Annotated in this window: 56 protein-coding genes and 2 pseudogenes (1 of these 58 running past the window's edge); 36 read left to right on the top strand and 22 right to left on the bottom strand. The window is 53.0% G+C overall.

The genetic code is table 11. The annotated features are described in order from the left end of the window. On the top strand, nt 1-227 hold the final stretch of the coding sequence (locus CZ787_RS00750; RefSeq protein WP_087105577.1) for a helix-turn-helix domain-containing protein. Its footprint begins 406 nt before the window's first position; only the last 227 of its 633 coding nucleotides appear in the window; its start codon lies off the left edge, out of view; the stop codon is at nt 225-227. 28 nt (nt 228-255) lie between these two features. Here CZ787_RS00750 and CZ787_RS00745 read toward each other — a convergent pair whose 3' ends face one another. The 8 genes from CZ787_RS00745 to CZ787_RS00710 all read right to left on the bottom strand — a co-directional run bounded on the left by CZ787_RS00745 (nt 256) and on the right by CZ787_RS00710 (nt 4,434). After that, on the bottom strand, nt 256-606 hold the full coding sequence (locus CZ787_RS00745) for a TusE/DsrC/DsvC family sulfur relay protein (protein WP_087105418.1): 351 nt from the start codon (nt 604-606) through the stop codon (nt 256-258). A 1-nt stretch (nt 607) separates the two neighbouring features. Next, a complete protein-coding gene (tusB, locus tag CZ787_RS00740; RefSeq protein WP_087105417.1) occupies nt 608-895 on the bottom strand; it encodes a sulfurtransferase complex subunit TusB in 288 nt (95 codons plus the stop codon). Nucleotides 896-908: 13 nt separating this feature from the next. Further along, a complete protein-coding gene (tusC, locus tag CZ787_RS00735) occupies nt 909-1,274 on the bottom strand; it encodes a sulfurtransferase complex subunit TusC (protein ID WP_087105416.1) in 366 nt (121 codons plus the stop codon). Nucleotides 1,275-1,285: 11 nt separating this feature from the next. Continuing rightward, nucleotides 1,286-1,675 carry a sulfurtransferase complex subunit TusD gene (gene tusD, locus CZ787_RS00730; protein WP_087105415.1) on the bottom strand — a complete coding sequence of 130 codons (390 nt, stop codon included), beginning with the start codon at nt 1,673-1,675 and terminating at the stop codon, nt 1,286-1,288. A gap of 83 nt (nt 1,676-1,758) precedes the next feature. Continuing rightward, nucleotides 1,759-2,439, bottom strand: coding sequence for a Bax inhibitor-1/YccA family protein (locus CZ787_RS00725; RefSeq protein WP_087105414.1), 681 nt, complete (start codon nt 2,437-2,439; stop codon nt 1,759-1,761). Between the two features lie 227 nt (nt 2,440-2,666). Then, nucleotides 2,667-2,822, bottom strand: a complete 156-nt coding sequence (locus tag CZ787_RS18760) for a hypothetical protein (protein WP_176372148.1) — start codon at nt 2,820-2,822, stop codon at nt 2,667-2,669. Between the two features lie 125 nt (nt 2,823-2,947). After that, entirely contained in the window at nt 2,948-3,952 is a 1,005-nt protein-coding gene (locus CZ787_RS00715) for an aldo/keto reductase (RefSeq protein ID WP_087105412.1), read from the bottom strand. Nucleotides 3,953-4,227: 275 nt separating this feature from the next. Further along, nucleotides 4,228-4,434, bottom strand: coding sequence for a hypothetical protein (locus CZ787_RS00710; protein WP_087105411.1), 207 nt, complete (start codon nt 4,432-4,434; stop codon nt 4,228-4,230). 620 nt (nt 4,435-5,054) lie between these two features. On the opposite strand from CZ787_RS00710, the gene CZ787_RS00695 reads away from it, so the two are divergent. Then, entirely contained in the window at nt 5,055-5,249 is a 195-nt protein-coding gene (locus tag CZ787_RS00695) for a hypothetical protein (protein WP_087105408.1), read from the top strand. 178 nt (nt 5,250-5,427) lie between these two features. Here CZ787_RS00695 and CZ787_RS00690 read toward each other — a convergent pair whose 3' ends face one another. From CZ787_RS00690 to CZ787_RS00665, 6 genes are all read right to left on the bottom strand, one after another. Then, nucleotides 5,428-5,652: a hypothetical protein gene (locus CZ787_RS00690; protein ID WP_087105407.1), complete on the bottom strand. Its 225-nt coding sequence runs from the start codon at nt 5,650-5,652 to the stop codon at nt 5,428-5,430. A 92-nt stretch (nt 5,653-5,744) separates the two neighbouring features. Further along, nucleotides 5,745-6,557, bottom strand: a complete 813-nt coding sequence (locus CZ787_RS00685) for a peptidylprolyl isomerase (protein ID WP_087105406.1) — start codon at nt 6,555-6,557, stop codon at nt 5,745-5,747. 25 nt (nt 6,558-6,582) lie between these two features. Further along, nucleotides 6,583-7,272: a respiratory nitrate reductase subunit gamma gene (narI, locus tag CZ787_RS00680; RefSeq protein ID WP_087105405.1), complete on the bottom strand. Its 690-nt coding sequence runs from the start codon at nt 7,270-7,272 to the stop codon at nt 6,583-6,585. A gap of 13 nt (nt 7,273-7,285) precedes the next feature. Next, nucleotides 7,286-8,068, bottom strand: coding sequence for a nitrate reductase molybdenum cofactor assembly chaperone (gene narJ, locus CZ787_RS00675; protein WP_087105404.1), 783 nt, complete (start codon nt 8,066-8,068; stop codon nt 7,286-7,288). Continuing rightward, nucleotides 8,061-9,623, bottom strand: a complete 1,563-nt coding sequence (narH, locus tag CZ787_RS00670) for a nitrate reductase subunit beta (protein ID WP_087105403.1) — start codon at nt 9,621-9,623, stop codon at nt 8,061-8,063. The genes narJ and narH overlap by 8 nt, the downstream gene beginning before the upstream one ends. Next, nucleotides 9,620-13,390, bottom strand: a complete 3,771-nt coding sequence (locus CZ787_RS00665) for a nitrate reductase subunit alpha (protein ID WP_087105402.1) — start codon at nt 13,388-13,390, stop codon at nt 9,620-9,622. Before CZ787_RS00665 ends, narH begins: the two co-directional genes overlap by 4 nt. A 270-nt stretch (nt 13,391-13,660) precedes the next feature. Between CZ787_RS00665 and CZ787_RS00660 the strand changes: the two genes are divergently transcribed. Next, nucleotides 13,661-14,047, top strand: coding sequence for a SirB2 family protein (locus CZ787_RS00660; protein WP_176372147.1), 387 nt, complete (start codon nt 13,661-13,663; stop codon nt 14,045-14,047). A gap of 23 nt (nt 14,048-14,070) precedes the next feature. Here the strand turns inward: CZ787_RS00660 and CZ787_RS00655 are convergent, their stop codons facing one another. Continuing rightward, nucleotides 14,071-14,493, bottom strand: coding sequence for a MarR family transcriptional regulator (locus CZ787_RS00655; protein WP_087105401.1), 423 nt, complete (start codon nt 14,491-14,493; stop codon nt 14,071-14,073). Between the two features lie 126 nt (nt 14,494-14,619). On the opposite strand from CZ787_RS00655, the gene CZ787_RS00650 reads away from it, so the two are divergent. The 8 genes from CZ787_RS00650 (at nt 14,620) to CZ787_RS19025 (ending at nt 24,042) form a co-directional block, all read left to right on the top strand. Further along, nucleotides 14,620-15,186 (top strand): YIP1 family protein, encoded by a 567-nt coding sequence (locus CZ787_RS00650; RefSeq protein ID WP_087105400.1) that lies wholly within the window; start codon nt 14,620-14,622, stop codon nt 15,184-15,186. A gap of 329 nt (nt 15,187-15,515) precedes the next feature. Next, nucleotides 15,516-17,363, top strand: coding sequence for a histidine kinase (locus CZ787_RS00645; protein ID WP_087105399.1), 1,848 nt, complete (start codon nt 15,516-15,518; stop codon nt 17,361-17,363). Nucleotides 17,364-17,365: 2 nt separating this feature from the next. Further along, nucleotides 17,366-18,031, top strand: coding sequence for a two-component system response regulator NarL (gene narL, locus CZ787_RS00640; RefSeq protein WP_087105398.1), 666 nt, complete (start codon nt 17,366-17,368; stop codon nt 18,029-18,031). Nucleotides 18,032-18,273: 242 nt separating this feature from the next. Next, entirely contained in the window at nt 18,274-19,869 is a 1,596-nt protein-coding gene (locus CZ787_RS00635; RefSeq protein WP_087105397.1) for an antiporter, read from the top strand. Between the two features lie 78 nt (nt 19,870-19,947). Beyond that, nucleotides 19,948-21,195: an MFS transporter gene (locus CZ787_RS00630; RefSeq protein ID WP_087105396.1), complete on the top strand. Its 1,248-nt coding sequence runs from the start codon at nt 19,948-19,950 to the stop codon at nt 21,193-21,195. A 238-nt stretch (nt 21,196-21,433) separates the two neighbouring features. Beyond that, a complete protein-coding gene (locus CZ787_RS00625; protein ID WP_087105395.1) occupies nt 21,434-22,216 on the top strand; it encodes a 3-hydroxybutyrate dehydrogenase in 783 nt (260 codons plus the stop codon). 388 nt (nt 22,217-22,604) lie between these two features. Next, the gene (locus CZ787_RS00620) at nt 22,605-22,823 is read left to right on the top strand and encodes a hypothetical protein (RefSeq protein ID WP_087105394.1); all 219 of its coding nucleotides are present in this window, start codon (nt 22,605-22,607) and stop codon (nt 22,821-22,823) included. Nucleotides 22,824-23,784: 961 nt separating this feature from the next. Beyond that, the gene (locus CZ787_RS19025; RefSeq protein WP_254908508.1) at nt 23,785-24,042 is read left to right on the top strand and encodes a hypothetical protein; all 258 of its coding nucleotides are present in this window, start codon (nt 23,785-23,787) and stop codon (nt 24,040-24,042) included. 102 nt (nt 24,043-24,144) lie between these two features. Here CZ787_RS19025 and CZ787_RS00605 read toward each other — a convergent pair whose 3' ends face one another. Continuing rightward, nucleotides 24,145-25,011 carry an isocitrate lyase/PEP mutase family protein gene (locus CZ787_RS00605; RefSeq protein ID WP_087105575.1) on the bottom strand — a complete coding sequence of 289 codons (867 nt, stop codon included), beginning with the start codon at nt 25,009-25,011 and terminating at the stop codon, nt 24,145-24,147. Nucleotides 25,012-25,034: 23 nt separating this feature from the next. Continuing rightward, on the bottom strand, nt 25,035-25,820 hold the full coding sequence (locus CZ787_RS00600) for a GntR family transcriptional regulator (protein WP_176372146.1): 786 nt from the start codon (nt 25,818-25,820) through the stop codon (nt 25,035-25,037). A 187-nt stretch (nt 25,821-26,007) separates the two neighbouring features. On the opposite strand from CZ787_RS00600, the gene CZ787_RS00595 reads away from it, so the two are divergent. The 5 genes from CZ787_RS00595 (at nt 26,008) to leuD (ending at nt 31,167) form a co-directional block, all read left to right on the top strand. Further along, nucleotides 26,008-27,033 (top strand): Bug family tripartite tricarboxylate transporter substrate binding protein, encoded by a 1,026-nt coding sequence (locus tag CZ787_RS00595; protein ID WP_087105391.1) that lies wholly within the window; start codon nt 26,008-26,010, stop codon nt 27,031-27,033. Nucleotides 27,034-27,097: 64 nt separating this feature from the next. Continuing rightward, the gene (locus CZ787_RS00590; RefSeq protein WP_254908507.1) at nt 27,098-27,568 is read left to right on the top strand and encodes a tripartite tricarboxylate transporter TctB family protein; all 471 of its coding nucleotides are present in this window, start codon (nt 27,098-27,100) and stop codon (nt 27,566-27,568) included. Between the two features lie 51 nt (nt 27,569-27,619). Then, nucleotides 27,620-29,128 carry a tripartite tricarboxylate transporter permease gene (locus CZ787_RS00585; protein ID WP_087105390.1) on the top strand — a complete coding sequence of 503 codons (1,509 nt, stop codon included), beginning with the start codon at nt 27,620-27,622 and terminating at the stop codon, nt 29,126-29,128. A 12-nt stretch (nt 29,129-29,140) separates the two neighbouring features. Beyond that, nucleotides 29,141-30,529: a 3-isopropylmalate dehydratase large subunit gene (gene leuC / locus CZ787_RS00580; protein WP_087105389.1), complete on the top strand. Its 1,389-nt coding sequence runs from the start codon at nt 29,141-29,143 to the stop codon at nt 30,527-30,529. Further along, nucleotides 30,526-31,167 (top strand): 3-isopropylmalate dehydratase small subunit, encoded by a 642-nt coding sequence (gene leuD, locus CZ787_RS00575; protein WP_087105388.1) that lies wholly within the window; start codon nt 30,526-30,528, stop codon nt 31,165-31,167. The genes leuC and leuD overlap by 4 nt, the downstream gene beginning before the upstream one ends. A gap of 72 nt (nt 31,168-31,239) precedes the next feature. Here leuD and CZ787_RS00570 read toward each other — a convergent pair whose 3' ends face one another. Next, nucleotides 31,240-32,703 carry an amidase gene (locus CZ787_RS00570; protein WP_087105387.1) on the bottom strand — a complete coding sequence of 488 codons (1,464 nt, stop codon included), beginning with the start codon at nt 32,701-32,703 and terminating at the stop codon, nt 31,240-31,242. 179 nt (nt 32,704-32,882) lie between these two features. Between CZ787_RS00570 and CZ787_RS00565 the strand changes: the two genes are divergently transcribed. The 13 genes and pseudogenes from CZ787_RS00565 (at nt 32,883) to tkt (ending at nt 48,842) form a co-directional block, all read left to right on the top strand. Next, nucleotides 32,883-33,731, top strand: a complete 849-nt coding sequence (locus tag CZ787_RS00565; protein ID WP_087105386.1) for an ABC transporter substrate-binding protein — start codon at nt 32,883-32,885, stop codon at nt 33,729-33,731. Between the two features lie 68 nt (nt 33,732-33,799). Beyond that, nucleotides 33,800-35,338, top strand: a complete 1,539-nt coding sequence (locus CZ787_RS19185) for an amino acid ABC transporter permease/ATP-binding protein (RefSeq protein WP_087105385.1) — start codon at nt 33,800-33,802, stop codon at nt 35,336-35,338. 44 nt (nt 35,339-35,382) lie between these two features. After that, nucleotides 35,383-36,042, top strand: coding sequence for a GntR family transcriptional regulator (locus CZ787_RS00555; RefSeq protein ID WP_217883824.1), 660 nt, complete (start codon nt 35,383-35,385; stop codon nt 36,040-36,042). Between the two features lie 55 nt (nt 36,043-36,097). After that, nucleotides 36,098-36,964, top strand: coding sequence for an urea carboxylase-associated family protein (locus CZ787_RS00550; RefSeq protein WP_087105384.1), 867 nt, complete (start codon nt 36,098-36,100; stop codon nt 36,962-36,964). A gap of 629 nt (nt 36,965-37,593) precedes the next feature. Beyond that, nucleotides 37,594-38,322 (top strand): SDR family oxidoreductase, encoded by a 729-nt coding sequence (locus CZ787_RS00545; protein WP_087105383.1) that lies wholly within the window; start codon nt 37,594-37,596, stop codon nt 38,320-38,322. A gap of 262 nt (nt 38,323-38,584) precedes the next feature. Further along, nucleotides 38,585-39,523 (top strand): ABC transporter substrate-binding protein, encoded by a 939-nt coding sequence (locus CZ787_RS00540; protein WP_087105382.1) that lies wholly within the window; start codon nt 38,585-38,587, stop codon nt 39,521-39,523. Nucleotides 39,524-39,581: 58 nt separating this feature from the next. Continuing rightward, on the top strand, nt 39,582-41,084 hold the full coding sequence (locus tag CZ787_RS00535) for a sugar ABC transporter ATP-binding protein (protein WP_087105381.1): 1,503 nt from the start codon (nt 39,582-39,584) through the stop codon (nt 41,082-41,084). Next, a complete protein-coding gene (locus tag CZ787_RS00530) occupies nt 41,081-42,061 on the top strand; it encodes an ABC transporter permease (RefSeq protein WP_087105380.1) in 981 nt (326 codons plus the stop codon). The genes CZ787_RS00535 and CZ787_RS00530 overlap by 4 nt, the downstream gene beginning before the upstream one ends. 55 nt (nt 42,062-42,116) lie before the next feature. Further along, nucleotides 42,117-43,658, top strand: a complete 1,542-nt coding sequence (locus tag CZ787_RS00525) for an FGGY-family carbohydrate kinase (RefSeq protein WP_087105379.1) — start codon at nt 42,117-42,119, stop codon at nt 43,656-43,658. Nucleotides 43,659-43,667: 9 nt separating this feature from the next. Then, a complete protein-coding gene (locus CZ787_RS00520; protein ID WP_087105378.1) occupies nt 43,668-44,399 on the top strand; it encodes an SDR family oxidoreductase in 732 nt (243 codons plus the stop codon). Between the two features lie 25 nt (nt 44,400-44,424). After that, a pseudogene (xylB, locus tag CZ787_RS00515) lies at nt 44,425-45,888 on the top strand (xylulokinase). 53 nt (nt 45,889-45,941) lie between these two features. Then, nucleotides 45,942-46,895: a transaldolase gene (tal, locus tag CZ787_RS00510; RefSeq protein ID WP_087105377.1), complete on the top strand. Its 954-nt coding sequence runs from the start codon at nt 45,942-45,944 to the stop codon at nt 46,893-46,895. 44 nt (nt 46,896-46,939) lie between these two features. Beyond that, nucleotides 46,940-48,842, top strand: a pseudogene (tkt, locus tag CZ787_RS00505) (transketolase). A gap of 6 nt (nt 48,843-48,848) precedes the next feature. Here the strand turns inward: tkt and CZ787_RS00500 are convergent. The 4 genes from CZ787_RS00500 to CZ787_RS00480 all read right to left on the bottom strand — a co-directional run bounded on the left by CZ787_RS00500 (nt 48,849) and on the right by CZ787_RS00480 (nt 52,248). Continuing rightward, a complete protein-coding gene (locus CZ787_RS00500; protein ID WP_087105376.1) occupies nt 48,849-49,859 on the bottom strand; it encodes a LacI family DNA-binding transcriptional regulator in 1,011 nt (336 codons plus the stop codon). Nucleotides 49,860-50,126: 267 nt separating this feature from the next. Next, nucleotides 50,127-50,348, bottom strand: a complete 222-nt coding sequence (locus tag CZ787_RS00495; protein WP_087105375.1) for a DUF4276 family protein — start codon at nt 50,346-50,348, stop codon at nt 50,127-50,129. A gap of 278 nt (nt 50,349-50,626) precedes the next feature. Beyond that, entirely contained in the window at nt 50,627-50,935 is a 309-nt protein-coding gene (locus CZ787_RS00485; protein WP_217883823.1) for an AAA family ATPase, read from the bottom strand. Nucleotides 50,936-51,543: 608 nt separating this feature from the next. Beyond that, on the bottom strand, nt 51,544-52,248 hold the full coding sequence (locus CZ787_RS00480; RefSeq protein WP_087105372.1) for an XRE family transcriptional regulator: 705 nt from the start codon (nt 52,246-52,248) through the stop codon (nt 51,544-51,546). 152 nt (nt 52,249-52,400) lie between these two features. On the opposite strand from CZ787_RS00480, the gene CZ787_RS00475 reads away from it, so the two are divergent. From CZ787_RS00475 to CZ787_RS00445, 7 genes are read left to right on the top strand one after another with little or no spacing between them, the layout of a single operon-like run. Next, nucleotides 52,401-52,739, top strand: coding sequence for a helix-turn-helix domain-containing protein (locus CZ787_RS00475; protein WP_087105371.1), 339 nt, complete (start codon nt 52,401-52,403; stop codon nt 52,737-52,739). 2 nt (nt 52,740-52,741) lie between these two features. Continuing rightward, nucleotides 52,742-53,179: a hypothetical protein gene (locus CZ787_RS00470; protein ID WP_087105370.1), complete on the top strand. Its 438-nt coding sequence runs from the start codon at nt 52,742-52,744 to the stop codon at nt 53,177-53,179. Then, on the top strand, nt 53,176-55,215 hold the full coding sequence (locus tag CZ787_RS00465) for a DNA-binding protein (RefSeq protein WP_176372144.1): 2,040 nt from the start codon (nt 53,176-53,178) through the stop codon (nt 55,213-55,215). Before CZ787_RS00470 ends, CZ787_RS00465 begins: the two co-directional genes overlap by 4 nt. A 39-nt stretch (nt 55,216-55,254) precedes the next feature. Then, on the top strand, nt 55,255-55,974 hold the full coding sequence (locus tag CZ787_RS00460; protein ID WP_087105369.1) for an AAA family ATPase: 720 nt from the start codon (nt 55,255-55,257) through the stop codon (nt 55,972-55,974). A 3-nt stretch (nt 55,975-55,977) separates the two neighbouring features. Continuing rightward, nucleotides 55,978-56,607 (top strand): hypothetical protein, encoded by a 630-nt coding sequence (locus CZ787_RS00455; RefSeq protein WP_087105368.1) that lies wholly within the window; start codon nt 55,978-55,980, stop codon nt 56,605-56,607. After that, the gene (locus tag CZ787_RS00450) at nt 56,604-56,987 is read left to right on the top strand and encodes a hypothetical protein (protein WP_087105367.1); all 384 of its coding nucleotides are present in this window, start codon (nt 56,604-56,606) and stop codon (nt 56,985-56,987) included. Before CZ787_RS00455 ends, CZ787_RS00450 begins: the two co-directional genes overlap by 4 nt. Then, on the top strand, nt 56,984-57,622 hold the full coding sequence (locus CZ787_RS00445) for a hypothetical protein (protein ID WP_087105366.1): 639 nt from the start codon (nt 56,984-56,986) through the stop codon (nt 57,620-57,622). Before CZ787_RS00450 ends, CZ787_RS00445 begins: the two co-directional genes overlap by 4 nt. Nucleotides 57,623-57,671 lie beyond the last annotated feature (49 nt).

The raw sequence follows: 57,671 nt of genomic DNA, 5'->3' as shown, positions 1-57,671 counted from the left end.
GCGCACGCAACTTTGACGAATATCACCAATGGGTGCGTCATGATGGCGAAGAGTTTTTGATGGTTCTTCATGGCGATATCATGCTGTACAGCGAGTTTTATGCCCCACTGCTGCTTGTTGAAGGCGACAGTATCTATTTCGATAGTGATATGGGGCATGCACTGGTATCTACCAGTGCCGATGATGCGGTTGTTCTATCCGTTTGTACCCGAGGAGATTTGGCTTAATATCAAGCCTACCTTCAACTTACCACTTCTACAGGCAGTTGGTTGGTTTAGGCAGCCCGGCAAGTCGCGCTATACGTTTCGCAGGGCTACCGGGGAAAAGCGACATTAAATACATCGACTTGCCCTTCTCTTCTCCCAGCGCATTCTTCGTGGCTTTTACCAAGGGACGCATAGCCGGCGCCATTTCATAGCGTTTATAAAAATCACGCATTACATCAATTAATTCCCAATGTGCTTCGGTTAATACGAGCCCTTCGTCGCTGGCCAGCATTTCAGCTACGGCCTTTGACCATACCGACTGCTCTACCAGATACCCTTCAGGGTCTAATCCAATTGTATTACCCGGACCAAGATAACGGTATATTTTTGAATCCGACATATTAGTACCACGTAACGATTTGAGGGTGGTGCTCAGTTAACGTAACGAACCCGTTCATATCAACCGTAGGTAAGCCATTAGCGGTAACGGCAGTATTTAGGCCCCACGCCGCGACATCTTCAGCTAACAGATAGATGCGTGACTGATACGCCTGCCAACCTTCCCAGTGCGTTTTCAGTGCCGCTTGTACACCTTCTTCCGTCAGTACTACGATATCCTCTTCACCAACGGCTTGCTGCATCTGATGCGCCGCATCACTATTTAGCGCCTTGGTTAAAATATGCAACATACTGAGTATCCCACTAAAAATTAAGTATTTGCGCGTACTGCTGAAGAAACCCAGGCATTGCTTTAGCTTTCAAAAACTGCACATCGTTTCGCAGCATTGATGTGGGCACTCCAATAGCGGCCAGGGACTCTTCCGTGGTCCAAAGATGCTCGATATCGTACATCTCCAGCATATCTATTGTGGGGAGGCTGGCTTTCTGCCCTGGCGCCCCGCTGCCTTGCTCTTTTAATAACGCCATAGCGCCCTGCCCAAGGAACAGCAGGTCTACAGGCTGTCCAAATGCGGCCGCTACCAGCGCTGTATCCACCCCTTCTCGAAGCAGGTTGGAGCCGTAAGGAGCATGACGAATGATAACCAGCAAGCTGTTTGACTCAGCCATTAGCTCTCCTGTTAGGCAAACGTAATAAAACGATCACAGCGCTGCTGCAAAGTTAACAGCTGCCCTAGCCCGGTTAACTCAAAGGGCGCATCTATATTAAACGATGCTTTACCATGACGCAGCGCTTCCGCCTCACTTGCCAAGCCACGCCTTAGTGCCGCCGCTATGCATACGTCTAGGGGAATGTTATGCGCGCGGTGTAATTCGATCCAGGCATCGTGCAGGTTAAGTTCATCTTGGGGCGGAGCCATGAGTGAAGACGCGTTGTGCACACCTTCATGATAAAAGAATACGCCTGACAAGTGGTGTCCCTGTGCCAACAGCGTATGAGCAAACCTTAAAGCAGAGTGTGGTGCGGGGCTGGTATACGGCGCACCCATCACCAATAAACCATACTCCATTGTCGTCTCTCGAATCGGATAGCCAAAAAAAGACAGACCCTACGAGTAGGGTCTGTCCGGTTACCAACTGACAACGCTATTGGTTAGTCGTTGCTCATAATACCTAAAATTGATAGCAGGCTGATAAACAGATTGTAGATAGAAACATACAGCGTAACGGTTGCCAGAATATAGTTCGTTTCACCTGCGCGATGAATGATCTCGCTGGTTTGATACAGAATGGCAGCTGAGGCAAACAGAACAAAGCCTGCTGACACCATCAGTGACAGGGCAGGAATGTTAAAGATCAAGCCCGCGACCATCGCAAGCACTAGAACAATAGCGCCAGCCAGCAGGAAGTTGCTTAAGAAGCTAAAATCCTTCTTGGTCGTTAACGCGACCGCTGAAAGGCCAAAGAAGGTAAGGCCCGTCATTGCCAGCGCATTCATAATCAGCGCGCCACCGTTAGGGAGCGTTAAATAGGCTGAAATGATGGGTCCCAGTGTGAACCCCATAAAACCGGTAAAAGCGAAAGTGGCCAGCAAACCAGCCGCTGAATTCGCCGTTTTATGTACCAAGAACATCAAGCCGTAGGCCCCAATAAAGAACACAAAGATGTTCATTTGTTGGATACCCATAGCCACTGATGCGCCAGCGGCCACTGCTGAGAAAAGCAGTGTCATTGCCAATAATGCGTAGGTATTGCGCAGTACCTTATTGGTGCTGACGCTGTTGGCAACACCACTGGATCGTGTTTGTGTCGTGTTCAGATCGTTATAAGCCATCTATATATGCTCCCCAAATAATAGTGCTAACAATAGACCAGCATGCCGCTACCAAGTTCCAGACGCAAGTCCTTATCGCTTCGTTCACGTAAAGTACTCAACCTTTTACTAACGAAAGAATAGTCGACTATGCTTAATATAGAGGCGCATCGCAGAAAAAAGCACGACTGACGAATATCCTCATCACCAGTCGTGCTTTTTAACACTTGATTACTAACACTCTATTTCTAGCTCTCTATTTCTTCATCTTTTTTCGGCGGAGTAACCGCGCTGCTGGCGGTGTGGCGAACATCCTGCGAGGCATATAGCCGGGCATCAACCACATGCAGTACCGCAAGCTGTACGAAAAGCATTGCAAAACAGATGATTAAAGCTTTGATCATGGTGGCTTCCTGAACCAGGCTGGCGATAGCCAGCCTTTTGCTGAATGCTAGCTTAAAGTAGGCTGAAAATAATAGTGGTATTAGACAAAAAAACATGTCATGACAAATCGCGCCCCATCCCTTTTCTATTGATTAAATTCTTCCGTATCAATGTCCGCTTGCTGCGCTGAACTATACCGTTCACCGGCTATCTGCTCAGGCGTCATCATTGAGTTGAGGTCACTGAGATAGTTTTTATCGAGCACCAAACTATCGGCTGCCAAGTTTTCACGCATATGAGCGATTGAGCAAGTCCCAGGAATGGGCACTATATGGCTACCTTGCGCATTTACCCAGGCCAGTGCCAATTGGGCGGTAGTCACGTCAAGCGACTGGGCTAGCGCCTGAAAGCGTGAAAGCACCGCTAGATTTTTAGGCAGATTGTCAGCGTTAAAACGTGGCATGTTAGCCCGCATATCACCCTCGCTAAACACTGTATCGACCTGAATCGCACCTGCCAAAAACCCACGACCCAAGGGGCTAAATGCAACCATCGCCACATCAAGTGTTTGGCAGGCTTTAATGAGCGCAATTTCGGGGTTGCGCGTCCAGAGGGAATACTCTGACTGCACTGCTGCTATGGAATACTCCTTATGCGCTTTGGAAAGCGTTTTCGCTGAAACCTCCGACAGCCCCACACCGCCTATCTTGCCTTCATCGACCAATTTACCCAGTGCGCCGACACTCTCCTCGACGGGTACGCCGGGATCAAGCCGGTGCAGGTAATAGATATCGATATGATCGGTCTTTAAACGTGTCAGGCTTGCCTCACACTGTTGACGTAGTATGTCTGGCCGACCATTGATAACCCGCTTTCCCGTCTCAACGTCAATCGCCATACCGCATTTACTGGCCAACAACAGCGCTTGACGCTTGTCTTTTAAGGCATTGCCCAGCAAGCGCTCATTCGCCGTGGCCCCATACAGTGTCGCGGTGTCAAAGTGTCGATATCCCATTTCAAACGCTTCATGCAATGCTCGCAGGGCGTCTTTTTCAGACACCTGCTGACCATAACCATGAGATAAGTTCATACAGCCAAGGCCAACAGCAGGCGAAGACACTTCTTTAAGACGCTGGAAAAACATCGACATAGGCATTCCCTGAAAGAAAATTTCTGCAGTACCGTTATGCCGTATAATGATTAACAACTCAACGCACTACACCGTTAAGCCTGCTGTTTATGTCTGGTATCACAAATGAAGGCACTCAATGAACGAAAGCCCCACGGCAAACCATGGAGCTTCGGTATCAAAGCATCAATTTCAGGCGGCAGGTTTTCAAACCCTATTAACCGGTATGACGGCTGAACATCCACCAGCCTGACAGGCTGGTGGACGATAATAATGTAGCAAGCAAAAAGAGGCGGCTATTTTTTACCAGTTAACGATCTAAGTAGCGTCTCAACCTGGTGGTCGCCCTCGCCTTCATCATCCAACTCCTCTTTCGCCAGCTCTTTTTTATTTCCCACGACGGCATTGCAGGCACTGCAGTAGATATTGTCATCTTCGTCTGTGTTTTCAGGGAAACGGTAGTTTTCGCTGCCACATTGGGTGCATCGTTTCGGAAATGCCATTTAAACTTACTCCTTGTGTTGTGTGCGACATACCTCTACAGCTTAGCCGAAAGTGAGTTAACTGCGTATGTGCGCCCTAATAGCGTATTCGACGACTAGCTCTCTTGTGGAAGCTTTAAGCGTACAGTTGATAGCCAAGGCTTTTAAAGACATGGGATTTGCCTTTTACGCGATTTGTCATGAGATGTCAGTGCTTGCGAAGTTTGGGGGTTACCTGCCTTGCAAACTGACGAAGCGACACCAAGCCTTGCTGAACATCCTTGTCCAGTGGGTTTAGATTGCCACACTAAAACTGGCCTGTAAGCAGGCATAGTATAATTGATAGTGAAAAACACACTTATTTATCAACCTTTAGCAACTCTATTAGTTAGCCAACTAGCCAAACAATGAGACCACTTGCTAATCTACTTCGGGTTAAGTAGTAGAAAATTAACCATAAATAGTTATAAATATAGCCGTATTTATCATGCTTATTGAGGATGCCGCATGCAATAATATAAATTAATAATAAGAAACGTTCTTTTGATTTAAAAATAGTATGAAACATCAGATAAAAAAAGGCCTATAGTCTTTTATCACCTGTATTCGGGATTGATACATAACTCAAGGAGGAGAAAGTGATGATCGCTATTCATCAGGGTACCAAAATTGCGTTTTCAGCCATTTATCGGCGTTTGGTTATCAACCAGCTTATCAACCGTGTCGACAGTCTTGAATCTGAAAAATATGGGCTTATTGCCGAAAACAAGGTATTGGCTACTGAAAACGCCAAGCTACGCAGGGCGTTAGCAGAGCAGCATAACGATGTAGCGTGATAATCTGGTTAAATGATTGCACATTCAGCTGCGTCGTAGGCAGCATTATCAGTTGAAGTCAGAAACCGGCGCTTCAGAAGCAATTTCAGAAGCGCGTGCTGCGACCCTTGGCTAGCCGTAACGACGTCTAGGCCAAGGGTGACGGAGTCTATGAGAGTTTCAGCCACAAGCGGTTCAATCAAATTTTCTTTTTATCTCCGGTAAGTTCATCGGTGACTTTTCGCAACCCCCTTTCAATCGGATGCTCATCATCATTATCACCTGTCACGCTAAACTCTGAGTTCGCCCCCCTTCTGTATATTTCTGCACCACAAGTGCCACACGTTGGGAGGGCATTTTCCGTATCGTTTGCGTCGGCGATATATTCCTTACCACATTTCTGACACTTATCGACGTGTTCCATGGCCGTTCTCCTTTTTCCTATATCACTTCAACCTTAGAAGAAAGAAATGGTTCCATAAAGTCCGGGCAAGCAGATAACCATGCAGAGTGGCCCTATTGCATCAGACTACCGCCTGCGTCGTCGTCAAGCGCGATTCCTTGGACGCCTATCTCCGCCTCTAATGACAGCAGGTAGTGGCGCAATGCACGTCGCGTTGCCTGTTCTTCCAAGTGATGGCGAACACGTTCGGTAACGGCTTCGTAAGGCAGCAACTGCCCTTCCTCACGGGCATCAACCACCACCAAGTGCCAACCATAGCGGGAGGCAATGGGCCGCTCATGAAGGCCGTTGGGTAAGTGATGCAGCACTCGGTCAAGTTCAGCAACCGTTTGCCCTTGGGCCAACCAGCCGAGTTCCCCACCTTGGGTGTTGGAGGGACATGCTGAGTGGCGCTGAGCAAACTCCGTAAAGCGCGCAGGATCTTCCTTCAATGTTTCCAGCAGTGTTACGCCTTGCTGATAGTGTGCATCCCGAGCCACAGCATCTTCAGGCGCCGCAGCCAGCAAAATATGACGCACCTTTAAGCGTGTGGGCTCACTAAAACGCTCTGGGTGATGCGCATAAAAGCGCTGGCAATCCTCGGTGCTGGGCTCCGGCACGTTCAGCGCCTGCTCAAGAAGCTGAGCAATCACCTTGTCATCTGCTATTTCATCGTCAGCCACTAACCCTTGCGCCTGGGCCTGCTGACACAGCAGTTCGCGGACAACTAACGCCCGCGCAGCTTTAAGCTGGGCACTCCCCGCACTGTCTGAGGGGTGATACTGCATTTCATGAGCAATGTCGCTTTCTTCAATAGCGCGGCTGCCCACCTGTATCAAGGGTAGCGTGGCTTCACTTGGCAGCGCTTCGATATCAATCATTTGCATAACAACTCTCCTGATAAATTAGCGCTTAGCCGCGTTTACGCACTAATTGATAGCGCCGGGTCAGATAACCGAAAGGCGCGCTCCATACATGCACTAGCCGAGTGAAAGGGAACAACAGGATAATGGTTAGCCCCAAAAAGATATGCAGCTTGAATATCCAGGAAACATCCTGCAGATAGTTCGCTGCGCCGCCGTTAAAGAACACAATGGCCTGTGCCCAACTTGCCAATGTCAGCATCATTTCACCATCCATATGGCCCAGCGTGAAGAAAATGGTAGTGAGCCCAAGGCATGCCTGAATAAGCAAAATAGCCAGAATCAGCGTATCCATTTTACTCGATGAGGCACGCACACGTGGATTGAACATCCGCCGATAAAGCAGCATCGCCCCGCCGATCACACACAACACGCCGGCAATACCACCAATCACCACGGCAAGCAGTTGTTTAGTGCTAGGGAGAAGAAAGTGCTCATACATCCAGTGTGGGGTAAGCAGACCGACCAAGTGACCAAAAAAGATGGTAATGATGCCGATATGGAAGAGGTTGCTGGCCAGGCGCATGTTTTTGGTCGACAGCATCTGGCTGGAGCCGGTCTTCCAGGTGTACTGCCCGTAGTCAAAACGCACCAAGCTCCCAAACAGAAACACGGTACCGGCGAGATAGGGATAGTAGCCGTAGATAAAATACTCGAGGTAAGTCGTAATGGCGGACATTGAGATTCTCCTGTTAACGACCCATTGCCGGAGGCTGGGCTCCGGGAGAGAGAATGCGAACGGCATCGTGTTGAACGCCCTGCTTGCGTTCAGCCAAGCGACGCCCTTCGGCAGATTGCAACGCACAGTCCTCGTCGGATGCCGCAGAAAAACGTACGGCTTCCTCTTCCCAGACGGCATCCAGCGCTTCGGGGGTATTGTCAGGCTTTTCCGCCTTCACAACGGAGCGATGCGCGTTTATGTCCGCTTCGGCGCCGATGAGCGCCAGCAGCGCATGGGTCACCAGGGCATAGTCGCTATCACGCTCTTCCAGGCGAGCGGCAAGTAGCGCCAGAATATGGCGGATATTGCCAATCCAGCGGGCCATTTCCGCATCGCTTCGCGTTGAGAGATACTCCAGGAACAGCGGTAAATAGTCAGGAAGCTCCCGGGCGTCTAGCTCAAACCCCGCCTTTCGGTACTCATCCATGAGATCCACCATGGCCTGGCCACGCTCTCGTGATTCTCCGTGTACGTGTTCAAACAGCAGCATCGATGTAGCCCGGCCCTGTTCGAAAAGCGCGACATACTCGGCTTGAAGGCTTAAAAGCTCACTATCGGCAATTTGCTGACACCAACTCATCAAACGTTGGCGTAACGAAGCGGGCCAACGATTCTCCGCGGCCACGATCTCGACAAGTTCCCCTACGGCCTGCTGCAATTCAGCTGTTGGGTAGTCAAGCAACCGCGATAGTACGCGCAGGCTGCGCATGGTCTGTTGCTCTGGGGTCAAGAGCGGTTCTGCGAGGTTACTCATGACGAGTCTCCTCGGGTTGCGCCTGCGGATCAAAAACATTGACCGGTTTCACCATCGTGCTCTCAATAGGCCGACCGTTGAACAGGTTCGCCGTGCTCTCGCCGTTGCAGCCATCACCAAAGGTGAATCCACACCCACCCCGTTCCGGGAAGGCATCGCGCGCCATCTCCCGGTGGCTGGTTGGAATCACGAACCGATCTTCATAGTTGGCGATTGCCAGATAGCGGTACATATCTTCTACCTGGGCGACGCTTAAACCCACATCCTCCAGCACGCTGATATCCGCTTCTCCTTCAACATGCTTACCGCGCATATAAAGGCGCATCGCCATCAAACGCTTAAGCGCGAGCACAACGGGGGCTTCTTCCCCGGCGGTCAGCATATTGGCCAAGTACTTCACCGGGATGCGCAGCGACTCAATTTTTGGCATCACGCCATTGAACTCGACCTTACCCGCTTCGGCTGCAGACTGAATGGGCGACAGCGGCGGTACGTACCAGACCATGGGCAGCGTGCGGTATTCAGGGTGCAGCGGAAGCGCCAGCTCCCAATCAATGGCCAGTTTGTAGACAGGCGATGCCTGAGCGGCCTGAATGACGTTGTCGGGAATACCGTCTTTCTTGGCTTGGGCAATGACCTCAGGGTCATGAGGGTCCAGGAAGATATCGCGCTGGCGGTGGTAAAGATCCTGCTCGTCGGCGGAGCTTGCGACTTCCTCAATGCGGTCGGCGTCATAAAGCAGGACACCTAAATAGCGAATACGCCCCACGCAAGTTTCTGAGCAGATGGTTGGCTGGCCCGACTCAATACGCGGATAGCAGAAAATGCACTTCTCGGATTTGCCGCTTTTCCAGTTGTAGTAGATCTTCTTGTAGGGGCAACCGGAAATACACATCCGCCAGCCGCGGCACTTATCCTGGTCAATCAGTACGATGCCGTCTTCTTCACGTTTATAAATGGCGCCACTGGGGCAGCTTGCCACGCAGGTAGGGTTAAGGCAGTGCTCACACAGGCGTGGCAGATACATCATGAAGGTGTTTTCGAACTGGCCGTAGATATCTGCCTGCACCTGTTCAAAGTTGATGTCCTTGCGACGCTTGGCAAACTCGGTGCCCAGAATTTCCTCCCAGTTAGGGCCCCATTCAATTTTCTTCATACGCTCGCCAGAGATCAGTGAACGCGGGCGGGCTACCGGCTGGTGCTGGCCAGGTTTAGCAGTGTGCAGGTGCTGGTAGTCAAAGGTGTAAGGTTCGTAGTAGTCATCAATAGCGGGTAAGTCGGGGTTGGCGAAGATATTGGCCAATACGCGCCATTTACCGCCAATGCGCGGTTCGATCTTGCCATCACGGCTGCGCATCCAGCCGCCCTTCCACTTGGCCTGGTTTTCCCACTCCTTGGGATAACCGATACCCGGCTTGGTCTCAACGTTGTTGAACCATGCATACTCGACACCTTCGCGGCTAGTCCAGACGTTTTTGCACGTTACCGAGCAGGTGTGACAACCAATGCACTTATCAAGGTTGAGGACCATGCCTACCTGAGAGCGAATTTTCATTTCACCGCCTCCTGAACGTCATCCTGGCCTTCACCATCCAGCCATTCGATATGCTTCATCTTGCGTACCAGCACGAACTCATCGCGGTTCGAGCCTACGGTGCCGTAGTAGTTGAAGCTGTAAGCGAGCTGGGCGTAGCCGCCGATCATATGGGTGGGTTTTGGGCAAACACGGGTCACGGAGTTATGAATACCGCCACGCGTGCCGGTAATTTCCGAACCGGGGACGTTCACCTGTCGCTCTTGGGCGTGGTACATCATCACCATGCCATCCTTGACACGCTGGCTGACCACTGCACGGGCAGCAATCGAGCCGTTGGCGTTATAAACCTCTATCCAGTCGTTGTCCTGAATATCGATATCGGCGGCGTCACCTTCGGAAAGCCACACCACAGGACCGCCGCGATTCAGCGTCAACATCAGCAAGTTGTCGGAGTAGGTGGAGTGAATCCCCCACTTTTGATGCGGTGTCAGGAAATTCAGTGCCTTGCTTTTGAAGCCATTATCCTCGGGCAGCTTGAAATTTTCGGCGGCGCGAGTATTGATCGGTGGGCGATACACCAACAGGCTTTCGCCAAAGTCACGCATCCAGGCATGATCCTGATAGAGCTGCTGACGCCCACTGACGGTGCGCCACGGAATCAGCTCATGAACGTTGGTATACCCGGCGGTATAGGAGACGTGTTCATCCTCCAGGCCCGACCACGTGGGGCTGGAAATGATCTTGCGCGGTTGGGCCACGATATCGCTAAAGCGGATTTTTTCATCCTCTTTGGGTCGTGCCAGATGCGAGTGATCGCGCCCGGTAATTTTGGAGAGCGCCTCCCACGCCTTGAGTGCTACCTGGCCATTGGTTTCTGGCGCCAGCGTCAGTACGGTTTCAGCAGCATCAATAGCGCTTTCGATGTTCGGGCGCCCTTTTGCCGGGCCTTCTCGCTTAACGTGATTCAGCTTGCCGAGCAGTTCTATTTCGCTATCCGTGTTCCAACTAATGCCTTTGCCACCATTGCCGAGTTTTTCAAGCGCCGGGCCAAGTGAGGTAAAACGCTCGTACGTGGCAGGGTAATCGCGCTGTACTTCCATCAATGCAGGCATGGTCTTGCCGGGGATGGGCGCGCACTCTCCCTTCTTCCAATCCTTTACATCTATCTGCGCAAGCTCGCCGGGAGAGTCGTGCTGCATGGGTAGCGTGACTAAATCCGTCTCTTCACCCAAGTGGCCCACACACGCTTTGGAGAATGCCTTGGCGATGCCTTTATAAATATCCCAATCGCTGCGCGACTCCCAGGCAGGATCAGTGGCAGCCGTTAGCGGATGGATAAACGGGTGCATGTCAGAGGTATTAAGGTCGTTCTTTTCATACCAGGTCGCCGTGGGTAACACGATGTCCGAGTAGAGGCAGGTCGTCGACATACGAAAATCGAGCGTGACTAATAGATCAAGCTTGCCTTCAGGCGCCTCGTCGTGCCATTTAACCTCTTCAGGCTTCTGTCCGCCAAAATCGCCCAGGTCTTTCCCCTGAATGCCGTGCCGAGTCCCCAGCAGGTACTTGAGCATGTACTCGTGCCCTTTACCGGAGCTACCCAGCAGGTTGGAGCGCCAGATAAACATGTTACGCGGGAAGTTCTGGGGGTTATCCGGGTCTTCGGCAGCAAAGGAAAGCTCACCGGCTTTTAATTGCTGAACGACATAATCCTTGGTGGCCATACCAGCGTCTTTGGCCTTGCCCGCTAAATGCAGCGGATTCGTGGTTAGCTGAGGAGCAGAAGGCAGCCAGCCCATACGCTCGGCGCGTACGTTGTAGTCGATCAGGCTGCCGGTGTGACGACGTGGGTCAGCCAGTGGCGAAAGAATCTCTTTTATCTCAAGCTTCTCATAGCGCCACTGCGAAGAGTGGTTATAGAAGAACGACGTAGAGTTCATATGGCGCGGTGGGCGCGTCCAATCAAGCCCAAATGCCAAGGGCAGCCAGCCCGTTTGGGGGCGCAATTTTTCCTGACCCACATAGTGTGCCCAGCCGCCGCCACTCTGACCGATACACCCGCACATGATCAGCATATTGATCAAACCGCGGTAGTTCATGTCCATGTGGTACCAGTGGTTCATACCGGCACCCACGATAATCATGGAGCGCCCACGTGTCTTGTGGGCATTATCGGCAAATTCTCGAGCGATGCGGGTACACTGCTCTGCCGAGACGCCGGTAATTTTTTCCTGCCAAGCGGGGGTGTAGGGTTTTATCTGAGCATAGTCGGTAGCCCCATCATCCTCGCCCGCTTGGCCGAATCCTCGGTCGATACCGTAGTTGGCACACATCAGGTCAAAGACAGTCACTACCAGCACGCTGCTGCCATCGGCTTTTTGCAGCCGTTTAGCGGGCAGGCTGTGGAACAAGCGGTCGCCACTTTCGCCTTCTACATGCGCAAAGTGCTTATGCTCGATACCGCCGAAATAGGGAAAGGCCACGCGCGCGACATCGTCATGGCGCTCGGCAAGGCTCAAGAGAGGTGAAATCTCAACGCCGTCGGCATCCAAAGGTTCCAGGTTCCATTTACCCTGGTGAGCCTCTTCTTCTCCCCAACGGAAACCAATAGAGCCCAGCGGCACCACCAACTGATCACGTGCATCATCCCAAACCAGTGTTTTCCACTCAGGATTATTGTCCTGCCCCAGGTGATCAGCAATGTCACTGGCACGCAGTTGGCGCCCGGGCACAAGAGAGCCATCATCGCGTGGCTCCAGCTCGACCAGGCAGGGCATATCGGTATACCGGCGCACGTAATCGGTAAAGTAGGCGCTGGGGTTTTCAAGATGAAACTCTTTGAGAATGACGTGGCCCATGGCCATGGCGAGTGCTGCGTCGGTGCCCTGCTTAGCAGAGAGCCACTCGTCTGTGAGTTTGGAAACCTCAGCGTAATCAGGGGTAATGGAAACGGTTTTGGTGCCCTTATAGCGAACCTCGGTGAAGAAGTGGGCATCTGGTGTGCGGGTCTGAGGCACATTCGACCCCCAGGCAATGATATAGCCTGAGTTGTACCAGTCGGCAGATTCGGGAACATCGGTTTGTTCGCCCCAGGTCATCGGCGAGGCGGGTGGCAAATCGCAGTACCAGTCGTAAAAGCTCATGCATACGCCGCCGATTAACGATAGGTAGCGGCTACCGGCGGCGTAACTGACCATCGACATGGCAGGGATAGGCGAAAAGCCAATGATGCGATCAGGCCCGTACTGTTTGGCGGTATAAACGTTGGAAGCCGCAATTAACTCATTAAGCTCATCCCAGTTGCCACGAACAAAGCCGCCCATGCCGCGGGCGCGTTTGTACTCTTTTGTTTTGGCCGGGTCTTCAACAATTGAAGCCCAGGCCTCTACCGGGTCGCCTTTTTCACTTAACGCCGCACGCCAAAGCGCCAACAGCGGTTTACGGATAAGGGGATACTTGAGGCGGTTAGCACTGTAAAGATACCACGAGTAGCTCGCCCCTCGAGGGCAGCCGCGAGGCTCATGATTAGGCAGGTCGGGGCGTGTACGCGGGTAATCAGTCTGCTGAGTTTCCCATGTCACCAGGCCGTTTTTGACGTAAATTTTCCAGCTACACGAACCGGTACAGTTAACCCCGTGGGTAGAGCGGACGACCTTGTCGTGTTGCCATCGGCGGCGGTAACTGTCTTCCCACTGGCGGTCTTCCTGGCGAACTTCGCCGTGGTCATTGGCAAAAGGCTCGCGCGTTTTGCGGAAAAAATTTAGCCGGTCAATGAAATGACTCATGGTCGATCTCCCTGGCGCCAAAAAGAAAGCAATGCCTAAACAGGCGTCTTGGAAATCGATTCTGAGCGATTAAAACGGCAATATCTGCCTGGTTACCTCCATATAACCCCACCCTACCTCTTAAGGGATACGCGGCTAAAGACCACAGGCGACGACGTTTCATTCATGGCAGGAAATCAGACAATATAGCGATGAAATCCCGTATAATCCCCTAGCGGAAAAGAGGCGATTCTTGTTCACAAGATACTGTTTTCACCCAGAGATAAACCCATGATTGAGCACTATTTTGCGGTTAAGCATCTACATATGACGGCCGCCTATGCGAGCCTCGTCTTCTTTATAATACGTGCTTATTGGTCAGTAACTGGGCGACCAATCCTTAAGGCGCGCTGGGTCAAGATACTTCCCCATATCATCGATACGGCGCTTCTAACCTTCGGCGTGCTATTGGCCATCATGCTGAGCTTCTGGCCACTTCCGCCATGGCTCAGCGCCAAAATCACCGCGCTGATTGTTTATATTCTGCTGGGTACAATGGCGATTAAACGCGGTAAAACGCCAGCCATTCGGGCCGGTACCGCCGTGGCAGCGGTGCTTGTATTTATCTATATACTGGGCGTTGCGATGCATCGGACTCCGCTTTCATGGCTAAGCTGATAAGGTGACGCCATTAGCGCGCATTACTCACTAGGCGGAAATAACATACCGGCGTGAAGTTGGTAGAGGTCTGGCTGATGCGCTTCAGCAATTCGGGTGACGCGTTCGATTCCCTCCTCCAACAAGTGCACCTCTATTTGGCGGCGGTCTTCACGTCCTTGACGGCGCTCAACGAGTGATAACTGCTCACAGCGGTCAACCAATGCCACAGTGCCGTGATGCTTGGCTTGCAGCCGCTCGGCAAGCTCACCTACCGTTGCCCAGTCACGTTCAGCAAAACCGCGTAGGTGCAGCAACAGCTGGTATTGCAACGCGGTGAGCCCATGCTTGCGGCAGATATCTTCACTGCGACGTAAAAAACAGCGTAACTGATAGCGAAACTGGGATAGACGCTCGAAATCTTCCTTATCAAGCTCGTCTTTTTGCACTGCTGTTTTTTCTGCCATGGATGCTCCTTAATGTGCTCGTGACGACTTCCCCCCGCTTGACAATACCGCAGGCGTCCTCTAAAAATAAAATATCATTATATGATATATAGCCGTTTAATTTTAAGACACCAAGAGGTAGTTGAGATGAATGTACTTACATTTTTCAAAATGCCCTTTAGTCATCGCTCTGGATGGCAATCGCTTAAATCGAACTCGCCTTCCATTCCGACGTTAGCATGGTGCGTGGTTCTTCCCATGTCGTTATTGCCCCCTTTAATGCTCTATTATGCAGGAACGCATTATGGCGATACCTTTATGACTGGTTTTGCTGAAAGGGAGTGGCGGTTTATTACGACGATTCTTTTTTTGGCTGAGCTACTGACTTTTTTTATAATGGGCTGGGTTATTCACGCAGTCGTCAATGGTGTCGATCAGCTTTCAATTAGCTATAAAAATGCCTATTTGCTTGCCACACTCGCTCCTCTTCCCTTATGGATATCAGCCCTTGCGCTATGGGTGCCCTCGTTATTTTTCAATATGATCGTCGTATTGGCCGCCCTAGGTGTTTCATGCAGTCTGATTTATCAAGGCTTGCAAGCGCTCTGCACTCGTAACGAGCTGGATGTTGCCACCATATCAGCCACTTATACTATTATGTCAGCCGGTATTCTTGGATGGGGTGTTTTGCTGGCGGTTGTTTGGGCTTACTAAACGCCGTTGAACGCCATGGTAGCTCTAGCGCATTTTCAATGTGCGAAGACGTCGCTTGTGAGCACTAAAAATAACGCTCATCAGAAATACCCGAATCTAAAAAAACACACGGTCTTACTTTTTTTAAGTTTTACGTGATAGGCCTCTTAACCAACCGTTATATTGACGAGAGACAAAGAAGATTACATGATTCATCAGGATACGATGTATCTGCTTTTCATATCTTTCGATAAGTCATATAGTCATTTATCGTTAGCCATGCCGTCGGCTACAGCAGCTTTTACTTATCTTTTTAAGACCCCTTATTTTTTTAAATCCATGGGAGTCGCATGAATCTCTTACGCCACTCTCTTGTAGCTCGTATTACTGCTTACCTCTTGGCCATCACGGGGATGACCGTTCTCAGCATCGGCTTCACCATGATGATTGCCCAAAATAGCCAAGGCGATGCAGCGGCGATTAATGTCGCGGGCTCATTACGCTTGAACAGTGCTCAGCTTTCTGAAGCTTTAGGCTCATTGACCCAAACGCAAAACGGGTCTCAACAAAACGTTAACCGACTGACTGATCAGCTTACCGCGAAACTGGAAGGCCCAGCGCTCGCCGTTGGGTATCACTACACCCATGATGAAGTGGTTCAAGAGCAGCTTGCTGGGCTACAAGCTCTGTGGCATAACACCTTACCCCCCCTGCTTGATGATGCTATTCATGGTAGTAGCAACGATGTAGCACAAGCCAGAGTAGCGCTGAATAATCTTATTCATCATATTGACCAGTATGTCTCGACACTGGAAAGCAGCACTAAATCCAAGATGCATTTACTGGGTTCTCTGCAGTTGCTTTTTTTCTTTTTGATTGGTGTGCTGCTTTTCATTGCGCTCTACGATATTCGACATAATCTGGTGACGCCACTCCGCCAGCTTAGAGTCCTGAGCCGAGAAGCGGGCCATGGCAACTTCCAATATCGCTCTAATTTTTCCAGCCACGATGAGCTAGGCCAGCTTGGGCGCGCTTTTGATCAGATGGCAGCGCGGCTGGATACGCGTTACCAGGCGTTGGAAGCGCGTGTATCTCACAAGCAGGCAGAGCTTAAACGCCACAATCGTGCCCTCCAGATCATTCACAATGGAAGCCGTACGCTTTATGGGGGCGGTAATGATCTTTGCGCCAGCACGGCACCTATCTTACGCGAGCTTGAAGACCTACTGGATATCGGCCCTATCGTGCTTTCGCTGCGCAGCGAGCATGACGATACTGATATGGCAATTTTGGCAACCCACTCATCCGAGCGGCCTCTCTATTGTCGCGACTTAAACTGCCTTGCCTGCCTGGAGCCGCAACGGGCCAATGCGATTGCTCGAAATACTGAAGCGATCGTGCTGCCCGTTGCGGTTGGCGAGGAGATTCTTGGCTCTCTTACCGTGGGCTACTCTGCACCCATCAACGCATCGAAGCAGCAGCTACTCAATACGCTTACCGACAACCTGGCTACGGCTATCTTTTTGCAGAAGCGTATTGAAGAAGAGCAACAACTTTCTCTTGTCAACGAGCGCACGATTATTGCCCGTGAGCTTCACGATTCACTCGCGCAGTCGCTGTCTTATTTAAAAATGCAGGTAACACGCCTGGAACGTATGCAGGAGAAACAGTTTTCCGCTGAGCAACAAAGTGGCGTAACCAGCGATTTACGTGAAGGGCTGAATAGTGCCTATCGCCAGCTCCGTGAGCTATTAAGCACGTTCCGGCTTAGCTTGGATAAGCCAGGTCTTCAGCCCGCACTTCAGCAAACCATCAAAGAGTTTAGCCAGCGGCTTGGATTCCCGGTCGAGCTAACCTACCGCCTGCCGCCCCACTTACTTAGCGCAAGTGAAGAAATACACCTGCTGCAAATCACGCGTGAAGCACTCGCCAATACACATAAACATGCCAAAGCTCACTGGGCACACGTTAGCCTAGTATTTGACCAGGCAGCACTGCGCTTGGCGATTGAAGATGACGGTATAGGCCTAAAGGATGATCAGTCCCCCCCCATGCACTACGGGCTAGTGATCATGCGTGAACGAGCCAATAACATTAATGCCGACCTTCATTTCACAAATCGACCCGAAGGAGGCACAGGCGTTTATCTGTGCTTTACCCCGTTGACCGAACGTCTTATCAAGGAAGGAAGTACTTGAATATGGCTAGCGAAATTTACGACGAGCCCGCCACACTTATCGTAATTGATGATCATCCATTGCTACGACGAGGAGTACGTCAATTACTGGAAATGGAAGATGATCTGGCGTTGGTGTTTGAAACAGGAAGCCCCCGTGAAGGCATCAATCAAGCCATCACGCTTGACCCAGACATGGTACTGCTGGATCTCAATATGCCCGAGATGGATGGCCTGGAAACACTTAAACATTTGCGCGAAGAAGGTTATGCAGGCCGTGTCATTATGTATACCGTGTCAGATCAGGAAGGCGACGTTGTAGATGCGCTGCGTGACGGGGCCGATGGCTACTTGTTAAAGGACATGGAGCCAGAGGATATGATTCATCAGCTGCGCCAGGCTGCCAAAGGCCGCATGGCCATTAGCGAAACTTTAACAGCGCTACTTGCCCAAGCACTGCGCAACCAGCGTTCACACCCTACGAAACCGTCTATTAATGCGCTTACTCAGCGCGAAAAAGAGATTCTTGCCGAATTAGCCGCGGGCATGTCGAACAAACTCATTGCTCGCAAGCTTGATATTACCGAAGGCACCGTCAAGGTACATGTTAAGCACCTGCTCAAGAAGCTAAGCCTGCGCTCGCGCGTTGAAGCTGCTGTTTGGGCCGTACAAGAAGGCCTCAATAAGTAGCTGCAAGCCTGCCATGAGTGGATACCCCTTAAAATCCAACTTTCGCTTATTGCCATTTATTACACCACCAGGCGCATCATTAAAACTTTTAAAAACAATACATTAGATACTTAACATACATACCTCGTAAGAGGTACTTGAGAGCTCCCATCCATTGACCTGCCTCATTCCCCCTCTGCTTGCTAGCGCGTATCTTTCGTATAAGCAGTGCTATGCGGCACTTTTCTACAAGGGGGTACATGATGGCCAGAAAAAATGCTGACATTGAACGCTGGGATGTCGAAGACTCCGGCTTCTGGGAAAACGAAGGAAAGCACATTGCAAACCGCAATTTATGGATTTCTATTCCTAGCCTTCTGGTAGGCTTTGCGGTCTGGATGATGTGGGGCATGATCACAACTCAGATGCAAAACCTGGGCTTTCCTTTCACCACTGACCAGCTTTTCACCCTTACGGCTACTGCGGGGCTGGCAGGCGCAACATTACGTATTCCAGCGGCATTTATGCTTAGTTTAGCGGGGGGACGTAATACGGTCTTTCTCACTACAGCATTGCTGATCATACCCGCAGCGGGCACTGGGTTCGCGCTTATGAATCCGAACACGCCTTTCTGGATTTTTCAGGCACTGGCCCTGTTATCAGGTATTGGTGGAGGAAACTTTGCCTGTTCCATGAGTAATATTTCCAGCTTCTATCCCAAAAAACAGCAAGGCTACGCACTGGGAATGAATGCAGGCCTTGGCAATTTTGGTGTCACCACCATGCAAATCCTTGTTCCCCTGGTGATGACTGTCGGTCTTTTTGGTGTTCTTGCGGGCGGCCCCATGGAGCTTCAAAACGCAAGCGGAACCTTGATTGGCCGAATTGAGGCGGGCACCCATACCTGGATACAAAATGCGGCATTTATCTGGGTGCTCTTTCTCATCCCTTTAGCCTTTGCTGGTTGGTTTGGCATGAACAACTTGCGCCCTATTAGCCCCGACCCAGGCACACCGCTACAGGCATTTGGCAAAATACTGGGGCTTTATGGTGTAGGTATTATTGCGACGTTCCTTGGCCTTGTGGCGCTGTCTTGGCTAAATATGTGGCTGGCTCTGCCCTGCACCGTCATTGTCACTCTGATCATGCTGCGCCTTATACCTGGCGAACAAATTAAACCTAATATCCAAAAACAGTTTACGATTTTCCGTGATAAACACACGTGGGCAATGACGCTACTTTACATCGTCACGTTTGGCTCATTTATTGGCTTTTCAGCGGCTCTTCCCCTTTCAATCACGATTATATTCGGCAATATGGCCGAAATAGCCGCCGATGGAAGCATTAATCGAATCGCCAACCCGGATGCGCCCAGCGCGCTTACGTGGTCATGGATAGGTCCTTTTATAGGTGCGCTGGTACGCCCTATCGGTGGCTGGGTAGCTGATAAATTCGGTGGCTCACTGGTCACACAAATCATCACGGTGGTAATGGTCTTTGCATCAGTTGGGGCGGGGTACGTCATGATGCTGGCGTACAACGCCACCGATCCTAACCAATACTTCTGGTTATTCATGCTGCTGTTTATGGTGCTTTTCACCGCCAGCGGCATCGGCAACGGCTCTACATTTCGCAGTATTGGCTTTATTTTTGATGCGCAGAAAAAGGGGCCGGTACTGGGTTGGACAGCGGCTATTGCTGGTTACGGCTCGTTTATTGCCCCCGTTGTGCTGGGGGATCAAATTCGTGCAGGCTCGCCTGAAGTAGCCATGTATGGTTTTGCCGTTTTTTACCTGGTTTGCCTGCTGATCAACTGGTGGTTCTACCTGCGCAAAAATGCCTATGTGCGTAATCCATAGCGATTTGATGCCTTATTAAATTGGGAACCTGGATATCAGTGCTATCCATCCTATTGACGCGAAAACTCAGGGGGCGCCATGGCTACCCATCGTTTTAAGCAGAATGCGGTACTCATTGCCAACACCTTTGCGTTCACCATGTGCTTTATGGTCTGGACCATGTTTGGTGAAATTGGCGTTCCTATTGCCGAGGAATTAGCACTTAACGGAACACAGTTTGGCATTTTAACGGCCATTCCTATTCTTACCGGTGCCCTCTCCCGCTTGCCCCTGGGCTCAATGACAGACCGTTACGGCGGGCGCCCGGTTTTCTTTATTGTGCTGTTGGTTATTGTGCCCGCTATCTGGTTGGTGCAGTTCGCCACCGCTTATTGGCAGCTATTAATACTAGGCGCTTTTATCGGCCTATCCGGGGGAGCTTTTTCGGTTGGTATCACTTATACGGCAAAGTGGTTTGAAAAAGATCGCCAAGGCTTGGCAATGGGGGTGTTTGGGGCGGGCAATGCGGGTGCTGCTGTTACCAAATACATAGCCCCTACCGTTATCGTTATGCTTGGCTGGCAAGCGGTACCCAATCTGTATGCGATTATCATGCTCGCAACTGCCGCTTTCTTTTGGTTCTTCTCGTTTACTGACCCGAGCCATCGCAATACACAACGTAGCTCCTTGCGTGAGCAGCTCAACGTTATCAACGACCCAAAAGTCTGGAAGTATTGTCAATACTACTCGGTAGTGTTCGGCGGCTATGTCGGCGTCTCACTATGGCTTACCCGTTACTACATGAATGAATATGGCTTTGGCATTCAATTAGCTGCCGTGATTGCCACTATTTTCGTCTTGCCTTCCGGCATTATTCGCGCATTCGGCGGTTGGTTATCGGACCGTTTCGGCGCCCACACCGTAACCTGGACATGCTTATGGGCGAGTTTAATTGCGCTCTTTATCATGTCCTATCCAGAGACCTACTATAGCGTTCAGGGCGCTGCCAATGGGGCTCGCGTGGAGTTTGGGTTTGGCATTCCCGTGTGGCTTTTCACTACCGCGCTATTTGTAGTGGGCATTGCATGGGGAATTGGTAAAGCGTCCGTCTTTAAGTATCTTGCCAATGACTACCAGGAAAACCTTGGTTTGGTGTCCGGCATTGTCGGCCTTGCAGGCGGCCTAGGAGGTTTTCTACTACCTATCATGTTTGGCGCCCTCGTCGACCTGACAGGCATCGCCACCACCGTATGGATGCTGTGCTTCGCGGTAACGCTTATTTCGATTATCTGGATGTGGTGGACAGAAAGGCGTGTCAAAACGTTTACAAAAGAGATGGGGAATTAAGCAAATCATATTTCCCCTCTTCTGAAAGCCGTTGCTTACAGTTTTAAGTAATGATCTTTAGTAATTTGCGATGATGGAGTGTTGTCTACCACAGTGATCAGCGAGATTATATGCTGCTTATCTGCCGGTTCTTGGCGTGGTTTCAGCCACTCACTGCATCGCCAACCTGGTCCTTGGCTTGGGTCAGGTTGTTTTTGATTACCTTGATGGCACTTCCAACACTTAAAAGGAGTATACCATGGCGCGTTTTGACAACAGAATTGGTCTTATTACTGGGTCTGCCAGCGGCATCGGCAAGGAAATTGCCATTCGTTTTGCTGCCGAGGGTGGTACTCCTATCATTGCTGATCTCAACCTGGATGCCGCCAAGACCACTGCCGAAGAGATCAGGGCGGCTGGCGCCGATGCGTTTGCGGTGGCAATGAACGTCACCGATGAAGCGCAAGTCGAAAAGGCGGTGAATGAGGTCATTGCCAAGTACGGCAAGATTGACGTCCTGGTCAGTAACGCAGGCATCCAGACCGTACATCCGCTGGTCGACTTTCCATTTGAAGACTGGAAAAAGCTGCTGTCCATCCATCTTGACGGTGCATTCCTTACTACGCGAGCCTGCTTGAAGCACATGTATGCCGCTAATTATGGCCGTGTAATTTACATGGGCTCGGTCCACTCTAAAGAGGCCTCTAAGCTCAAGGCGCCCTATGTCACCGCCAAGCATGGCCTGATCGGCCTCAGCAAGGTACTAGCCAAGGAAGGCGCAGAGTACAACGTGACCTCCAACGTGGTATGTCCGGGTTTTGTGCGCACACCATTGGTAGACAAACAGATCCCTGAGCAAGCAAAAGAGCTGGGTATCACTGAAGATGAAGTGATCAAGAACGTCATGCTAAAAGACACGGTGGATGGGCAATTCACTACCACTGACGATGTGACCGATGCCGTGCTGTTCTTTGCGGGTGCAAAGAGCAATGTGATGACCGGGCAGTCGTTGGTAGTAAGCCACGGCTGGTTTATGCAGTAACTGCTAGTCTGCTGAAATCGACCTTGTGGTTTGACAGCGTGAAGGCAATATCTTCTTGGCTGTCAGGCCACCAGGTATTTAGTTGGGGTAAGCAATATTCGAAAAATGCCAAGCAACGAAAACACGCCATCGCATGGGTTTGTCGCAGGGTGAGTTTGCCAAGCTATTGGGCGTGAGCCCCAGCCCTTCGCTGCTGGGAGCAAGGCCGCCGAGTCCCTACAGGTACTGCGCGTACACTACTGCGAGCAGTTGAGAAGCATCCTGTGGTGTTGACTGATCCTTCCTAGAAGACTACCAGTTGGGCCTGGATAGAAGATGATATGAATTGCCCAGTGCGCCATGTAGCATGCCTACTGGTACTTTGTTTTCTTCGACACAGGTAAATCCCATGCAAGACATAAAGCGCCTTGAAGTTGGCATGACTACACAAATTGGCACACACCAGGTAGAGAGCCCTGAGGTAGGTAAAGAATATGTGCGGGGCCTGGATTCCAATAGCTGGCTATTATTTACAGAAGACCCGGCTGAAGACCGCCCTGTTGTTGTTCGCATTGATAGCATTAAGGACGAAGTGTGTCACTGCACTGTGACGAGAAAGCTAAGTTAAAACCGTTCGTCGCAGATAACCAAGCTACAACCCGCCTAGACAGCGCTTTTCACTGAGCATCGTCATCGCATCAGAAGTGCCGGGCGTCTCACGACATGCCGACGGTAAGGTTGCGATCTATTGGTAACGGGTTACCTGTTCATCTAATGAATAGTCTACGCTGTAACCCTGCATCCTCATTGGAGAAGGTTATGAAAGTACGATATGAGACACGCGACTCAGATGGATCAATAGCCGTTGATGCGCTGCCCGGGCGCGGTGAAACAATTGAGGTTGATGGTAAGCCCTGCAAAGTAGCGTACGTGCTAGAAAAAAATGACGGTGATATAGAGGCTGTCTTAATGCTTGAGGAAAAGGGCCTCTCGACCACTAGTACGAACTGGGTCCGACGGCTACACGCTGGAGAGCGCCCTAACGTACCTATCGGGAACGCTCGCTGATACGCTCTCTGCGACGCTATAGTTACCCTGCCGAAATTGTGTTAAGCATACGCTCTCTGCGACGCTATAGTTACCCTGCCGAAATTGTGTTAAGCGGTAGGTGCTCGTAAAATTGCGCTCAACGCCGCGCTAATTGCTCTTGTGCGGGAACTGCATCTGAAGATATGACATAAGTGCTATCTATCCACAGTGCAACACCTAGGCGCTAGCAAAGCTGTTAATACAGGCTGTAAGTAGCCGCCTTTATTAGCGTTATTAAGGCCTACAACAGTATTTCATCAAAAGCGCTACAGTTTTTAGTACTTACTGCCACACGTACCTCAGAGGTATTAAATGCACAGTGGCACGAAGTCGACATTGAGAAAACTACTTAGCAAATTCCAGCAGAGCGCATGAAGACGAACCGGGAGCACCGAGTGCCCCTATCCAAGCAGGCAATGAATTTGTTGCTGAGCCTCCCCCGTGTAAAAGGCAATAGACACATTTTCCCTAGGATGAAGCCTTGTCGGCCGCTATCGAATATGTCACTTCTACAGTTTATGCGAGGGCTAGGTTACGGCCCTAGCGGAGAGAAAGGCAACTATGTCCCTTATGGCTTTCGTCCAAGCTTCCGTGATTGGACAGGAGAGGTGACCAGTTATCCGAGGGATGTCGCTGAAATGGCGTTGGCGCATGCCATCGAAAACAAGGTGGAAGCTGCATACCGGCGGGGAGACCTCTTCGAAAAACGCCATACCATGATGCAAGAGTGGGCCAACTATATTGACCCCACCCGGTAAACCGATATTACGCTCAACTTCCAAAGACAACGAATAGTGTCTTCGGCGATGTTATTGAATACTTGCAGAGCTCTATACTCATGGATAAATACGAAAAGGATACTACTTTGTTGAATAGCGCTCTGCCGTCTTCAACATTTCCGGTAGACCTATCGCTTTATTTAGCTCATCAAAGGCAGCCATTCGATCTCGAAATGGCTCGGTAGATCCGTAGGTTTTTAGGCTCTCGAAGTAGGCAGTGGCCTGACGAAAAACGGCGCGGGCTAAGCCACCTGGAAAAATAACCAACTTGAAACCCAATTCAGCGAGCTCATCTGCGCTACTAGCAGGAGTTACTCCTCCTTCGACCATATTGGCCAGCAGTGGTACCCGATGCTGAAAGCGCTCAGTGATCATCAACTGCTGCTGCCGACTCTGCGGTGCCTCTATGAATAACACATCCGCACCAGCCTCCAGGTAGCGCTCGCCACGCTCAATTGCTGCATTGCCCCCCTCAACCGCAATACTATCAGTACGCGCAATGATCTGTGTTGCCTTACCAACGCGCGCATCGCAAGCTGCCTGGATCTTACCTACCATTTCATCGACGCTGATCAAGGTCTTGCCACTGAGGTGGCCACAACGTTTGGGAAATGTTTGATCTTCGAGCTGAATTCCGGAAGCACCGCTGCGCTCGAATACACGAACAGTGCGCTGTACATTGAGTGCATTGCCATAGCCCGTATCAGCGTCAACAATCAAAGCAATATCGGTCCGATCGCGAATTGCTGCGATGCTATTAGCAACCTCGGTCATAGTGACAAGACCCAGGTCAGGACGCCCCAATTGGGTGTAGGCGAGACTGGCCCCAGATAGATACAAGCACTTGAAGCCAGCTTGCGCTGCCAAGTTAGCTGTAAAGGGGTCATAAACGCCTGGAGCAACCACGGCCCCTTGGGTTTGCTGGATCAAACTGTCTAGCGGAATCATGGCATTTACCTCAATGGTGTAGGTCACGCATCCCAGACGCGCTTGTTGTTATAGGTCTTGCGCCCAAGTGACATCTGATGCTCATAGGTGTCTGGGCAATAAAACCCTTCAATGTATTCCACAGGCTGATCGTTTTCATCGAGTACCGTGCGGCGAATGCACAACAATGCATCGCCCGGCTCCATATTGAGCAAGCCAGACTGATTAGGCGTTGCCAACTTGGCTGTAATCGACTGTTCAGCCCGGGCAACCTTGGCTCCGGCGCGCTCAAGCAATAGCAACAGCGGTCGGCTAGCCATATCATTCTCAGAAAAGGTACGGCCTATTTTCTCGGGTACATAGGTAGTCAGCAGCGAAAACGGCGTGCCGCGATGGCTACGAATGCGTATGGCCTTCTGAACTTGCATCCCAGGCTCTACCCCAAGCGCTAGAGCAACCTCAGCAGAAGCTGCTACATAGCCAAAATCAAGCACTTTGACCTCAGTTTTAAGCCCCATGGCTATCAGGTTTTCTATAACACCTGAAATACTGGCCTCAACTGGTGAATTCTCATTAGAGGCTATAGGGAAAGTGCCCTTACCGCGATAGCGCACCACCAGGCCTTCTCGGTCCAGACGCTCCATTGCCTTACGAATGGTTATTCGCGAGACCCGAAACTGTTCAGTTAGCAGAATTTCGTTGGGGAGTGGTTGTTCGGGGGTGTAACGCCCTTCGAGAATCTCCTGACGCAAAACCAAATAGACACGATGATGCTTCGGCCATGGGTTACTAGAGTCCCCGCTAGCCTGACGTATTGAGAGATCTGTCACTGCGTCTCCTGCTTTACTCGGTAGCCTAATTAGATGAGCGATAAACTCACGATTACCGACCACATGTCCTATTGACATAACAAAGATACCATGTGTCAATGGATGTTGCCAAGGGACGAAATTTCATCAAACGCCAGCAGATTCACCGAGCTAGATTCTCTATAACAAAGACAGTCGGAGACGCCCTATGAAATATCATCATCATGCCATTTCGCTTGCTTCCTCCATCAAGGACGACTTACCCAAGCTTGCCACTGGCATATCGTGTTTAGTTCTCAGCGTTGGCCTAGTTAGCACCGCCCAAGCAGATTGGCCGGACAGCCCCATTGAGATAGTAGTGCCCTTCGATGCCGGCGGAAGCGCCGACCGCATGGCGCGCGGACTAGCAGAGCATATGTCTCCTCGTCTTGGGGTACCGGTCAGCATCATTAACCGCCCCGGCGGTGCCGGAGCGCTTGGTGCCACCTATTTTCAGCAGCAGGTCGCCAATGGCCAAACACTACTTGTGATGCAGGCCTCCCCCTACCTGGCCAGTGCCATTGAGATCGGCGGTGCACCGGTGAAATGGGAAGACTTTCAGCTGCTCAGCGCTCAGTGGAATGACTACGGGATCGTTGCGGTACATAATGATAGTCCTTATCAAGACTTAGAGTCGCTAGTCGAGGCGATGCGCGAACCCGGTGAAGTCAGTTCTGGCATCATCGTCGGCAATGGCGGTCATCTACAGACACTAGTGATGATGGACGCCCTTGACATTGAGCATGACAACGTACGTTTCGTGACTTACAGCGGCGGCGCCCCGCTGCGATCGGCTCTGGCGGGTAATCAAATCGATTTTGAGATCCTTGCTGCTGAAGCAGCTCTAAGCATTAGTGATGAAGTACGAGCTCTAGCGGTGGTCAATGATCAACCCAGCGACAATTGGGACGCACCGCTCTTCAACGACGTCATGACGAGCCTAGGCAGTGATGCTCTACCGCTGATTGGTGGAAACGTCACTGGATTAATGGCCCACGCATCGCTGCAGGAAGAGTATCCGGAGCGCTACCAGCGACTAATGCTGGCTTATCAGAATACCCTCGAAAGCGATGAATTCCAGACTTGGGCTACTCAAGCAGGCATTGGGGCCGACTGGGTTTCACCGGAAGAAAGCCAGGCACTGGTCGACGAAGCCTACCGCGTCGTTCAACAGTACGCTCCGCTCTTGCAGTAAGCGCAGCGTCTAGATTCGGCTCTCAAGCCATCATTCAACGAATTTACATCGCGGGAGGCGCGGTATGGAAACCTCAAAACGGTGGCACACCTTTCCATGGGGGAATGTACTGTTCTCAATGAGCTTGGCAGCTGTATTCGGCTACTACGCCCATGGTGTCCATGCCGCTGCTCGAGGTGTCACTGATTGGCTGCTGATTCTTCCAGCAGCAGGCATCGGTATTACTGCGTTATTAGCAATCACCGGGGCCAAAGTAATTGACTGGTACCGCCAAGTAGCTCCCGTTAGTCATCACGCCTCCGACGACTCGGCGCGACCTGCGTTGTTGTTCATGGGGCTACTGGCTCTCTACGTACTTTCAATATTGATCATTGGCTTCGATCTGGGCAGCTTTTTATTTTTATGCCTTGCTCTGTATTTACAGGGTGAAAGACGCTGGTGGGTAATTATCTGTTTTGGACTGTTGGTCTCGGTTCCCATTGTAGTGTTGTTCATCAAGCTGCTCGGCGTCCGCCTGCCCACGCTGCTGCTCTAATATCTACTGTTACATTTCCACTGCTACCTTCGCCAGGAGGCACAAGACGACATGATTAATGCCGAGGCCTTCAACGCCGCTCTCAGCCTATTGGGAAATACTCCAATTGCCTGGCTGGTGGTGCCCCCAGGGCTAATCATCGGGCTATTCTTTGGCTCTATACCTGGCCTATCCATTTCAATTGCTATGGCAGTATTCCTGCCTGCAACAATGTACATGGATTTTTTGCCAGCCATTTTATTCTTAACCGCCATTTTTACTGGTGGTGGCTTCGGTGGAGCAATCCCCGCCATCATGATGAACATTCCAGGCACATCCTCTTCGGTAGCTACTTCTTTCGATGGCTACCCTATGGCGCGCCGTGGGGAGCATGCCCAAGCGCTGGGAATAGGCCTAGTGGCTTCGGTACTGGGAACATTGATTGGCTATCTACTGCTGCTGTTCACGGTGCAATCCATCTCACAATGGGTCCTTCGTCTGGGGCCCACCGAAATGCTGGTAGTGGCAATATGGGGGGTCACTTTAATTGCGGTGCTTAATGATGCCAGCATCTCCAAAGGCATCGCCGCAGGCATATTGGGTATTCTCATCAGCACCATCGGTTATAGCGACGCGGGGCAGATGCGCGGAACCTTTGGCAGCATGTATCTATTAGACGGTATACCGGTGATTCCCGCCTTGATCGGTTTCTTCGCTGCTTCGGAGCTTTTCAATTTAGTCGGTAAGCAATATATCGTTGACGATAGCGCTCTGCGCGTGGTTCGTTTCCGCAATATCCTTCTGGGCATGGGTCTTGCGCTCAGCAAACCTTTTCAGTTATTGCGTGGTGGTAGCATGGGCGCCTTGATTGGTGCCATTCCAGGAGTTGGGGCAAGCATTGCCAACCTAGCTGCCTACGCGACCGCCAAGCAGCGATCCAAGGACCCGGACTCTTTTGGAAAGGGTAACCCCTCAGGTCTAATCGCTGCCGAGTCGGCCAATAGCAGCTCCGAAGGGGGCTCAATGATCACTTTACTCGCACTCGGGCTGCCAGGTGGTGCTGGAACTGCAGTGCTGCTTGGCGCCTTCGCCATGCACAATGTTACTGGTGGCCCACGGTTTATTCGAGAAAACCCCGATATCGTTTATGCCCTTATCATCGGCAATATGGCCCAGGCGGTACTGCTCCTGATAGTAGGGCTCGGTTTCATCTTTCTCGCTGGCTATATCGTTAAGTTGTCGCTCAAATTAATGATTCCTATTGTGATGGTTCTTTCAGTAGTCGGTTCATATGCCATCACTGGCAATATGGTTGGACCTATCACAGTGGTGACTACCGGCATCCTTGGTTGGTTGATGCGTCGCTATGGCTATCCTGTAGCAGCGACTGTTGTAGGCCTGCTGGTTGGAGGCATGGCCGAGGGCGAGCTGGCGCGCAGCATGCAGATTAGCAGTGGCAATCTTGGTTTCATCGTCGACCGTCCTATCACCTTGGTGCTACTTGCTCTCCTACTGCTTTCGGTGCTGCCGCGTGTGGTAGGTAGCGTAATCAAACGCCGCCGCACTGCTACGAATACTTAAGAGGACGACACAATGACTCAGCCCTCCTTGACCCTGTTCGAGAAAATATGGAAGCAACATGTGATTGCAAGCGACGGAGAATTCGACCTGCTCTGGGTTGATCGCCACTTCGTTCATGAGGGTTCATTTCATGCCTTCGACAAACTCGATAGCAGCGGTCGGCCACTGGCCCATCCTGAGTTAACGTTCGGCATCGCCGACCACTACGTACCCTCAGATTTAAAGCGTCTCAACGATGACGCAGAAGTCGCTGGCATGATTCGGTTACTAGAAGACAACACCACCAAGCACCAGTTGACGTATTTAGGACTCGGTCACAGCGACCGTGGCATCGTTCACGTTGCTGCGCCTGAACTTGGGCTAACCCTACCAGGGTTAATTATAGTCTGTGGTGACTCCCATACCACTACTCATGGTGCCTTCGGGGCTTTGGCTATGGGCATCGGCGCTAGCGAAGTCGCCCATGTGCTCGCCACACAGGCGCTGTGGCAACGTCGTCCCAAAACCATGCGCATTCATGTTGAGGGTGAGCTCGCACAAGGCGTAACCGCAAAGGACCTTGCTCTACATATCATCCATGAGATCGGTTCTGGTGGCGCCACTGGTCACGCTGTTGAGTACACTGGTTTAGCCGTCAGCGCGTTTTCCATGGATGCTCGTATGACACTATGCAACATGACCATTGAGGCTGGAGCTCGAGTAGGTATGATCGCCCCTGACGCGATCACTTTCACTTGGTTACGTAATACCCCTCAGGCACCACAAGGCGCCGACTTCGCGCGGGCTGAGCGCCACTGGCGCGAACTTTACAGCGATAACGGCGCCTTCTACGACAAACAGGTAATAATAAATGCTAATGAAGTGGCTCCTCGCATCACTTGGGGTACCAGTCCCGAACAATCCGTGGCCGTGAATGAGTCTTTCTCCCCTGCAGACAATAACGCTACCCACACTTCGCTAGCGTACATGGGGCTTAAAATGGGCGACCCCATCATCGGACTGAAAGTCGATCAGGTATTCATTGGCTCATGCACCAATTCGCGGCTGAGCGATCTACGAGACGCGGCTGCAGTGTTGGTCAATGGTACGGTCAAGGTGCCGACACTTATCGTCGCTGGCTCCAACCGTGTTAAGGCTCAGGCCGAGGCAGAAGGCCTCGCAGATATCTTCCGTCAGGCTGGCGCAAGTTGGGGTGAAAGCGGCTGTTCGATGTGTGTAGCTATGAACGGCGATAGCGTCGCTCCAGGAAAGCGCTGTGCTTCCACGAGTAACCGTAACTTCCCTGGCAGGCAAGGCCCCGACGCGCGCACCCATCTGATGAGCCCAGCCATGGCCGCCGCGGCAGCCCTTAACGGTAAGATCGTAGATGTTCGACAGTTTGCTATAGGAGCCAACACATGACTCCCGTCACCCGAGTTGAAAGCCCGGCCCTGCTATTGCTTAATAATAATATTGATACCGATCAGATCATTCCAGCACGCTTCCTTCGCAAGCCTCGCAGCAGTGGGTATCATCATTATCTGCTTTACGATGCTTGTTACGATATGGATGGCAAACCTCGTCCAAATGCACCACTCCCAGAAGCGACTAATCGTGAAATAGACAGCGCAGTAGAAATTGTTCTGGCTGGGCACAACTTTGGTTGTGGTTCATCGCGGGAAGGCGCGGTCTATGCCTTTGTCGATTACGGCGTCAAAGTCATTATCTCAACCAAAGTTGCTGACATTTTTAGTAACAACGCTATTCGCAATGGCCTATTGCCGATAATGCTTGATCAAGCATCATTCGATACCCTTGTTACATACTGTCAAGCCAATCCATATGCTTCTCTCGTAGTCGATCTTGAAGCTTGCGAAATACGCTGGGGGGACGGTCAGTGTTTGATTTTCAACATTGACGACGGTAACCGAGAACGCTTGTTGAAAGGAATTGACGACATTCGAGCTACCCAAACCTGGGGACGAGAGATCAATGAATTTGCTAAGCACTATTTGGCAGAGCGGCCATGGGTAATGCCAGCTGATGATCGACTTGATTAGGTTACCTCTGCTTAACCTTACCCCTGGCCATTGGCATGCTGGCCATCATCTGATTTTCGATACTGCTATTGATTACTGATTGCCAATGGCTAATTTGGAATTTTGCACTGTCGCAGCGGAAGGCTCACAACCCCTCCTTGACACTTTTACTTCGACTTTACCTAGCTGAATCTCTATTGCCTGGCAAATGGCGAGCAGTTTCCCCTCTTCGCGTGGTGGGCACATCAACTGCAATCCCACTGGCAAAAACTGGTCACCGACCAGTAACGGAAGGCTGGCAGCGCAGAGTTCTAGATAATTTGCAGGCTGAGTATTTCGGGTCATGTTTAGCGCCTGGCGATAGCCTTCCTGATAGTTATCAAGGCTTGCAAGACTGGGTGCAGTACTTGCAGTGGTGGGACTGATCCATGCATCCACCCCTTGAAATTGCTCCAGAGCGTTAACAATGTTGCGGCTGCGGCGTGTTTCAACTTCAAGGAAGTGAGTCGCTTTGATGTCGAGCCCCAATGAAGTTCTGTCACCGATAACCGGATCCATCAAATGCCGGCCTGATTCGAATCGCTCGCGCCCCAAGGTGTTAAGTAACTGTACGGGCATACTGACTGGAAAGTACTTTTCCCGCTCGTTAGCTTCGGGAATCGATACATTTTGAAAATGCACGCCAGCGCCAGCCAGCTCATCCTTCGCCCAAGACATGGCTTTCGCTACATCGGAGGAAAGGTCTTCCCAGAAATATTCCGTCGGTAAGCCAAGAGATGTACCCGGCAAAGTTTCAAGCGCCACTGGATGACGAGATACCCCATGTAAGTGATGCATGATCTCCGCATAAGCTAGCGCTGCATCACGTGCGCTGCGGGTCAGCAGGCCAATCGTATCCAGATTGGGGGCTAGTGGAAACACTCCTTGGGTCGACCACAGCCCAAACGTTGTCTTCAGACCGAACACGCCGCACAGAGCAGCAGGAACCCTCACCGATCCTCCTGTGTCCGTTCCAATCGACATGGCACAAAGGCCTGCAGCGGTGGCTACCCCCGCGCCCGAACTGGAGCCACCAGGAATACGATGTATCTTTTCATCGCAGGGGTTGCGCGGGGTCCCCCGTGGCTGCGAAACACCTGTAATGCCAAAAGCAAACTCCACCATGCGGGTCTTGCCAAGTATTACACAGCCTGCCTGGCGCAATGCTTGAATAAAAGGCCCTTCATTCGGGTCGGTAATATCCGAGACATCTACGCGGGAACCTGCAGTCATTGGCATGCCTTTGACTGTGAACAGATCCTTAACGCTGATCGGTATCCCCATCAACGGTCCCAGGTCCGTACCCGCTGCCAAAAGGCAATCCATGGCCCTGGCAGTAGCTAGTGCCTGTTTGGCCTCTACATGTTCAAAGGCGTTCAGAAACGAATCTAATTTGTTAATCCTAGTGAGATAATCCTGGGTCATCTGCTCGGAAGAGAGAGTCCCCGCACGCAGCATTTCACCAGCATTGCGTAGACCACCGACACTAGCGACAGGATCATTAGGAATTGATGTCATTGCGCGACACCTTATAGGCATGTGAACAGGCTCGTACCAAGCAGCTAGTAAGCAACATGACACGCTTAAAAAGTTAGAACAAGCTGCTCACTTATTTGACGTAGATTGTTCAACAATCTATACCAAGTAGAGGCAAATTTGTTATACACATGAATAAAATACAAAAAAAGGAATAAAAAATGTCTAAAAAACAATTTTTTAAAAAAATCATCATCGGTTCTAGCATTCTGACTGCTGTTTGCTTTGCTCAACAATCTTTTGTTTATGCCGCCGATATTCCCACCATTGAGCCAGGTACCCTGCTGATCGGCTCCGACATGACCTACCCGCCCTATATCTACCTGGAAGATGGCACACCTAGCGGGTTTGAAGTCGATTTTATGAATGCTGTGGCAGAGCATATGGGCCTTGAAGCCGAGTATGTAGATACGCGCTTCGCTCAGCTGATTGTGGGACTGCGATCGAACCGGTATGACGTCATAGCTTCACTGCTTTATATCACACCAGAGCGGGCAGAAGTCATTGATTATGTTCCACATACACAGACTGGTTCATCAATTTTGACTGCCAGCAACTACGCCGAGTCTCCCCAAGAACCGCGTGATCTCTGTGGCATGCGTGTCAGCTCAATCCAAGGCGCGTCCTGGGTTCCAAAGCTTACGAAAGTATCGGACGAACACTGCACGCCTAATGGGCTAGACGAAATCGATATCCGTGAGTTTGCCACCGCTCCTGAGGCTACCCAGGCTATCTTGGCTGGCGCTGTAGAGGCACAGTTTGCTGATGCGGCCGTAGCACAGCTCGCCGTGGAAAATACCGGTGATGCCCTGAAGATTACCTCGGAAGAGCTGATCTACCCGATTCCGGTGGGTCTTGGGGTCAACTCAAGCAACTCTGAAATTAAGGAGGCAATCACCTCTGCGATTGAAAATATGAAGGAGACTGGGGAGTACGATGAGATCCTATCTGCCTACAACCTGAGCGCACCAGACCCTGATGAAGTTGAAGCTGCGCTTTCCAATAACTGAGCCACTCACCTCTCCGACACCGAGAAGTTGCTTTCAGGACTATACGTGCCATAAAAGAGAGAAAGTGCATGAACTTCGATTGGGAATACGCATTCAGCCTTTTTTGGTACCCTCCGCTGTGGCAAGCCTCTCTGGTGGTGATAGCCCTCAGCTTACTCTCATGGAGCATTGCGGCCTCACTGGGCTTTATCCTTGCACTTGCCAAACTCTCAAAGTACCGGATCTTAAGACTACCGGTTGCTGCTTACATTTGGTTCTTCCGTAGCCTGCCCCTTTTGGTGCTACTCATCTTCGTCTACAACCTCCCCCAGGTCATTCCCTGGACTCGTAGCTATCTAGGTAGCCCCTTCATTGCAGGATTACTGGGCCTGGTATTGAGTGAGACGGCCTATATGGCCGAGATCCATCGTGGCGGTCTGCTCGCGGTGGCCAACGGGCAACGCGAAGCGGGAAGAGCGTTGGGAATTAACTACACGGGCATCCAGCGGCTAATCGTTGTTCCTCAGGCTATTCGTATTGCCTTGCCGACCCTCTCCAACCAGTTCATAACCATCGTCAAGCTCACCTCGCTGGTGTCGGTGATTTCCCTGGCTGAGATCCTCATGGTGGGCCAGCGGCTCTACACACAGAACTTCAAGGTTCTGGAAACCATGCTGATGGTCGCCCTTTTCTACGTAATGATCGTCACCGTCTTCGATAACTTGCTCAAGCTGGCCGAGCGAAAGCTGGATGTCACGCGTCGCAAGCGCCCAAGTAGACAGAGTGCTATGCAAGCCTCTAGTAGCTCATCCGACAGCAGTCCAGCTCCAGCGCCGCATCTCTCTAGCCGGAGCATCGAGCAGAGTGAGATTGTGGTCGATGCCAGAAGCATCAATAAGAGCTTTGATGGTGTGCCAGTGTTGAAGGATGTTTCCCTGGAAGTCAGAAAAGGCGAAACTGTTTCGATCATCGGCCCCTCGGGATCAGGCAAGACAACGTTTATTCGCACCTTGAACGGTCTGGAAACACCTGATGGTGGATGCATTACGTTGAACGGTGATGTGACGTTCATCAAAAACCCGAATAAGCCAGACCGAAAAACACAACTGCCCCGAACCGATCAGATTAAAAACATTGGGATGGTGTTTCAGCAGTTTAATCTGTTTCCTCATCGCACCGTCCTGCAGAACGTTACTTTAGGGCCCCGCTACCATCGTTTCGGCAATGCCAATCTGATTGAGCAAGAGGCTTTGGCTGTGTTGGAAAAAGTGGGTATGCGCGAGTACGCCAATAAGTACCCTCACCAGCTCTCCGGCGGCCAGCAGCAGCGAATAGCGATTGCTAGAGCGCTTGCGATGAGGCCTTCTATTATGCTGTTCGATGAACCGACTTCAGCGCTAGATCCTGAACTGGTGGGAGAGGTGCTCAAAAATATTGAGAATCTTGCACGCGAAGGCATGACCATGATCATCGTCACCCACGAGATGGCCTTCGCCAAAAAAATCTCCGACCGTGTGGTGTTTATGGAAGATGGCGCAATAGTGCATACCGGCACGCCAGCCGAGATATTCGAGAATAGCAACGAACCACGCGTAACGCGGTTCCTCAAGGACTTTAATGTCAGCTAATTACTTAACGCAGTTGTCAAATTATAAAGGAAGGAAATAACAGCGTGGAAGCAAGTGACGAAACTTCGTTATCGGATATGATCGCGATTAAGTTAAGAAATGCCATTATCTTAGGCGAGATTGCCCCCGGCACGGCGTTAGTGGAATCGGGGCTATGCAAACAGTATCAGGCTTCACGCAATACCATTCGCGAAGCCCTCCGCCAGCTGCGTTATGAGGGTTTGATACACTACATACTGAATAAGGGTGCCCAGGTTAGGGTTCTGACGCTATCGGATATACGAGATATCTACAAAGTACGGCATACCCTTGAACTTTCTGCTATCCAACATAGCTCTTTAGCCAGCGACAGGCACTTTGAATCTATCGACAGAATACTGACTGAAGGTGAAGAAGCAGCAATTGAGAACCGCTGGAACGCAGTGGGAACCAGCAGCCTGTTCTTTCACCATGCCATTGTGGGTTTGCTAGAAAGCGAAAGACTAAGCACTTACTTCAGCACCATACTCGCTCAACTGCGGCTAATCTTTGCGATGTCTAGCAGCGAAAAACGATTTCAGGGTGGCTGGCTCGAGAGGGATCGCCGGATTTACGCGCTCCTTGCAGCAGGCCAGCGGGCAGAAGCTGCAGAGCAGATGCAGCTCTATCTCTATGAGTCGGAGTCCTATGTTAGCGATATCGTGCTTGCCTATAAGACTCGCTAAACAAGGCCCATCTTCATTCCTCATACCACACATACATACACAATGGAGGTTTTCCATGGCAAGTAAAGTTCCTGCCGCCTACCAAGCCACCAAAGAGTCAGCCCTCAATGTCGATAAGGCTTTTTATGACCGTCTAACGGAGCGCTACGCCCCGCGCCAGCTGGTGGAAACGCATACCGTGCCCATTAGGGACGGTCTTGCATGGAGTGTACCGGCTGGGCATGTGTTTCGGGTCAAGATTACCGAAGGCTCTCAGGTAGGAGACTTCAACATGTGGAACCTGAATAATCCGAGAGAGCGAATGTGGGCCTCACGTACCCGCCAGTTGCAGCGTGCACATGTCAGCACCTACGACAGACTGTGGTCCACCCTTCCCTATTTGCGCCCCATGGCGACTATCATTGATGACACACTGGCCAACTATGGGGAAGACAGCGAGGGGGGACGTGTTCACGACCTGCTGGGTACCCGTTGCGATCCGTACGTCAATCGGCTGCTGACTGGCGAGGACTTCGATTTCCACTGTCACTCCAACCTAGTCCGGGCAGTGGAACCTTGGGGGCTGACCGAATTCGATGTACACGATGTTCTAAACATTTTCCAATGCACAGGGCTCAACGATGATGACCAGTACTTTATGAAGGCCTGTCCAGCACGCCAGGGCGACCATCTCGAATTCTTTGCTGAAATCGATCTGCTGTGTGCACTCTCTTGCTGCCCTGGCGGCGACCTTTCAGTAGATCTATGGGGGCCGGAGGCACGTGACCCGTTAGAGACATGCCATCCGCTCGGCGTGGAGGTTTACTCACTGGAAAAGGAACGCTTGGCAGGCTGGCAGTCTCCGCAGCCTGCTCCCTATAAGGGGCGCCATGGCCGTCAGTTATCTGAGGTCAATTGGGTCGAGATAAAGAAGAACAAATAATAGACTGTCTTAAACTTTGAACCCTAATTTCAAACAATTTGAATTAAACACCCGCAAATCCTTAAAAAGGCAGCAAAGTTACTGAATGCAAGGGGCGATTGATAAGGCTACAGGTTGGGTGTACCTAGAGGTGAGACACAGTTGGCTTGGCTACAGCGCTTGTGTGTTCATAATACGTAGGTAAGACGGGGCGAGTGACCAGCTACCCGAGGGACGTCGCCGAAATGGCGTTAGCCCACGCCATTAAAATAAAGTGTCACCTGCTTATCAGCATGGAGATATGTTTGAGAAACGATACAGGAGCAGCCGCTGTGCTAAAGCTCAGCGGCTGCTCCTGTATCGAATGCTAGCCAGACGATTAACTCAAATCTCCTCAAAAGCATCGAAACCTAGACATTGGTCTTAATCCCATTGATTCGTATTTGAATAAAGAATAGCCTCATAAATGTTGACGTCAACATATCATGCCGTCAATTTTATCTACGTGTACTTTTGAGACGGATCAAGAGCGAGGAAGTAAAAAAGCTGATTCGGCTTGTTAGATACACTTCTAAATCTCTTGCATACATCATTCTAGAAACAAAATGGCCTCGCCAAGCGAGGAACTTGAAGATATAGGAGATTATAAGATGGCTAATAAACTCACTGGTAAGGTTGCTGCCGTTACTGGCGCAGCATCAGGTATCGGACTGGCCACCACAAAGGCCATGATTGACGCCGGCGCCAGAGTGGTCATGATTGATCGAGATGATGCTGCGCTGAAAGCCATCTGTGAAGAACTTGGCGAAGCCGCGCTTCCTTTAGTTATTGACCTGCTTGACCCACAGGACTGCGACACTCTCCTCTCGCAAATTCTAGAGAAAGCAGGCCAGTTGGATATTCTCCACGCTAATGCTGGTAGTTATATCGGCGGCGATTTACTCGATACTTCCCCTGCTGCCATCGACAGAATGCTGAACTTGAACGTCAATGTAGTGATGAAAAATGTCCATAACGTCTTGCCCTATATGATCGAACGTCGCACGGGTGACATTATGGTGACAAGCTCCGTTGCGGGGCACTTCCCCGTGCCCTGGGAACCAGTCTACGCTTCCTCCAAGTGGGCCATCAACAGCTTTGTCCAGACTACTCGTCGCCAGGTCAACAAGCACGGCATTCGCATGGCTTCTGTGTCTCCCGGCCCTGTCAATAGCGCATTGCTTGCCGATTGGCCAGAGGAAAACCTGCGCAAAGCAAAAGAATCCGGCAGTATCATCGAGCCGACGGATGTATCTGATGCGATTATGTTCATGCTTACTCGCCCCCGGAACGTAACCATCCGAGACATGGTTGTTTTGCCTAGCAACTTTGATATGTAGAAAGTATTCAATCCAGCAACTATTAAGGTATTTTTTTAGCTTAATGAGATCAAGCAACCTTACAACCTCTTACAGTTTTGAATGAACACTTCGCATGAACGCTTTGACCACTTGTAAAATTTTTATAGGAATAGACATTGGTCGAATGACCGTTGACCAGCCTCTAAAGGACACATAGTCTTCAAATTGTTGACGTTAACATTAATAGTCTTGTCAACATTGAAAACCTTTCAGAGAAACAATAACAATCACGGAGTTAACAATGAAAATTAATAAGAACACGGCAAACTTTCGCAAGGCGGCTCTTGCCTCTGCCTGCGCAGCCGTCTTTGTAGCAGGAACCGCAGCAGCCGATGAGCATACCCTGACAATCGGCATGTCCTTCCAAGAGCTTAACAACGAGTACTTTGTGACCATGCAGGAGGCGCTCAAGACCGCCGCAGAGAGCCTAGGGGCTGAGGTGATTGTCACCGATGCGCGCCACGATGTCTCCAAGCAGGTCAGCGACGTAGAGGACATGATCCAGCGAGGCATCGATATTCTGCTACTCAACCCCGCCGACTCCGTTGGGGTTGAAACGGCGGTATTGTCTGCCCAAGAGGCAGGCGTCACCACGGTCGCGATCGATGCCCAGGCAGAGGGCCCCGTGGATGGCTTTGTGGGTTCCAAAAACTATGACGCCGGCTACTTAGCCTGCGAATACCTAGCCCAACAACTAAATGGTGAAGGTCAGGTAGCCCTACTGGATGGCATTCCGGTTGTGCCGATCCTGCAGCGTATCGAAGGCTGCACCGACGCACTTGATGAGTACGATGGCATCGAGATAGTAACCAAACAGAATGGCCGTCAGGAGCGTACCCATGCTATGACGGTCACCGAGAACATCATCCAGGCAAACCCTGATCTTAATGGTTTCTTCAGCGTCAACGATATCGGCTCGCTGGGCGCTCTAATCGCTATTGAGGCCAGTGGCAAGGACATCAAGCTGGTCAGCGTCGACGGTCATCCCGAGGCAGTTGCAGAGATCCAGAAGGCTGATTCCGCGTTCATCGCCACCTCAGCGCAATATCCCGCGGACATGGTGCGTGTGGGGCTCGGCTTAGCGCTGGCTAAGCACTGGGGTGCAGAAACTGCGCCCGCGGAAATTCCCATCGACGTACAACTGATCGACCGCGACAAGGCCGCTGATTTTAGCTGGTAACCCCTCCCACCGATGATGACGTGTGCTGCCCCTGCGGGCGGCACACGAGGGTATCCCTATGACTCCATTACTTTCCCTGAGGCACATCTCGAAGTCATTTCCCGGGGTGAGGGCTCTCAAGGATGTATCGCTCGATGTCCATGCTGGCGAGGTGCATGCTCTGCTCGGCGAAAACGGGGCCGGCAAGTCGACTCTGATGAAAATTCTCTGCGGCATCTACCGACAGGATGAAGGTGAGATCAACATCAATGGCGAGGTATGCCATTTCCATGGCTATCAAGACGCCCTCAACGCGGGCATCGGTATCATTTTCCAGGAATTCAGCCTGATCCCTGATCTGGACGCCGTGGATAATATCTTCCTTGGGCGCGAATTGCGTAACAGGTTCGGGCTGCGAGACCGGCGCAGCATGATCGCCGAGGCGCAGCACCTGTTAGACCGCCTCAAGGTCTCGATCCCCCTCGACCGGCCCATCGTCGACTTGAGTGTCGCCGACCAGCAGTTCATCGAGATCGCCAAGGCCCTGTCGCTGAAAGCGCGAATCCTGATCCTCGACGAGCCGACAGCAACCCTCACGCCTAGCGAAGCCGATCATCTGTTCACCATCATGCGAAAACTGCGCGAACAACAGGTCGGCATGGTATTCATATCACACCATATGGAAGAGATATTCACCATCTGCGATCGTGTCACCGTGATGCGTGATGGTGAGAAGGTCGACGACTGCGACGTCGTCTCTACCACGCCCGACGACCTGATCGAGAAAATGGTTGGCCGCCGCGTTGAGAACCTTTACCCCGAACACCGTAGCGATGCCGACTATAACGATGTGGTATTAGACATTGAATCCCTGCGCCTTGATGTCAATGGCCCCGAGCATTCATTGAAGCTTCACCGCGGCGAGATCCTCGGCTTTGCTGGCTTAGTGGGTTCGGGCCGCACAGAACTGGCTATGGGGCTGATCGGTGCGACGCGACCCGTGCATGCCAAGATCCTTATGGAGGGCAAGCCAACTAAGCTCTTACACCCCGCCACCGCCCTGAAGCAGGGGATCGGCCTTCTACCGGAAAGCCGCAAGATCCAAGGACTGATCCTGCCATTCTCGTGTCGCGAAAACATCTCCCTGAACAATCTGACACAATTTCAGGGTGTCTTACCACTGATCAAGCGCCGCCATGAGACTAGTACTGCCGCCGATCTGATGAAGGCAGTCCGCGTCAAGGCTCCCAGCCCTGAAACCCCAGTAGGCAATCTCAGCGGCGGCAACCAGCAGAAGGTTGTCATCGCCCGCTGGCTTGGCCACCAGTGTAAGGTGCTGATCTTCGATGAGCCCACCCGCGGCATTGACGTCGGCGCCAAGTCAGAGATCTACGCCTTGATGAAAGAGCTCACCGCCCGTGGCGTGTCGATCATCATGATTTCGTCCGAACTCCCCGAAATCCTTGGCCTATGCGATCGCGTAGCGGTCTTCTACCAGGGACAGGTCGCCGCCGAACTGCAAGGCAACGATCTCAATTCACAATCCATCATGCATCACGCCACGGGGGGACTCAGCTCATGAGCCAGCTCGACTCAATACCCGGCAACACCCACCAGTCCCACAAGATGCGGCTGGCCAGTTGGCGCCGTACTCCGATCTTCTACCCAATGATTGGTTTCATCGTCGTTTTCATTGCTATGTCTGTCATCAACGACAACTTTCTAACCATAAGCAACCAAGCCAATCTGGTGCGTCAGACCTCGATCATTGCCATCATAGCGGTGGGGATGAGCCTAGCCATTCTCACCGGCGGCATCGACCTCTCGGTGGGCCCGGTAATGGCCTTGTCGGGAACGGTAATGGCTGGGCTGATGGTGGCGGGGGTTCCTCCGTCGCTAGCCATCCTGCTAGGCGTATTGGTAGGTGCAGGCTTCGGGGCTTTCAATGGTTTTTTTGTTGCTTTTGCCGGCATGCCACCCATCATCGTCACCTTGGCCACAATGGGTATTGCCCGCGGGCTTGGCTTGATATACACCGGAGGCTACCCGATTTCCGGCCTCCCCCCGGAATTTGCCTTCTTCGGTCGCGGCAGCCTGGCCGGTATCGAAACCCCTATACTGATCATGATCAGCGTCTACGCACTCGGCTTTTTGCTACTCCACCATACTGCGACCGGACGCTACCTGTATGCCATTGGCGGCAATGAGGAGGCGACTCGGCTGTCCGGTATCCGAGTGTCCCGCTATAAGTTGCTGGTCTACACCTTGAGTGGCACGACTGCGGCCATTGCCGGGTTGATCTTGACCTCACGGTTGATGAGCGGCCAGCCCAACGCCGGGGTCGGCTTCGAGCTCGACGCCATCGCCGCCGTGGTGCTGGGCGGCGCTGCTATTACCGGTGGGCGAGGAATGATTCTCGGCACGCTGGTAGGCGCCATGCTGCTTGGCGTGCTCAACAACGGTCTTAACCTGATGGGCGTTTCGCCCTACCTCCAAAACGTCATCAAGGGCCTGATTATCCTGTTGGCGATCTACATTAGCCGCAAGCGGACTCCTTGAGCCCCTGCACGTGCTTCGGCACGGGTTAGTCTCGCGCCGAAAAAAGGAGAACCGTATGGAAACCGTCATTGGTATCGACATTGGCACCCAGAGTACCAAGGCCGTAGTGATCGATTCCCAAGGCCGGATCCTGACTGAGTATAGTCAGGGCTACCGGGTCGACACCCCTCGCCCATTATGGGCTGAGCAGTGGCCGGATACATGGTGGCAGGCCGTGCTTGTCTGCCTCCGTCGCTGCCTTGACCATCCTGGGGTCAATCCAGCGAGTGTCAAAGGACTGTGCGTTAGTAGTCTATACGGTGGCTCTGGTATACCAGTCGACTCCGAGATAACCCCCCTGCACCCCTGCTTGATCTGGATGGACCGCCGAGCAGAGACCCAAGTTCAATGGGTGAAGGAGCATATCGACCTGGATCAACTTGGTGATATCACCGGCAACGGGGTGGACAGCTACTACGGCTTCACTAAGATGATGTGGCTCAAGGCCGAACAACCTGAAGTCTGGGAGCAAACTCGTTACTTACTGCCGCCCAATAGCTACATCAACTATCTCCTGTGCGGAGAGATCGCCATCGACCACTGCTCCGCGGGCAACATCGGCGGCATCTACGACCTGGTAGCACGTGCCTGGTCGCAGGAAATGCTCGACGCTCTGGGTCTCGACCGCAACAAGCTTCCGGCTCAGCTGGTGGACTCGGGATCAGTCGTCGGTGGACTGCTGCCCTCTCTGGCCGAGTCACTGGGACTACGCAGCAGCATCCCTATCGTCGCCGGGGGGGTAGATGCAGCAATGGCGACGCTAGCGGCGGGGGCGACACGACCCGGCAACCATGTCGCCATGATCGGCACCAGTATGTGCTGGGGGGTAATCAACAAGCGTGTCGATGCAAGGCACGGGTTGATCAGCATGCCGCATGTGTTGAACAGCGACCGAGACCTCTACACCTTCGGTGGCGCTTTGACTGCTGGCGCCTCGGTCAGCTGGTACGTCGATACCTTCTGCGGCGAGGATAAGGCGGCCGCCAGCGAGGTCGGCAGCGCCTTCGAACAGCTTGAGCCACCTGCTCGCGAGCTTCCCCCCGGTGCTAATGGCCTGTTATTCCTGCCCTACCTGATGGGCGAGCGAAGTCCTGTATGGGACGCAAAAGCCAGCGCTTGCTTCATCGGCCTCAGTCTCTATCACCGGCGCCATCACCTGTATCGCGCCGTGCTTGAAGGCGTCACCTTCGCTCTACGACACAATATTGAAGCAGGTACCCAACAAGGCGTGACACTGGATGACCATCTAATTGTGGTTGGCGGAGCTACCCAGTCAGATCTTTGGATGCAGATTATCGCCGACGTGACCCGCATGCCCGTTTACACCTACCAAGAAAATGTCGAGGCGGCCCTAGGGGCCGGACTACTCGCCGGGCAGGCCACCGGTCTTATCAACCTGGCCAAACCCCTGCAGCATGGCAACTTAGTTGAGCGTTCCGTTCCGTCTGAAGACGCTGCGCGACATTACGACAAGCTCTTCACTCTGTATTGCCAACTTTACCCAACGCTCAAGCCGATCATGCATCGGCTAAATTCCAATCACAAATCGAGCGAGTGACGCCACATCATGAACTTCGAACTCCACAACCAACGCATCCTCGTTACGGGGGCGACCAGCGGCATCGGTCTCGATATCGCGCGGTCTCTAGCTGAACTCGGTGCCGAACTAGTGCTGTTTGGTCGCAATCGGGACAAGCTAGCCAAACTCGAGAAAGAGATAGGGGCACGCACCCTGGCCGTCGATATCACCGATGAGGCCGCGGTTATCGCGGCCTTCTTAGAAATGCCCGCCCTTGATGGCTTGGTCAATTGTGCTGGCATCTCGATCCTCAACGATGTCTTGGATTTCAAAGCGAAGGATCTCGAGGACATCATGACCACGAACGTCACTGCCAGTGCCGTGGTGTCACGGGAAGCGGCCCGCCACATGATCGCGCACGGCCGCCAGGGCAGCATCGTCAACGTCTCAAGCCAAGCATCTATGGCTGCTCTGCCCGGCCACCTCGGCTATTGCGCGTCCAAGGCAGCCATGGATGCCATGACACGTGTGCTATGCCTCGAGCTGGGCCCCAAGGGCATCCGCGTCAACAGTGTCAACCCGACCGTGACCCTGACCCCCATGGCCGAACGTGCCTGGGCCGATCCCGCCAAGCGCAACCCAATGCTGGCCGCCATTCCCTTAGGTCGCTTTGCCACCCCTCGGGAAGTCGCCCTGCCGGTAGCCTTCCTCCTCAGCCCGGCCGCTTCGATGATCAGCGGTGCCTGCCTGCCGATCGATGGTGGCTTCACGTCTCACTAGCCCCTTGCGTTAAAAGGAACCTGACATGTATATCGGTGTTGACTGTGGTACCCAGAGTACCAAGGTTGTGGTGGTTGATGTCGACGCTGGACGAATTCTCGGCGAAGCGAGCCGTCCTCACGCTCTGAGCGAAGGCACCCACGCCCGCCGAGAGCAGGATCCGACTGGGTGGCGGCCTTCCGCGGCGCCTTTGCTGGCGCCGTGACCGACGCTTGTATCGAACCACGGGCAATTCGTGCCATCGGCGTTTCTGGCCAGCAGCATGGTCTGGTAGCGCTGGACGCAGCGGGAGAGCCGGTGCATCCGGCCAAGCTGTGGTGCGATACCGAAACCGCAAACCACAACACTGCATTGGTTGATCGATTAGGCGGCGAGACTGGTTGCCTAGACAAGCCGGGGCTAGTTCTACAGACCGGCTATACCGCCTCCAAGTTAGCATGGCTGCGCGACAGCCGGCCTGATGCCTACCGGCGCATAGACAGCCTGCTACTGCCGCACGACTACCTCAATTTCTGGCTGACCGGCGAACGGGTCTCCGAGGTAGGCGACGCCTCCGGTACTGGCTACTTCGATAGCCGCACCCGGCGCTGGCGCGAGGACATCTTAGCAGAAATCGCCCCAACTCGCGTACTGCCACGGCTGATCGAATCTCACAAACAGGCCGGGGTGGTGCGATACGCCTTGGCCCGCGAGCCAGGACTGGCAGAGGGCGTGGTGGTATCGAGTGGCGGCGACGACAACATGCTGGGGACCATCGGAACCGGGAATATCGCCCATGGGCTGGTGACTCTTAGCCTAGGCACCTCGGGAACGGTGCGCGCCTATTCCGAGGCCCCAGTGATCGCCAACAACGCCATGGTTGCTAACTTCTGCGCCAGTAGCGGCGGATGGCTGCCGCTGATCTGTACTATGAACATGACCTCTGCCACTACCCGGGTGCGTAAACTGTTAGGGCTCGACCTATCAACCTTTAACGAGCGCTTGGCCAATGCGCTCATCGGGGCCGAAGGGGTAACCGTGCTCCCCTTCTTCAATGGAGAGCGGGCTCCGGCGCTGCCCCAAGCCACCGCCAATTTTTTTGGGGCTGACCAGCATCAACTCCACGCAAGCCAATTTGTGTCGGGCAGTCGTCGAGAGCGCCACTTTCGGTCTGCGCTACGGCCTCGAGCTGCTTGGCGACCTAGCCGAGGGTGCGAGCCAAATACATCTGATAGGCGGCGGTGCCAAGAGCCCTGCATGGCGCCAGATGGTGGCCGATATCACTGGCACCTAGGTGATCTGCCCTATGGCCACCGATGCCGCAGCGCTAGGTGCAGCACTGCAGGCTGCCTGGTGCGAGCGTTACCCCAGCACCTCGCTCGAAGACCTCTGTGCGCGACTGGTGCATCTCGACGAGAGATCCCGAACCAACCCCAAACCCGACCGCGTCGCTGCCTATGACCAAGCCTATGCCCGTTACTGTCAGGCCCAGGAAAATCATTACAGCTGAACACCACCCCCTATGCCTTACATAACCGACCACTTATTCGAGGAAGATACTCCATGACCCAACGACTCGACGCCCTTCGCCAGCACTCCTTGGTGGTCGCGGACACTGGCGACCTTGACGCCATCAAACGCTATCAACCCCATGATGCCACCACCAATCCCTCGCTAATCCTCAAGGCTTTCGATCTGCCAAGCTATCAAGCACTGATCGATCAAGAGCTCGAGGCGGTCAAGTCCAAGGACAACGGCTGGCGAGAAGAGCATGCCGTGGATCGCCTTGCCGTGGCCATGGGCAGCGAGATCGCCAAGCTGGTGCCCGGCCGTGTGTCCACCGAGGTCGCCGCCAAGCTGTCCTTCGACAGCCAGGCCAGCATACGCAAGGCCCACGAGCTGGTCGAGCTCTACGAGCAACGCGGCGTGTCTAAGGATCGAGTGCTGATCAAGCTGGCATCGACCTGGGAAGGCATCTGCGCAGCCGAGGTGCTGGAGAAAGAGGGAATCAACTGCAACCTGACGCTGCTGTTCAGCGACGCCCAGGCCCAAGCTTGTTTCGATGCTGGCGTCTTTCTCGTCTCACCGTTTGTCGGCCGTGTCACCGACTGGTACAAAAAGGAGACTGGCCAGGATTTCCCCCCCGAGAACGACCCTGGAGTGCAATTCGTGCGCGGCGTCTGCGAACGGGTCAACCAAGGTGGCTTCGATACTGTGGTGATGGGCGCGAGCTTCCGCACTGTCGACCAGGTACTGGCACTCGCCGGCTGCCCCCGATTAACTATCTCACCTGCGCTGCTTGAGGAACTCGCTACTACAACAGGCGAGGTGGAACCCAAGGTGTTAATGACACGCAACGGTGGCCCTCGTCCTACTCCACTCTCCGAGTCCGCCTTCCGCTGGGATCACAACAAGGATGCCATGGCCAATGACAAACTGGCCGAGGGTATTCGTCGCTTCGCCGATGATCAGGAACGCCTGGAGGAACTGATCGCCGACCGTTTGGCGATTCTCTGATCTCGTAACCTGAACTGCCAACTAGCCACCGTTTGGGAATCCTTATGCCGTTACGTTTCGAACTGGCCAATGCCATTCGAGCGCTCTCCATGGATGCCGTGCAGAAGGCAAAGTCCAGCCATCCCGGCGCTCCAATGCCAATGGGCATGACCGATATCGCCGAAGTGCTGTGGAACGATCACCTGAGTCACAACCCGGCCAACCCGCACGCTTCGTACTCTCTAATGGCCACAGCTTAATGCTGCTCTACTCGCTGCTGCACCTGTCCGGCTATGCGCTGAGCCTCGAGGGTCTGCAGAACTTTCGCCAACTGCACTCCAAGACCCCGGGCCACTCAGAACTGGGCTACACCGCTGGTGTCGAGGCCACTACCGGCCCGCTGGACCAAGGACTGGCCAACGCTGTGGGCATGGCCATTGCCGAGTGCACCCTGGCGGGGCAGTTCAATTGCCCCGACCGATCACCGCACCTGGTGTTTCCTAGGCGACGGCTGCCTGATGGAGGGCATCTCTCACGAGGTGGCGCCATTGGCTGGCACCCAGGGCTTGGGCAAGCTAGTGGCTTTCTATGACGACAACGGCATCTCCATTGATGGCGAAGTCGAGGGCTGGCATGTTGTGCCCAACGTCGACGGCCACAATTCCGAAGCGATTCAGGCCGCCATTGAGCGGGCCAAGCAGCACAACAACAAGCCGAGTCTGATCATCTGCAAGACCATCACCGGCTTCGGCGCACCTAACAAGCAGGGCAAGGAGTCGTGTCACAGCGATGCACTGGGCAACGAAGAAGTGGCCGCGGCGCGCAAGCAGCCCGGCTGGCCGCATGCGCCCTTCCATGTGCCTGAGGAGATTTATAAGGGCCTAGATGCCACTGCCCGCGGCGCCAAGTGGGAGCAGGATTTGGAGGCACGCCTAGTGCGCTACGCCGAGGCCGACGCGCTCAAGCGTCGTCTCAACGGCTTCGCTGCCCAGTAACCTGGGCAGCGAAGCCTTGATCGAGCAGGCCCAGGAGCATCGCCTCGCGCAAAGCGTCGTTGGCCTGCCTCAATGCATTGGGCCTGCAGCTCCCCGAGCTGCTCGGCGGCAGCGCCGACCTAGCGACCTCCAACCTGACTTTCTGGAGCGGCGCTCAGGCGATCTCTAAGGACGCCCGGGGCGGTAATTACCTGCACTATGGGGTGCGCGAGTTCGGCATGGGCTCGATCATGAACGGGATCGCCGTACACGGCGGCTTTGTGCCCTACGGTGTGACCTTCTTGACCTTTATGGAGTATATGCACAACGCCGTGCGCATGGCGGCGATCATGCATCAGCGGGCGATTTATGTGTTTACTCACGATTCCATCGGCCTAGGCGAGGATGGCCCCACTCACCAGCCCATCGAGCAGTTGGTAGCACTGTGCTCGACGCCCAACCTGACCACTTGCGACCAGCCGGCCTAGGATGCCGCCCTCAAGCGGCAAGCGGGCCCCACCGCTGGTGCTGTCGCGTCAGAACTTGCCCCATCAGCAGCGCGACAAGGCGCAGCTGGCCAATATTCAGCGTGGTGGGTATGGCCTGAAAAAGTGTGCCCCTAAAGGGCGCGTGGTGTCACTTGATCTTATCCTGATCGCCACCGGCTCAGAGGTGGGTCTGGCCATGGACGCCGCCGCCGAGATGGAGGCCAAGAGCCACGGTACGTGTGGTCTCGCTGCCCTCTACCAGCACCTTCGACGCCCAGGATGCTGAGTACCGCGAGAGCGTGCTGCCGCGCAGCGTGACTAAACGCATCACCATTGAGGCCAGCCACTACTCCTACTGGTGCAAGTATGTCGGCCTGGATGGCCGTGTCATCGGCATGCGCCCCTTTGGGGAATCCGGCAAGGCAGAAGGCCTCTTTGCCCACTTTGGTTTCACCGTCGATCAAGTGGTCACCGAGGGCGCGGGTATGTTGCACGACGAAAGCTGATGACTATCAGTTACCGCCGGAGGATATAAGTGTGGCGGAGATCACGACCTCACGGCCAGCAGCCATGGGGTCCTCAATCTGTTCAAAGAGTATGCGAAATGCCTCGTGCCCTAACCGGTAGGTGTCATGCGCAGCACAAGGCACTGACACCTCGAAGATATCAGCATACGGCAAACGGTCGACGCCCAATACCATCACATCGCTCCTGGACACACGTGCATCATGCAGGGCACGCATGGCGCCCAATGTAATCAGCTGATTGAACCCAAACACTGCTTCGGGGAGATTGCCCTGGCGTAGGTAATCGGCCATATCACGATAGGCCGGTTGCAGGGTGTAGTCCCCAGGGCGCTGTTCCACCGCCAAAGAGACGCCCGCCACGTCAAAGGCTGTCTTTAGGCCGATCAGCCGGTCTTGGGTAATCCGCGAGTCACGCGGCCCCGTCAAAGCAAGCACCCGACGGATATTCCTCTTCACAAGCAGTTCACCAAGCAGACTCCCCGCAAGACGGTTGTCTAGTACCACACGACTGAAGTCGGATACGTTCAAGGTGCGATCCAGCATAACCACTGGTAAACGGGTAGCACGCAAGCGCTCAAGGTAAGCTGGGCGATAGGCGGCAGCGTCGGAGACGGGCGAAAGAATAATGCCAGCCACCTGATAGCTGAGCAGAGTTTCGATCGCCACTTCCTCGCGCTGCGGCGATCCATCTGTATCAATCAGAATGATGGTGTAGTCACGCTCCTCGGCCGCACGGGAAACCGCCTTAATCACCTCGCTATAAAAGGGATTATCCACGCTTGCCGTGATCAGGCCAATCAGCCGGTTCTTGCGACTCCGAAGATGGCTAGCGAAAGCATTAGGGACATACCCTAGTTCCTTCGCAGCAGCGAGGATCCTCTCCCGGGTCGCTACTTTTACCTTGCCAGGATTGTTCAAGGCACGCGACACCGTCATATTGGTCATGCCCACCCGTTCGGCGATGTCAGTGATAGTAACCTTGTGGCGACTTACCATACTTTACTCTGTTGTGAATTTTGTCGTTTTGATATGACTGTCGCTGTACCCAACGAAGTAGCACCAGCGCCGTAAGGATACTACGCAAGGTCTGCTCACGAAAATGGGGAGTGATTTATAGGTATAACCTGCCCTGCTAAAAAACCTATAATTTGATCATGCTTTTGTCATACCTCATCTAGTCCACTTTCAACTGCATAATGCATTTCAGCCAAGCATCGAAGCAAGGGCAACCCGCCCTCGCCTCCTGTACACTACTTTCCAACGTTACTGGCCCATGGAATTTTTATCATAACGTGGGGCAATAGCTCTGATACGCCGAGAAGGACAGGTGTCATAACCATCATTGACGAGTTCAGCACCGCCACTTTGCTCAACTATTTTATGGATTTGTTCACCCAGACCATCAATGCCAATGACTTCCTCTGCATGATCAGGTACTGCTAGCACGAGGGCTTCAAATTCGTACTGCTGAACATAGGGGTAAATCGATGACGTTTATCCTCGAGCACAAGATTGATAGTACCCTCTAGAGCGTAAACGTCACCCGGCGGGCGTTTATGGAAACCATAAAAGTCATAAAACGTTGTTACATGGTCAAACATAGCCATCAACTTGCTAAGCTCTTTATTGATGCGCTCAAGTGACACACGCCCGCGCATATCAATAGAGGCTAGCAAACACTTGATTCTGGGCTAATACCGGAGCCAAAACACGTGTTACAAACACTCGATCAGTCGCTCCTTCAACGCTAATGTCTAGTCGAATCACGCGGGGGTTCCTTCCAGCAGATTTTTCTCCCATAAGTCACCCAAACGATAGTCCTCCAGCCATGCTTCCAGGGAGTCCGTATCTAGACGCTTAAAAGTAGAGCGATTTTTCCGGTGCTCGACAACGACCATATCCTCGGCACTGAACTCATTGGCAAGCGAGACAGATTGAGTAGAAATGATGATCTGTGTAGATTGGCTAACCAGCCGGAGCATCGAGCCTAGTAGCTGTATGGCATAGGGATGCAGGCCCAGTTCGGGTTCATCCAGCAATATCAGAACTGTGAAGATGACAGAGAAGTACACGCACCTAGCGCCGCACCGTGCAAGGGATGCAGTCAACCAGCTAGGAAATCGCACAGTAGGCAGTACGCCAGCAGAGACTGTGCAGGCACCTCTAGCACAATCCCAGCACAATGAAAGTGTGGGTTAGCAGTAGATATGGCACAACGGAACAATGTGGGACTATAAACAATAAGGTGGGATAAACAGGGATGCGAGGCGAAATTTAAAGCCACAAATTCAGAAGGTTATGAACATGGCGTCAGTATACAGCGCCAGTAAATTAGACACTATCTATGCCAAATACCCCACAAATAGAAAAACGCCGTTTCCTTTGGGAAGCGGCGTTTTTTTGTGGGGTGTTTGGCACTACCTAAAATGGCATATAAAAGTCGTTAAAGCCGCTGCCAGCGGGGTTTCACTTACAGTTAAACGTTCTTATTGAAGCTCAACTTCCACCTATGAAAACGAACCCAACTTGAAAATGACCTGTTAAATGTAACCCTATGATTGGAAATGAAATAGCTGATTGTTATAGAACATAACTTTTGCGAGAAAAGGAACCCAAAACGTGAGGAAGTACTGCTGATTCATTCCTCACTTGTTATGGTTAAAAACAGGTTAGCGAAACCTCAAAGCCACCCTGCAGACCACACAGCACGCCCGACGATCTCTAGCTCATGTAAGCGATCACGCGGCACCGTCACTTTATCGTAAGCGTTATTGGCGCTAATAATCGCCACCCCGTCGAAATTGCGTTGCAACCGCTTAGCGTAGAGATGTCCATCCAGCCGCAAGATATAGATACCCTCACCCTCAATCGCTGTCCTGGTATGGTCAATAAGCACGGTGTCGCCGCTGTGCAGCACGGGCTCCATGCTATCGCCGTCGATACGAATCGCCGAAAGGTGATCCGGCGTTAACCCCTGCTTGCGCAATGAGTATCGAGTAAAGCTTATATGCGTGAGTACACGGCAGTTCTCGTTCCAGGCACCATCGCCCGCACTGCACTGCGCGTCATAAAGCGGCACAAAGGCATAGTCATCCATCCCTTGTACTTCAAACGACTGAGCCTTCTCCTCACCAAAAGCCAACCACTGCATATCTTTCCCGAGCGTTTGGGAGATCTGATCCAATCGATCAAGCGTGGGATACGTATCCCCGCTCAGATAACTGCGTATCGCCCCTTCGGATAAACCACATCTACGCGAAAATGCGCGCGGACTCTCCCCGCCCAGCGCATCTTTTAAGCGTGCTGGGAAGCATCCGATTCTTTTATCAGGAATCGGATGCACTGCTGCATCTTTTTTAACAACATCCGTTTCGTTGTAAGCCACTGATTTTCAACCTTTCACGCATAAAAAAGAGCACTTTGCACAATAAAAAGAAACGGATGCTCATTTATCCGCTTGATACACGCTTTTATCCGCGCTATGTTTACTCACATGTGAGGGTTAGACAGCCAGAAAAAACGCCACGGAGTGACGCTATGAAACTGGATATACCTACCAACCCAACGGCGCGATGGGAGTGGATCAAATATCAGATCCGTACTCGCGGTTTAACGTTGGCCGAATTGGCACGCCGCCTTGGCGTTGAGCTGGGCACACTTGTCGCCGTGAAGCGCACACCCTACCCACGGATGGAACGCGCGATTGCCGATGCTCTAGATCTTCAGCCAGCCACTATTTGGCCGGAACGTTGGAACCACGATGGTACCCCCTGCCGTCAACGCCCTAATCGCGCAGAAAAGAGCGTGTTCACTATGTGTGAACAGGATAGCGTTTCTAACGTTAGAGCGCATCGTCTAATGGCAGCGGAGGCATAGCCATGAGACGTGTCAAAGATGACTTAACCCTAGACATCTTCGAAGTACCAGTGCCTGTGGTACCTGCTCCAGGTAGCGGCAACTACGCAAGCCAAGTGAGCGAGCTAGTGGGCATCGTGTTAAAGGACTGCACAGTAGACCGCTACGAAGTTGCCGCACAAATGAGCCGCTACTCAGGCGATGACGTTTCCAAGCACATGCTGGATGCCTGGTCGAGTCCAGCGCGCAGTGACCACAACATCCCTTTCTATCGTATTCCGCTATTAGAAGAGGTTTGTCAGAGCCACGCCTTTACCGACTGGCTAGTACATCTGCGCGGTGGACGTGTGGCCTATGGCCGAGAAGCACTTGCTGCCGAATACGGCAAACGCCAGCAAATGATGGAAAAGCTCAAAAGCGATATGAAAGAGCTAAAGCGTTTGATGGGAGAAGACGAATGAACTGGTACACCGCCAAAGAATTGGCCGGGTTACCAGGACTCCCCGGCACAGAACGCAATGTACGTGAACATGCCAAGCGCCATGGCTGGGAAGGCCAGCAACGCCTGGGCAGCAAGGCGGTTGAATACGCCTTCGCCGTCCTGCCCACCGAAACCCAAAACGCCTTGCTATTGGCTCAAGCCGATAGTGCTACGTCAACGCCTACCAGTACGGTAATACCGCAGGCTGAAGAAACGCGCCCCGGCCAGCAACAGCTAACCGATGCACAGCGCCAAGTGATGACAGCCCGCGTTGCCTTTGTGCGCGAAGTTGAGCGCATGGCAAAGATGGTCAGCCAGCAACGCGCTATTGAAACGTTAGTCGAGCATGCCAAGGCCGGGGATCTAACGCCTTATCTCAATGAACGTGTGGTGTTGGCCAACGACCGTAAAACGGAAACCCGCACTCTCAGCGAGCGCACGTTAAAGCGCTGGATCAGTGACTTTAAAAAGCACGGTGAGCGAGGTCTTGCCCCCAAACGCCGCGCCGCAGATATGAGCATGCCCGTTTGGGCCGGTGATTTTCTCAAGCGCTATCAGAAGCCGCAGAAGCCCAGCGTTGAAGCGGCCTTCCAAATGCTGAAAGAGCAGACACCGCCACCGCACCCTTCTATACACCAGGTGCGCCGCTGGCTGGCGAAGCTATCACCAGAAGCGCGGGAGCGTGGCCGCCTGGGCTCGCATGAGCTTAAAGCCCTTCAGCCCTTTAAGCGGCGCAAAACGGATGACCTATGGCCCAATGATGTGTGGGTCGCGGATGGCCATACCTTCGATGCTGAAGTCATCAACCCGCTGACGGGGCAAGCTTTCCGTCCTGAGATCACAATGATCATCGACTGGGGCACTCGCCGCATCGTTGGCTTTGCCTTGAACCTGGCCGAATCAACGCTTGCAACATTAGACGCCCTACGCGATGCCGTCAGCCGCGTGGGCATGTTCAACCTGTTCTACGTCGACAACGGTTCAGGCTTTGACAACGCCACGGTTTATGAAGTGGTCGACCGCCTGGGCGGCACCATTACCCACTCGCTGCCCTATAACTCACAGGCACGAGGCGTCATTGAGCGCCCGCACAAATCCATTCTGGTACGGCTGGCTAAAACCATGGACAGCTATATCGGCACGGATATGGATAAAGAAGCCGCCACAAAAGCGCACAAGTTATCTCGCCGCGATATTAAAAACGGTTTAAAGCCCGTATCGATTCCTACGTTTCAAGAATTCTTTGATCGTTTAAACGACGCTTTAGACGCCTATAACCACCGCTCCCATAAAGGGCTGCCTAAAGTCCGCGACCTGGACACCGGCAAGCTTCGCCACCAAAGTCCTATGGAAGCCTGGAAAAATGCCGAAGGCTTTGAAGCTCTAACGGCACCTTCCGATGTCGTGACTTCGTTGATGCGCCCCCAAGAAGTGCGCAAAACCAATCGCGGCGAAGTGCGCATTAATAGTGGCATTTACTTTCTGGACGCCTTACGCGACTTCCACGGCGAAGAGATCCGCGTGGCATGGGATTACCGCGATACCGGCAGCGTTGGCGTTTACACACTGGAAGGCGAGCACATTGGTGATGCCCTGTTAGACGGCAACGCCACACCCGCCATGCCCGCAACGATGATCCAGCGCGCCGCAGAGAAGCGTGAAAAAGGCCAGCTCAGCCGCTTGGCTCAAAAAGCCAAAACCATTACCGGCCAGGACGTCGAGATCCGGTCCATTACGCCCGCCGCCAGCTACTCCGATGAAAAGCAGGCCGCCGCAGGCCGCGCCTACGCCAAGCAACTGGCGGATCAAGGCACACGTTTCCAGATACCTCAGAACAAGGTCGAGCGTTATCGGCTTTGGCAAAAAATAGATGCCCAGCTTCAGCAGAAAGAAGACATGCCCGAACAGGCACGCCAGTGGCACGAAAGCTACCAGCACCACAACGATTTCCGCGCCATCGCGAAAGTAATGGATGCGGACGGGCTGCAACCCGTCCGCAACCGCCGGGCCGTCTGAACCACGGCCCATGACACCCGCAGTAATTAAGGAACTGATATGAGCGTCAACACCATTGTACCACTCACTAACGTAGGCCTTTTAGCCGCTGCCGTAGAAAGCGCCGCTAACCGACCGCCCGAGCTACCGGGCTTGGTCGTGATGTACGGCCCCAGCGGCTATGGGAAAAGTTTGGCAGCGGCGTACTCCGCCAACATGCACCGCGCCTACTACGTCGAGTGCCGCGAGACCTGGACCAAAAAAGCGTTCATTCAGGCGGTACTACGTGAGATGGGCATTATCCCGATGAAGACCATCAGTGAGATGGTCGATCAGGTCGCCGAGCAGCTTTCCCGCTCCGGCCGCCCGTTGATCATCGACGACGTTCAGTACGTGATCGATAAAGCCGCCGCCAACGTGTTGACAGATATCTATAACGCCAGCCAGGGCACTCTGATCCTGATCGGTGAAGAGCGTGTGCCCGCTTCAATGGCGCGCCTTGAGCGTCTGCACAACCGCGTCTTGGAGTGGGTGCCCGCCCAGGCTGCGACCCTAGACGACGTGCGCGCCCTCGCCGATAAAAGCTACCCCGATATCGAGATCTATGACGACCTGCTTGAAACCATTAATGACCGGGTTAAGGGCTGCCTTCGTCGAGTGGCAGTCAACCTTTACCAAATCCACAGTGAAGCCACTGCCAATGGCTGGACCACCGTTAGCCTACGGGAATGGGGCGAGCGTGAGATCCACACTGGCCAGCCACCGGCGCGGAGGGGTTAAACCATGGCTAAGGGTAAACCTGTACTTACCGCTCAAGGCCTTAAAGGCGACCGTCAAGCAATGTGGGAGGCCATTCGACATTTCCACACTCAAGGCCAAGCTTTTTGTATCCACGATATTTGGGAACAGATTGCTATCGGCGTTTCGCACAACCGCGTACGTGATTATTTCACTGGCTTAAGAAAGGCCGGTTTCATCGAATGCGATAGTTCTCCGAAAGGCGGCTCTCGGTATTACAAGTTAATTAAGGACGTAGGGGTCGAAGCACCTCGGGTGCGTCGTGATGGCACCACCCCGCCCCCACAAGGCCGCGAACAGATGTGGCGCACGCTGAAAATAATTGGTGAATGCACTGCTGCTGAATTAGCGCAAGCAGCAACGACGCCCGAAGTACCTGTCAGTCATGAAACCACGATTGAGTACCTTCGCCTTCTTACCTATGCCGGTTACGTAACCATTACTCGGCCTGCCACCAGTGGCACAGGCGCTGTCAATGCACGTTATCGCTTGAACGTTAGCCGCTGGACCGGCCCCATGGCGCCGATGATCCGCCGCACCAAAGAGCTTTACGACCCCAACACTGGCGAGGTGGTGTACAGCCGGGTCACCAAAACCGAAGGAGGCGAGCCATGAGCGACGCCATCCGTCGTACCCGCGCTGTGGATACGTCCAATTGGGGCGAAGAGCCGCCCCGTTGGATTGCCCTGCTGGCTGACGAAGTACGCGCCACCAACCGCAAGCTGGCCGGTGAACGCATCGGCGTCTCGCGTAGCGCGGTCTCTTTGGCACTGGCCAACCGCTACCCAAGCCCCTCAACGGAAAGCATCGAAAAAAAGGTGCTGCTCGCGCTGGATGGCCTTAATTGTCTAGCCCAACAGCTCACCATCAGCGTGGAGCAGTGCCGCGACTATCGCACCCGCCCTGCACCCACTCATAACCCGATGGCCATGCGTATGTGGCGCCATTGCCAAACCTGCCCGCACAACCCCAATCGCCAGGGAGACGACCAATGACGCTGAAAGCCACCTGCCCCGAGTGCGGCATGACCGGCGACATGGCCGCCTTCGTGACCCAAGGCGAACACAACCAGGCGCTGGCCGTTGCGCTTGAAATGCCTGCCGTCTTGAGCAGCCGTATCGTGCGCTACCTCGGCATGTTTCGGCCCAAGTCGCGGGCGCTGGCCAGCGCCAAAAGCGCCCGCCTGCTGACAGAGCTAAAGGAGGTCATCACCAGCGGCGTGATTGAGCGCAAAGGCATTACGCGGGAAGCGCCGCTAAAGGTCTGGATTGCCGCGCTTGACCAGCTGCTTGAACGCCCACCCAGCAACCTACCGCTAAGCGGCCACGGCTACCTGTTTGAAGTAGTGGCCAACGTGGCCGACCGCCACGCAGGGGAAGCGGAACGCCAGCGCGAAGAAGCCGCACGCAACGGTGCCAAACAGCCCGCAAACCGCGCCCCTGCCGCACCGCTGCGCGAACGTTCCACCGATGACGTACTGGCCGAACACCAGCGCATGGCCACCCGCCAAGCACACGTTTCAAACCACGGCAAAGAGCAATACAAGAATAAATCCACTGAGAAAGCCAACGCGCCCAAGCGCCTATCGGAGCTGCTGAAAGGTGCCGCCAGCCAGGGAGATACGCCATGAGAACCTACAGCGATGCTCATATTGAGCACTACGCCAACCGCTTCATTGC

It is taken from the genome of Halomonas citrativorans (genome assembly GCF_900163645.1).
GTDB lineage: Bacteria > Pseudomonadota > Gammaproteobacteria > Pseudomonadales > Halomonadaceae > Vreelandella > Vreelandella citrativorans.
This window is presented reverse-complemented; position numbering and strand designations above follow the sequence as displayed.

What these genes read in the sequence shown, in the direction of transcription:
- CZ787_RS00745 (WP_087105418.1), bottom strand. Translation starts at nt 606, where the DNA reads ATGTCGGATTCAAAAATATACCGTTATCTTGGTCCGGGTAATACAATT.
- tusB (WP_087105417.1), bottom strand. Translation starts at nt 895, where the DNA reads ATGTTGCATATTTTAACCAAGGCGCTAAATAGTGATGCGGCGCATCAG.
- tusC (WP_087105416.1), bottom strand. Translation starts at nt 1,274, where the DNA reads ATGGCTGAGTCAAACAGCTTGCTGGTTATCATTCGTCATGCTCCTTAC.
- tusD (WP_087105415.1), bottom strand. Translation starts at nt 1,675, where the DNA reads ATGGAGTATGGTTTATTGGTGATGGGTGCGCCGTATACCAGCCCCGCA.
- CZ787_RS00725 (WP_087105414.1), bottom strand. Translation starts at nt 2,439, where the DNA reads ATGGCTTATAACGATCTGAACACGACACAAACACGATCCAGTGGTGTT.
- CZ787_RS18760 (WP_176372148.1), bottom strand. Translation starts at nt 2,822, where the DNA reads ATGATCAAAGCTTTAATCATCTGTTTTGCAATGCTTTTCGTACAGCTT.
- CZ787_RS00715 (WP_087105412.1), bottom strand. Translation starts at nt 3,952, where the DNA reads ATGTCGATGTTTTTCCAGCGTCTTAAAGAAGTGTCTTCGCCTGCTGTT.
- CZ787_RS00710 (WP_087105411.1), bottom strand. Translation starts at nt 4,434, where the DNA reads ATGGCATTTCCGAAACGATGCACCCAATGTGGCAGCGAAAACTACCGT.
- CZ787_RS00695 (WP_087105408.1), top strand. Translation starts at nt 5,055, where the DNA reads ATGATCGCTATTCATCAGGGTACCAAAATTGCGTTTTCAGCCATTTAT.
- CZ787_RS00690 (WP_087105407.1), bottom strand. Translation starts at nt 5,652, where the DNA reads ATGGAACACGTCGATAAGTGTCAGAAATGTGGTAAGGAATATATCGCC.
- CZ787_RS00685 (WP_087105406.1), bottom strand. Translation starts at nt 6,557, where the DNA reads ATGCAAATGATTGATATCGAAGCGCTGCCAAGTGAAGCCACGCTACCC.
- narI (WP_087105405.1), bottom strand. Translation starts at nt 7,272, where the DNA reads ATGTCCGCCATTACGACTTACCTCGAGTATTTTATCTACGGCTACTAT.
- narJ (WP_087105404.1), bottom strand. Translation starts at nt 8,068, where the DNA reads ATGAGTAACCTCGCAGAACCGCTCTTGACCCCAGAGCAACAGACCATG.
- narH (WP_087105403.1), bottom strand. Translation starts at nt 9,623, where the DNA reads ATGAAAATTCGCTCTCAGGTAGGCATGGTCCTCAACCTTGATAAGTGC.
- CZ787_RS00665 (WP_087105402.1), bottom strand. Translation starts at nt 13,390, where the DNA reads ATGAGTCATTTCATTGACCGGCTAAATTTTTTCCGCAAAACGCGCGAG.
- CZ787_RS00660 (WP_176372147.1), top strand. Translation starts at nt 13,661, where the DNA reads ATGATTGAGCACTATTTTGCGGTTAAGCATCTACATATGACGGCCGCC.
- CZ787_RS00655 (WP_087105401.1), bottom strand. Translation starts at nt 14,493, where the DNA reads ATGGCAGAAAAAACAGCAGTGCAAAAAGACGAGCTTGATAAGGAAGAT.
- CZ787_RS00650 (WP_087105400.1), top strand. Translation starts at nt 14,620, where the DNA reads ATGAATGTACTTACATTTTTCAAAATGCCCTTTAGTCATCGCTCTGGA.
- CZ787_RS00645 (WP_087105399.1), top strand. Translation starts at nt 15,516, where the DNA reads ATGAATCTCTTACGCCACTCTCTTGTAGCTCGTATTACTGCTTACCTC.
- narL (WP_087105398.1), top strand. Translation starts at nt 17,366, where the DNA reads ATGGCTAGCGAAATTTACGACGAGCCCGCCACACTTATCGTAATTGAT.
- CZ787_RS00635 (WP_087105397.1), top strand. Translation starts at nt 18,274, where the DNA reads ATGGCCAGAAAAAATGCTGACATTGAACGCTGGGATGTCGAAGACTCC.
- CZ787_RS00630 (WP_087105396.1), top strand. Translation starts at nt 19,948, where the DNA reads ATGGCTACCCATCGTTTTAAGCAGAATGCGGTACTCATTGCCAACACC.
- CZ787_RS00625 (WP_087105395.1), top strand. Translation starts at nt 21,434, where the DNA reads ATGGCGCGTTTTGACAACAGAATTGGTCTTATTACTGGGTCTGCCAGC.
- CZ787_RS00620 (WP_087105394.1), top strand. Translation starts at nt 22,605, where the DNA reads ATGCAAGACATAAAGCGCCTTGAAGTTGGCATGACTACACAAATTGGC.
- CZ787_RS19025 (WP_254908508.1), top strand. Translation starts at nt 23,785, where the DNA reads ATGTCACTTCTACAGTTTATGCGAGGGCTAGGTTACGGCCCTAGCGGA.
- CZ787_RS00605 (WP_087105575.1), bottom strand. Translation starts at nt 25,011, where the DNA reads ATGATTCCGCTAGACAGTTTGATCCAGCAAACCCAAGGGGCCGTGGTT.
- CZ787_RS00595 (WP_087105391.1), top strand. Translation starts at nt 26,008, where the DNA reads ATGAAATATCATCATCATGCCATTTCGCTTGCTTCCTCCATCAAGGAC.
- CZ787_RS00590 (WP_254908507.1), top strand. Translation starts at nt 27,098, where the DNA reads ATGGAAACCTCAAAACGGTGGCACACCTTTCCATGGGGGAATGTACTG.
- CZ787_RS00585 (WP_087105390.1), top strand. Translation starts at nt 27,620, where the DNA reads ATGATTAATGCCGAGGCCTTCAACGCCGCTCTCAGCCTATTGGGAAAT.
- leuC (WP_087105389.1), top strand. Translation starts at nt 29,141, where the DNA reads ATGACTCAGCCCTCCTTGACCCTGTTCGAGAAAATATGGAAGCAACAT.
- leuD (WP_087105388.1), top strand. Translation starts at nt 30,526, where the DNA reads ATGACTCCCGTCACCCGAGTTGAAAGCCCGGCCCTGCTATTGCTTAAT.
- CZ787_RS00570 (WP_087105387.1), bottom strand. Translation starts at nt 32,703, where the DNA reads ATGACATCAATTCCTAATGATCCTGTCGCTAGTGTCGGTGGTCTACGC.
- CZ787_RS00565 (WP_087105386.1), top strand. Translation starts at nt 32,883, where the DNA reads ATGTCTAAAAAACAATTTTTTAAAAAAATCATCATCGGTTCTAGCATT.
- CZ787_RS19185 (WP_087105385.1), top strand. Translation starts at nt 33,800, where the DNA reads ATGAACTTCGATTGGGAATACGCATTCAGCCTTTTTTGGTACCCTCCG.
- CZ787_RS00550 (WP_087105384.1), top strand. Translation starts at nt 36,098, where the DNA reads ATGGCAAGTAAAGTTCCTGCCGCCTACCAAGCCACCAAAGAGTCAGCC.
- CZ787_RS00545 (WP_087105383.1), top strand. Translation starts at nt 37,594, where the DNA reads ATGGCTAATAAACTCACTGGTAAGGTTGCTGCCGTTACTGGCGCAGCA.
- CZ787_RS00540 (WP_087105382.1), top strand. Translation starts at nt 38,585, where the DNA reads ATGAAAATTAATAAGAACACGGCAAACTTTCGCAAGGCGGCTCTTGCC.
- CZ787_RS00535 (WP_087105381.1), top strand. Translation starts at nt 39,582, where the DNA reads ATGACTCCATTACTTTCCCTGAGGCACATCTCGAAGTCATTTCCCGGG.
- CZ787_RS00530 (WP_087105380.1), top strand. Translation starts at nt 41,081, where the DNA reads ATGAGCCAGCTCGACTCAATACCCGGCAACACCCACCAGTCCCACAAG.
- CZ787_RS00525 (WP_087105379.1), top strand. Translation starts at nt 42,117, where the DNA reads ATGGAAACCGTCATTGGTATCGACATTGGCACCCAGAGTACCAAGGCC.
- CZ787_RS00520 (WP_087105378.1), top strand. Translation starts at nt 43,668, where the DNA reads ATGAACTTCGAACTCCACAACCAACGCATCCTCGTTACGGGGGCGACC.
- tal (WP_087105377.1), top strand. Translation starts at nt 45,942, where the DNA reads ATGACCCAACGACTCGACGCCCTTCGCCAGCACTCCTTGGTGGTCGCG.
- CZ787_RS00500 (WP_087105376.1), bottom strand. Translation starts at nt 49,859, where the DNA reads ATGGTAAGTCGCCACAAGGTTACTATCACTGACATCGCCGAACGGGTG.
- CZ787_RS00475 (WP_087105371.1), top strand. Translation starts at nt 52,401, where the DNA reads ATGAAACTGGATATACCTACCAACCCAACGGCGCGATGGGAGTGGATC.
- CZ787_RS00470 (WP_087105370.1), top strand. Translation starts at nt 52,742, where the DNA reads ATGAGACGTGTCAAAGATGACTTAACCCTAGACATCTTCGAAGTACCA.
- CZ787_RS00465 (WP_176372144.1), top strand. Translation starts at nt 53,176, where the DNA reads ATGAACTGGTACACCGCCAAAGAATTGGCCGGGTTACCAGGACTCCCC.
- CZ787_RS00460 (WP_087105369.1), top strand. Translation starts at nt 55,255, where the DNA reads ATGAGCGTCAACACCATTGTACCACTCACTAACGTAGGCCTTTTAGCC.
- CZ787_RS00455 (WP_087105368.1), top strand. Translation starts at nt 55,978, where the DNA reads ATGGCTAAGGGTAAACCTGTACTTACCGCTCAAGGCCTTAAAGGCGAC.
- CZ787_RS00450 (WP_087105367.1), top strand. Translation starts at nt 56,604, where the DNA reads ATGAGCGACGCCATCCGTCGTACCCGCGCTGTGGATACGTCCAATTGG.
- CZ787_RS00445 (WP_087105366.1), top strand. Translation starts at nt 56,984, where the DNA reads ATGACGCTGAAAGCCACCTGCCCCGAGTGCGGCATGACCGGCGACATG.